Source organism: Mesorhizobium sp. B2-3-5 (genome assembly GCF_006442395.1).
In the GTDB taxonomy this organism is placed as follows: domain Bacteria; phylum Pseudomonadota; class Alphaproteobacteria; order Rhizobiales; family Rhizobiaceae; genus Mesorhizobium.
Map to the genome: position 1 here is coordinate 1 of NZ_VFVX01000012.1, position 57,671 is coordinate 57,671.

A 57,671-nucleotide genomic window follows, 5' to 3' on the forward strand; every position below is an offset into this window, starting at 1 on the left:
CGCCAAATACGAGATCTACACGATCATCGCCCGCCTGGCCGCCGAAGGTAAGGCGATCATCGTCATCTCGTCGGAAATGCCCGAACTGCTCGGCATCACCGACCATATCTATGTGATGAACGAAGGGCGCATCGTCGGTGAAATGGCGGCGAGCGACGCCAGCCAGGAAAAGATCATGCGCGCCATCGTTCGGGGAGAAGGAAAAGCATCATGAGCACAGAGAGCGCTCCCGTACCGCAATCCGCCACTGCCGATGGCGGGGCGGATACGCCACGCTTCGCGGTCTCGGCATTGGTCACCAATCTGCGCGACTACGGATTGGTGCTGGCGCTGATCGCCATCATGGTGTTCTTCCAGTTCACCACGTCGGGCACACTGTTCAAGCCGCTGAACCTCAGCAACCTCGTGCAGCAGAACTCCTTCATCATCGTGATGGCGCTGGGCATGCTGCTGGTCATCGTTTCCGGCTATATCGACCTCAGCGTCGGTTCGGTCGCCGGCTTCATCGGCGCGCTCGCGGCCAACATGATGGTGACGTGGAATCTGGGCCCGCTCAGCAATCCGTTGGTCGTGTCGATCCTCTGCCTGATCATCGGCGGTGCCATCGGCGCGGCACAGGGCTATTGGATCGCCTATCATCGAATACCGAGCTTCATCGTCACGCTGGCCGGCATGCTGATCTTCCGCGGCATGTGCCAGGCGCTGCTCGGCGGTGGCTCCTCGGTCGGCCCGCTGCCGGATGGCTTCAACAAGCTGAGTTCCGGCTTCATCCCCGACCTGATCGGCCCGCTGACGCTGATTGCACCAACCGTGAATGCGGCGGGCAAGACCATCGTCGGCAGCGGCCTGACGCTGCATATGACGACGATGGTGATCGGGGTCATCGGCGTGGCGGCTTACATTTTCTTCGGCCTCAAGGCACGACGCACGCGTGAGCGGCACGGCTATCAGGCCGAGCCGTTCTCGCTCTTCACCGTCAAGACGCTGGTGATCAGTGCGCTTGTCCTGTTTCTCGTCTATCAGTTCGCCACCTATAAGGGCTTTCCGGTCGTGCTGACGGTCATGGCTGCGCTGATCGCGTTGTTCGTTTTCGTCACCAAGCGCATGACGATCGGCCGCCGCATCTACGCGATGGGCGGCAATCCCAAGGCCGCACTCCTGTCGGGCATCAACACCGAGCGACTGACCCTCTACGTGTTCATCAACATGGGCGTGCTGTCGGCGCTTGGCGGTCTGATCATCGCGGCGCGCCTCGGACAGGCGGTGCCGGCGGCGGGCCTCGGCAGCGAGCTCGACGTCATCGCCGCCGTGTTCATCGGCGGCGCCTCGGCGATGGGCGGCGTCGGTCAGGTCATCGGTTCGGTGGTCGGCGGCTTCATCATGGGCGTGATGAACAACGGCATGTCGATCATGGGCGTCAACGTCGACTGGCAGCAGGTGGTCAAGGGCCTGGTGCTGCTCGGCGCCGTGGTGTTCGACGTCTACAACAAGAACAAGGGCTGAGGCACCAGGAAGGCATACGGGTCACATCGCGGCGCTGCCGGCAACCGACTGGCACGAAGAAGTTCCCTCAAGGGACAGGCCCGCGAGCGCAATCCGAACGGAGAATTTCACCCGTGGCATGGGCAACGTTCCGGCCGCGCTTGGGAAGGTTTGCCAAGCTGGCAGCCATGCCAAGGCACATGAGAGAGGACTGATCATGCTGATCTCGCAGATTCTCGACGACGCCGAGACCATCCGTGTCGTTGCCCGCAACGGCGGCAAGACCCGGATCATCAACGGCGCTCGCAGCGTCTATTCGCTGGCGATGGAGGCTGCCCGCACCGGCATCGGCCTCGCCACCCTGATCGAGCGCAAGGGGCTCGGCGAGACGGTCGATCTCGACGCTGCCTACAAGAAGGGGCGGCTGTTGTCGCCGATCAATCACCCCGATCCGGCGCACCTGCATCTGACCGGCACCGGCTTGACGCATCTCGGTTCGGCGGCGACGCGCGATTCCATGCACAGGAAGCTCAGCACCGACGGCGAGGAACAGCTCACCGATTCCATGAAGATGTTCCGCATGGGCCTGGAAGGGGGCAAACCGGCGAAAGGCCAGGTCGGCGTGCAGCCGGAATGGTTCTACAAGGGAAACGGCACGATGGCGGTGGCGCCGGGTGCCGCCCTCCTGTCACCGGCCTTCGCCAACGACGCCGGCGAGGAACCCGAGGTCGCCGGCATCTATGTCATCGGCGATGACGGCGCGCCCTTCCGCGTCGGCTTTACGCTGTCGAACGAGTTTTCCGACCATGTGACCGAACGCGTGAACTATCTCTTCCTTGCCCATTCCAAGCTGCGCAACGCCTCGTTCGGGCCGGAGATCCTGATCGGCGACCTGCCGTCCGACATCAGGGGCACGTCGCGCATCGTGCGCGACGGCAAGACGCTCTGGGAAAAGCCGTTCCTGTCGGGCGAAGCCAACATGTCGCACACCATCGCCAATCTCGAACACCACCACTTCAAATATTCGGCCTTCCGGCAGCCGGGCGACGTACACGTCCACATGTTCGGCACCGCGACATTGTCCTTCGCCGATGGCATCAGGACCGAGGCCGGTGACGTCTTCGAGATCGAGGCCGGGGATTTCGGCCTGCCGCTGCGCAACCCGCTCGAGATCGAAAAGCCGGTGGGGGTGGCCGTGAAGGCGCTGTAAGAGTGTGATCTCCCCCCTAGTGGGGGAGATGGCCGGCAGGGCAGAGGGGGGCGCTGTCCCGCCGACCTATCAACTTATCAAAGTTCAGACTTCGGAAGTCTTCATCTGAGTATCAAAACACGAAGGCAGCGTTCCTTCGCGCCCCCCTCTGCCCTGCCGGCCATCTCCCCCACGAGGGGGGAGATTGGCAGCGCAAACCTCAGCGCGCGGCGCGAAAATGCTTCGACAGTTTCAGGCCCTGCGCCTGGTAGTTGGAGCCGAGATCGGTGCCGTAGAGCGCCTGCGGCCGCTTCAGCATGTGCTCGTAGACGAGCCGGCCGACGATCTGGCCATGGTCGAGGATGAACGGCACTTCGTGGCTGCGCACTTCGAGCACCGCCCGGCTGCCGGTGCCGCCGGCCGCCGAATGGCCGAAGCCCGGATCGAAGAAGCCGGCATAGTGGACGCGGAACTCGCCGACCAGCGGGTCGAAGGGCGTCATCTCGGCGGCGTAGAGCGGCGGCACATGCACCGCCTCCTGGCTGACGAGGATGTAGAACTCATCGGGATCGAGCACCAGTTCGCCGGCGCCGCTCTTGTGGATCGGCTCCCAGAAGTCGAGGACGTCCTGCGCCGCGCGCTTGTCGACATCGACAAGGCCGGTGTGATGCTTGCCGCGATAGCCGACCAACCCGTCACTGTCGCCATTGAGGTCGATCGACAGCGCGATGCCCCCCCCCGAAATGTTCGGCGGATCGGTGGCGACCAGCATCTCGGCGCGGTGCAATTCATGCAGTTCGGCTTCCGAGAGCAATGCGTTGCCGGTACGGAAGCGTATCTGCGACAGGCGTGAGCCGGTGCGCACCACGATCGGGAAGGTGCGCGGGCTGACTTCCAGATAGAGCGGACCGGTATAGCCGGCAGCGATCTTGTCGAACTCGTGGCCACGGTCGGTCATGACACGGGTGAAGATGTCGAGCCGCCCGGTCGAGCTCTTCGGGTTTGCCGAGGCTGAAATATCCGCCGGCAGTGCCAGGCTTTCGAGCAGCGGCACGATGTAGACGCAGCCGGTTTCGAGCACGGCGCCGTCGGTCAGGCTGATCTCGTGCAGCTTCAGCCGGTCGAGTTTTTCCGAAACCTTGTGGCTGGGACCGGGCAGAAAGGAAGCCCGAACCCGCCAGGCCTTGTCGCCGAGCCTCAGATCTAGGCTCGCCGGCTGGATCTGGTCTGCATCGAGCGCGCGCGGCGACTTCAGCGCGCCGGACTGGAAGAGCGCCGAAATGTCCTGATCGGGAAGAATGCCTGTCTGCCGCAAAGTCTTGCTCCGCTCGAAGGCCGGGCGAGGTCTGGTACAAATCTCTTAATGGAGCCGGCAATTGACGCAAGCGTGGCGCGGGTCTAAAGGGTCGTTATCCCGTGGTGATTTGGCCGGTCGGCTTGCAGCCACGTTAAACAAGTCGCTAAAGGACCGTCGGGCCGCAAGGCCGTATGGACCGGTTGCGACTTTCGCGGCCGGTTTTTTTGTGTCTGGAACAAAAGCGATGAGCACCAAGAAGCGTAACTGGAAGCCTCAGACAGCCCTCGTGCATGGCGGAACCCTGCGTTCCGGCTTCGGCGAGACCTCCGAGGCGATATACCTGACCCAGGGCTATGTCTATGAGACGGCGCAGGCCGCCGAAGCCCGCTTCAAGGGCGAGGAACCGGGCTTCATCTATTCGCGCTACGCCAATCCGACCGTCGACATGTTCGAAAAGCGTATGTGCGCGCTGGAAGGGGCCGAGGATGCGCGTGCCACGGCATCCGGCATGGCGGCGGTGACGGCGGCGCTTCTGTGCAGCGTCAAGGCCGGTGACCACATCGTGGCGGCGCGCGCGCTGTTCGGGTCCTGCCGCTGGGTGGTCGAGACGCTGGCGCCGCGCTACGGCATCGAGGCGACGCTGGTCGACGGCACCGACATCGCCAACTGGGAAAAGGCGGTGAGGCCGAACACCAAGCTGTTCTTCCTGGAAAGCCCGACCAACCCGACGCTGGAAGTGGTCGACATCACCGCTGTCGCCGCACTTGCCAATTCGATCGGCGCGCGGCTTGTCGTCGACAATGTCTTCGCCACGCCCTTGCAGCAGAAGCCGCTGCAGCTCGGCGCCCACATCGTCGTCTATTCGGCGACCAAGCACATCGATGGCCAAGGCCGCTGTCTTGGCGGCGTGATCCTTTCAGACAAGGAGTGGATCGACAAGAACCTGCACGACTACTTCCGCCATACCGGCCCCAGCCTGTCGCCCTTCAATGCCTGGACGCTGCTGAAGGGCCTGGAGACGCTGCCGCTGCGCGTGCGCCAACAGACGGAAAGCGCCGGCAAGATCGCCGACTTCCTTGCCGAACAGCCGCAGATCGCCCGCGTCATCTATCCCGGCCGCGCCGACCACCCGCAGGCGGATATCGTCAGGAAGCAGATGTCGGGCGGCTCGACGCTGATCTGCCTCGACGTCAAGGGCGGCAAGCAGGCTGCCTTCGCCTTGCAGAACGCGCTCGATATCGTGCTGATCTCGAACAATCTCGGCGATGCCAAGAGCCTGATCACCCATCCGGCCACGACCACCCACAAGAACCTGACGGACGAGGCCCGCGCCGAACTCGGCATCGGGCCAGGTACGCTCAGGCTGTCGGTCGGTCTGGAGGATACCGACGACCTTCTGGAAGACATCGCGCAGGCGTTGCAGGCGGCCAAGTAAGGCCTGCCTACGCGGCATCATGCGCTATCAGGCGCCAGACGGCGTCTCTTCCAGTTCGGCCGCCTTGGTGCCGATAGTCATCGCATTGCCGCGCCAGTCGACGGCGCCGCCGAGCCAGCCGCGTGCCCACATCGCTGGCAGGATCAGGTCGCGCACCATGATCGCCGCGACGATGCGCGACGACAGGTACCAGCCCTTGGACCAGGCCAGGGCACATTCCGGAAGGTAGAAGGCGGCCAAAACGGCGATGGCCGTCAGCGGCAGGCTGAAGCCAGCGCTTGCCGCCGCAACCAGCGCAAGCAGCAGCGGCACCACCGCGCCAGTCAGGATTTCAGGCGCGAAGAAAAGCGGGAAGGTGACGCGGCGCAGCCGCGCCCAGCGGGCCTGGCGCGACCAGATTTCGCCGAGCTTACGCCGGCCGAGCGGCTGCTCGAAAGGCGCGGCAACGAGATTGACGCGCAGGCCAAGCCCGTTCACCAGCTTGGTCGCGGCGGCGTCCTCGGCAATCTCGGCCGCCAGCGCGCGAATGCCGCCATTGGCATCCAGCATGGGCTTGTTCCACAGCATGCTCTTGCCTTGGGCAAAGCCAAGGCCGAGCGCCTCGCCGGCGTACTGCCAGCGCGCCTGCAGCGTGTTGAGAAAGGCGCATTCGACCTCCGCCCAGAAGCCATCGGGCCGCGAACCGATCGGCGTCGAGCAGACGAGGCCGGTATCCGGCCGCCATGCCGCCATCAAATGCTGAATGTAGTCCCTCGGCATCAGCACGTTGGAATCGGCAAGAATGACCCAGTTGTGGCGCGCCGCTTCCCAGCCCTTGACGCAATTGTTGAGCTTGGGATTGGCGCTGATGCGGTCATCGCCGATCAACAGGCGGGCTGGCACTTTGGGAAAGCGCGCCATGGCGGCACGGATCAGCGTGACCACCGGATCGTCGGCATGGGCGACGCAGAAGATCAGTTCATAGCGCGGCCAGTCGAGCGAGAAGGCGCGCTCCAGTGTCTCGTGCGTGAACGGCTCGACGCCACGCGATGGTACGACAATCGACACCGGCAGCGATCTGCCGGCTGGCGGTGCGATCGTGGTGCGCCGTTTCAGCTGTGAGGTGGCAAGCGCAATGCTGGCGGCGTTTGAAAGGATGAGTGCGGTCGAGAGCGAGGCGGCTATGAGAGTGAGTTCCATCGAGATCTGGTCACTCCAGAAAAGACGGCCCGCATGACGGCCGTTTCAACAGGTCGGCAGAGCGCCGAGTCGCCCGTGCGCGCACACCACCATTGTCATGTGTCACTTAAATGACATTCTTTGCCGCCACCTGCCTTTCAGGGTCACGCGCGACAAGACGCGCACGTTGACCTGCTCGCTGGGAGCGCCGAAAGGTACCGGATTGTTTTTGGAGCCGCTCATGTACCGCGCCGTCACGCGCAACATCGAAGTGCAGGTCAGGCCGTTCTATCTCGAGGATCGTTCTGACCCTTCGGAGAACCGCTACGTCTGGGGCTATCAGATAACGATCGACAACCAGTCGGACGAGTTCGTGCAGCTTCTGTCGCGCTATTGGCACATCACCGACGGAGCGGGCCGGGTCGAGGAGGTGCGCGGGCCAGGCGTTGTCGGGGACCAGCCCGAACTCAACCCCGGCGACAGCTATCAGTACACGTCAGGCTGCCCGCTCTCGACGCCGTCGGGGATCATGGTCGGGCACTACACGATGCGCAACAAACGCGGCGAGACGTTCGACATCGCCATCCCGGCCTTCTCGCTCGACCTGCCGGGGACAAAGCGGACCGTGAACTAGACCTCGGCGATTGGCGAGGTCCGCTGCGATGGCGTCACTGTACGGGGAGAAATGTGCGGCAGGGCAATGAGGGCGGCGGCTCGTGAGAACATACAAGCGCTGCGTGGATCCGCGCGATCGCTGCCGAGGGCCGCGCTGCCCCTCATCCGCCCTTCGGGCACCTTCTCCCCGTGAACGGGGAGAAGGCCGATACTTCACTTCTCAGCCGCGAATTCCGCCGGGTCGAAGTCATATTGCTTCGAGCAGAATTCGCAGGCGACATGGATGCCGCCGTCCTCGGTGCTGTCCTTGATCTCCTGCGCGGAGAAGCCCTCGAGGATGCCGCGGATCTTGTCCCTGGAGCATGAGCACTGGTCGGCGACGGGGACGCCGCCGAAGACGCGCACGCCATGCTCGTGGAACAGCCTGTAAAGCAGCCGCTCGGCGCCGATCGTGGGATCGATCAGTTCCGTCGGTTCGATGGTGCCGAGCAGCGCCAGCAATTCCTGCCAGGAATTGTCGGTGGGATCATGCATCTCCTCGCGCGGATCGCCATCACCGCCAGGCAGGTCCGGAACGCGCATGCGCTCGGACGCCTGCGGCAGGAACTGCGCCAGGATGCCGCCGGCACGCCAGTGCTCGCGCACGCCGCCGACGCCGGGCATCAGCAGCTTGGCCACCGACAGCCTGATGTCGGTCGGAATCTGTTCCGACTGACGGAAATAGGTGCGCGCCGCGTCTTCCAGCGTTTCGCCGTCGAGCTGGACGATGCCCTGATAGCGTTGCGTATGGGCGCCCTGGTCGATGGTCAGCGCCAGCACACCGCTGCCAAGCAGCGTCTGCTGGGACGTCTCGCCTGCCGCGACCAGTGCCTCGAGCCGATCCGCATCGAAGCGCGCGTAGGCGCGCAGCGCCGAGGGCGTGGAAAAATCCGCCACCAGCATGTCGACCGGCCCGTCGGTGCGCGTCTGCAGGATGAATTTGCCCTCGAACTTGAGCGAGGTGCCGAGCAGCACCGTGAGCACACAGGCTTCCGCGAGCAGGCGGGCAACCGGCTCGGGATAGTCATGGCGGCCGAGTATGGCGTCGAGCATCGGCCCGAGTTGCACGGTGCGGCCGCGTACGTCGAGCGGACCGACCTCGAAAGGCACGACATGGTCGTCGCCAGCGTAGCCGAACTCGCCGAGTTTGGGGTGATGTTCAGTCACTTGATGGGTTTCCAACATGACAAAGCTCCAGGGCGCGGCCATGCGGCCCCGGTGGGCACATGCGTCCAAACGCGCTTGATTTGCGTGATGCGGCGCAGATAGGGATCGCGCCCCCGCGGATCAAGCGCCCAGACCAGCGCCATGACACTTCAAGCGTCCAGACAACTTCAAGCACCAAGACACTTCAAGCACCAAGACACTTCAAGCACCAAGACACCAGGCGAGCACGGCCTTCTGGGCATGGAGCCGGTTCTCGGCCTCATCGAAGACCACCGAATGCGGCCCGTCCATGACCTCGTCGGTCACCTCCTCGCCGCGATGCGCCGGCAGGCAATGCATGAACAGCGCATCCGGCTTTGCCTTGGCCATCAGCGCAGCATTGACCTGATAGGGCAGGAAGACGTTGTGGCCGCGTGCACGATGCTCCTGGCCCATCGACACCCAGCTGTCGGTGACCACGCAATCCGCCTGGTCGACGGCTTCTTCGGCCGAGCGGGCGAAGCTGATCCTGCCGCCATTGGCCTTTGACCAGTCGACGTATCTTTCGAACGGATCGCTGCCCTCGGGCACTGCGACGTTCAGGTTGAAGCGGAAACGCGCCGACGCTTCGAGCAGCGAATGCAGCACATTGTTACCGTCGCCGGTCCAGGCGATGGTCTTGCCGGCAACCGGACCGCGATGCTCCTCGAAGGTCATGATATCGGCCATCAGCTGGCAGGGATGGGTGTCGTCGGTCAGGCCGTTGATCACCGGAACAGTGGCACTCTCGGTCAGCTCCAGCAGCCGCTCATGCGAGGTGGTGCGGATCATGATGGCATCGACATAGCGCGACAGCACCTTGGCGGTGTCGGCGATGGTCTCGGAGCGGCCGAGCTGCATCTCGGTGCCGGTCAGCATGATCGTCTCGCCGCCAAGCTGGCGCATGCCGACATCGAAGGAGACGCGCGTGCGCGTCGACGGCTTGTCGAAGATCATGGCCAGCACCTTGCCTTCGAGCGGCTTGGATCGCTCGCCCGCCTTGAGGCGCGCCTTGCGCGCCACCGCGTCCGTCAGCATGAAGCGCAGGTCGCCTTCGGAAACGGCGGAAAGGTCGGTGAAGTGGCGAACTGACATCGGCAATGGTTCCGGGATTACTTCGCGGCGGCCACGGCAATGGCATCCGCCAGGCCTTTGGCACCAGCGCGGATGCGGTCGAGCGCGTCGTGGATCTCGGCGTCTGTGACGGTAAGCGGCGGCAGCAGGCGGATGACGTTGTCGCCCGCCGGAACCGCCAGCAAATGCTGGTCGCGCAGCGCCATGTTCACCTTGGTGTTGGGCATCGCGCATTTGAGGCCGAGCATCAGGCCGGTGCCCCTGATGCCTTCGATGACATCGGGAAACTCATCGGCGACCGCGGCAAGTCCCTGTTTCATCAGCAGCGCCTTGCGCTGGACGTCCTCGAGGAAGCCGTCTTCCAGCACCACGTCGAGCACAGCGTTGCCGACCGCCATGGCCAGAGGGTTGCCGCCGAAGGTCGTGCCGTGCACGCCAGCGGTCATGCCAACAACCGCCTCGTCGGTGGCAAGGCAGGCACCCATCGGGAAGCCGCCGCCAATGCCCTTGGCGATCGCCATGATGTCGGGGGTGACGCCTGACCATTCATGCGCGAACAGTTTGCCGGTGCGGCCAATGCCGCACTGAACCTCATCATAGATCAACAGCAGCCCGTGCTGGTCGCAAAGCTGACGCAGCCGCTTCAGTGATTGCACCGGCACCGGACGAATGCCGCCCTCGCCTTGCACCGGCTCGATCAGGATCGCGGCGGTCTCAGGCGTAATCGCCTTTTCGGCGGCATCGATGTCGTCGAAGCCGACCTGGTCGAAGCCTTCGACCTTGGGTCCGAACCCTTCGAGATATTTGTACTGGCCGCCCGCCGCGATGGTCGCCAGCGTGCGGCCATGGAAGGCGCCTTCGAAGGTGATGATGCGGAAGCGCTCGGGATGGCCCTTGACGAAGTGGTAGCGCCGCGCCGTCTTGATGGCGCATTCCAGTGCCTCGGCGCCGGAGTTGGTGAAGAACACCTTGTCGGCGAAGGTGGCATCGGCCAGCCGCTCGCCAAGCCGGCTCTGCTCCGGAATCTCGTAGAGATTGGAGACGTGCCAGAGTTTTGCCGCCTGCTCGGTGAGGGCTGCGACCAGACGCGGGTGGCCGTGGCCCAGCGAATTGACCGCGATGCCGCCGGCGAAATCGAGATATCGCTCGCCCTTGTCCGTAACCAGCCAGGTGCCTTCCCCGTGGTCGAAAGCCAGGGGTGCGCGAGAAAAGGTCTCGAAAAGCGCCGAACCGCTCATTATATGCGTCTCCGGTACCGGAAAATCAAAAAAGCCGCCAAAGCGGCGGCCTTTGCGGCTTATCGGGTTTTTCGGCCATGAAGTCAACGAAAACGTCGCGTAGTGGCACGCGGCAAGCCCCCTGACGAGATGCCGGCTCATAAGCGACCGGGCAAGTTGGGGAAAACCGAAAAAACCGATTCGTGTTGCACTTGGGACTCTTGTCACCGAGTCAGCGCATAAGGTAATTGTAGTCGAGAAATAACTAGATTTCGTGCGGCGGACCTAATCACCAGATATATGTGGTGTCTGCCCCAGCAGTGGTGCTGGGTCGGGGATGGATTCTGATTGCCGCACGCTTAGCAGGAGCGCGGTCTCATGAACTGGACTGACGAGCGGGTCGAACTTCTCAGAAAACTGTGGTCGGAGGGTCTGAGCGCAAGCCAGATTGCTGCCCAGCTTGGAGGGGTCAGCCGCAATGCGGTCATCGGCAAGGTACACCGGCTGAAGCTCTCGGGCCGCGGTCGCGCAACAGCGACGCCGGCGCGCCAGAAGAAGGCGACGCAGGGCTCGACCGTCCAGAAATCGGTGGCGCGCGCCGCAAGCACGGCACGCCACGTCACGACATCGATCGGCGCGACAGCCCTTCAGACGCAATTCGACGCCGAACCGGTGGCGCGGCACTATATCCGCCCGGTCGAGAATGTCGTGATACCGATCTCACGGCATCTGCAACTCGTCGAGCTGACCGAGCGCACCTGCAAATGGCCGAATGGCGATCCGCTCTCGGAGGACTTCAACTTCTGCGGCAACGAGGCCGCCGAAACCGGTCCCTACTGCAAATACCACGCCCGCGTTGCGTTCCAGCCGGCGGCGGAGCGGCGGCGGAATCGTTAAGCGGAGTGAGTAGTGAGTAGTGAGTAGTGAGGGAATAGGCGACGAGCCGATCAACCACTACTGACTACTGACTTCCTCACAGCCACCCATTCTTGCGAAACCGCCAGTAGAGAACCGCGCAGATCAGCGCGATGACGGTGAGCACGATCGGATAGCCATATTCCATCTTCAGTTCCGGCATGTCGGTGAAGTTCATGCCGTAGATGCCGGCGAATGCGGTCGGCACCGCCAGGATGGCCGCCCATGAGGCGAGTTTCTTGGAGATCGCCGTTTCCTGGCTCTGACCCACCAGAAGACTGGCCTCGAAGGCGAACGCCAACACCTCGCGCAAACTGTCGATCTTTTCCTGGACGGTGCGGATGTGGTCGGTCACGTCGCGGAACAGCGGGTGCATGGCGGAATGGATCTGCGGCAGATCGGAGCTGGTCAGCCGGCGGCAGACCTCGACCAGCGGCAGCGCCGCATTGCGCAGGCGCAACAGATCGCGGCGCAGCATATAGAGGCGTTCAATGTCGGGACCGGACATCGGCTTGAGCAGAACCTTGTCCTCGATCGCCTCGACCTCGTCCTCGATCTGCTCGAGCACGGGCATGTAATTGTCGACGATGAAATCGAGAATGGCATAGAGGACGAAATCCTCGCCCTTGGCCAGCGAATGCGGGCAGCTTTCCCAATGCTGGCGAACGGCGGCATAGGACGTCGAAGGGCCATGCCTGACACTGACGATGTAGCCTGAGCCGACGAACAGATGCGTCTCGCCGAAGGTAACCCGTCCGTCGATCAGCTGCGCGGTGCGGGCGACTATGAACAGCGCATCGCCATATTGCTCGAGCTTGGGCCGCTGATGCGGATGCTCGGCATCCTCGATCGCCAGCTCATGCAGATGGAATTGCGCCTTGACGCGCAGCAAGAGGTCGCGATCGGGTTCGAGCAGCCCGATCCAGACGACGTGTCCGGATTTCCTGGCCCATTCGCCGGCTTCCTCGATCGGGATGTCGGCGATACGGCGCCCAGCCGTATAGACACTGGAGGCGATGATGCCTGATGTCGGCGGCGCGGACTTGAACTCCCGGACGTATTCCATCGCCACCTCCTGAGAGCAGACCCTTCAAGGCCCGAGGAGCTTAACGCCGGAATAGTCTAGCGCAATATGATCAAGCGTTCGAGAGGAAGAGCAGTCACTTTACTGGTAACGCCCCGGAAAGGCTGATCTTGTCCGTCTTGTCGCCCTTGGGCCGCTCGGCCGGCATCTGGTCGCCGGTGACGATGTAGTAGATCGTCTCGGCGATGTTGGTGGCGTGGTCGCCGATGCGCTCGATGTTCTTGGCGCAGAACAGAAGATGCGTACAAGGCGTGATGTTGCGTGGATCTTCCATCATGTAGGTGAGCAATTCACGGAACAGCGACGTGTACATGGCGTCGATCTGGTCGTCACGGTCGCGCACGAAGCCGATCTTGTCGACCGAGCGCGAGGCGTAGACATCGAGAACTTCCTTGAGCTGGGTCAGCGCCAAGTTGGCCAGGGCCTCGAGGCCACGGAACAGGCTGTTCGGCTGGCGGCCATCGGTGACGGCAACGACCCGCTTGGCGACGTTCTTGCCGAGGTCGCCGACCCGCTCGAGATCGGCGGAAATGCGGATGGCGCCGACGATCTCGCGCAGGTCCGTCGCCATAGGCTGGCGCTTGGCGATGATGATGATCGCCTTGTCGTCGATCTCGCGTTGCCCTTCGTCCAATACCATGTCGTCGCGGATCACCTTCTGGGCCAATCCCGGATCGGCATTGACCAGAGCGGCGACCGCCTGCTCGACCATCCGCTCGGCATGGCCGCCCATCGCCGCGATACGCTTCGACAGATATTTCAGCTCCTCGTCATAGGCGCTCATTATGTGCACGGACTGCATGGACGAAATGCCTTCCCACGGGGTGTTTTGATTTTGAGTCGTTTCCTCGAATCCCCGCTGATACGCTAGCGGGATGACAGAAAAAAGAAATGCTCTTGTGGAAAACTAGGGCGGTTTAGGCCGTCGGCAAATGGACCGAGAAAGCAGCGCCCTTGCCGACTTCGGACTTGATCGTCAGCCTGGCGTTGTGACGCGTCAGGATATGCTTGACGATGGACAGGCCGAGGCCCGTGCCTTTCTGGGTCCGGCTCGTCTCGACATCGATGCGATAGAAACGCTCGGTGATGCGCGGAATGTGCTCCTCGGGAATGCCGGGGCCAAAATCCCTGATGGTCACGTCGATGCCGGGCTCGGCCCCGTCGCTGTGCGCGATCGACACCACCACTCGGCCGCCCGACTGGCCATATTTACAGGCGTTTTCCAGAAGGTTTTCAAAGACCTGGAACAACTCGTCGCGATCACCCGGCACATTGAGGGGGCCCGCGGCGAAATCACGCTCGATGGCGACGCTGGTTTCGCGGGCAAGCGGACCAAGCGAATCGATGACGCTGTCGACGGTCTGGCGCAGGTCGACTTCGGTCCCCGGTTTCAGATAAGGCTTCATCTCCAGCCGCGACAGCGACAAGAGGTCGTCGATCAGGCGCGCCATGCGGCCGGTCTGGTTCTGCATGATCTGGAGGAATTGCTCGCGGGCCGCCGGATCGTTGCGGGCGGGTCCGCGCAGCGTTTCGATGAAGCCGGCGATCGAGGCGAGCGGGGTGCGCAATTCGTGGCTGGCATTGGCGATGAAGTCGGCGCGCATGCGATCGATGCGTCGCGCCTCGCTCTGATCCTTGAACACCAGCACATAGAGGTCGGTGCCGTGCCCGACCGAGGACGCGCTGACCCGGTAAGCCCGTTCGACCGGCAGCTTCTCGGTATAATCGACGACATCCGAGGCGATCGTGCCCGACAGCACGCTGTCGAGCAGGGTCTGCATTTCCGGCGCACGGAATTTCAGCGGCAGCGACAGGCCCGGCGCGATGCCGCCAAAGGCGGCAAAGGCGGCGGCATTGGCATGGACGATGGTGGCGGCCTGATCGAAGATGATCAGCGGGTCGGCGACGGCCGCCGCCAGATATTCGCCTGACAGGCGCTGCAGGCCGATCGCCTCGATCGCAGCGGCATTCTCTTCGGACTGGCGCATGCCCGCTGCCGGCAGGATCGCGGCCGCGAGCAACAGCAGCAGCGCCGGCACCAGCACATAGGCGGAAAGACCGGCGAAGGCAAAGGCGATCAGAACCGCCACGACACCCGCAGCAAGCAGCCAGCGGCCGTTCCACAGCCGGATCGCCATGGTTCGCGTCATACCTTTCTGCTCCGCCTCCAGGTCAGTCATTCGCTCGCACGCCCGCGTCCCATGCCTTCCCACCGGCCGGTGGCGGAAACTTCCGCCGGACCGCTCCCGCGCATGATCCCGAAAATCGGGAATCGATTTTCGGAGAGGATCATGTGCAAAATCAAAAGTGCTACAGCGTGTTTTGCCCGTCCAAACGGACGCGCGGCGCTGTGGTGGCTCCCAATAGCATGAGTCCGGATGGTTAAAAGGGTTCGTCTCGATGAAAAAAGCCAAGGAAGATTCCGCCGCGCCGACTTCAGGTCCGCTGAAAATCAGGATCGGGGGCGAGGAGCGGGAGTTCGATATCGAGAATCCCGAGCTTCCGGACTGGGTTGAGGACAACAAGCTGACCGCGGGCGGCTACCCCTACGACAAGAAGATGAAAAGCGACGAGTATGACCAGACGCTCGAGACATTGCAGATCGAACTGGTCAAGGCGCAGGCATGGCTGCAGGCGACCGGCAAGCGGCTGATGGCGCTGTTCGAGGGCCGTGACGCTGCCGGCAAGGGCGGCACGATCTTCGTGGTGCGCCAATACCTCAACCCGCGCACGGCGCGCAACGTGGCGCTGACCAAGCCAACTCCGACCGAGTTGGGGCAATGGTACTACCAGCGTTATGTCGACCACTTCCCGACATCGGGCGAATTCGTCACCTTCGACCGTTCCTGGTACAACCGCGCCGGCGTCGAGCCGGTCATGGGGTTCTGCACGCCCGAACAGCACGAGAAGTTTCTCGACGAGACACCGCATTTCGAACGGCTGATCGTCAATGACGACATCCACTTCTTCAAGTTCTGGCTGAATATCGGTCAGGAAACGCAGCTCGAGCGTTTTCACGATCGCCGCTATAGTCCGTTGAAGAACTGGAAGTTCTCGCCGATCGACATTGCAGGCATCACCAAATGGGACGATTACACCAAGGCGCGCGACACCATGTTAGAGCGTACGCACAAGGAATTCGCGCCATGGATCATCGTGCACGCCAACGACAAGCGCCGCGCGCGGCTGGCGGTAATGCGGCGCATCCTTCTGTCCCTGCCCTATGAGGGGCGTGATCTCGATGTCGTCGGCAAGGAAGACAAGAAGATCATCGGCGAAGGACCGTCATTCCTTGGAAAACAGGACTGACGCTTCCGCGCCGCGCGGATATTTGTCTGCGCGGCGCAATTTCCTGGCGCGATCGCTCAAGCCGCGAGCCGGGCAATGCGCTGCAGGCGCCGCAGCGTGGCGTCATCCTGCAGCGCCTGCTGGAACAGCGATATCTCCTGGTCGATGCGATCGCACAGCGCGTTGGTGTTGCCCTTGAGCAGGCCGCGCGTCTGCAGCAAGGCAGCCACCGGCTTCTTGGCAAGTTGCCTTGCCCGCCCAAGCGCCGCCTGCTCCACGCCGTCAGGCACGATCTCGGCGACGAGGCCAAGCGCCTTGGCGTCCTCGGCATGAAGCGTGTCGCCGAGGCAGAAGAAGCGGAAGGCGCCGGCATAGCCGAGCTTCTGTGGCGCCAGGATGCTGGTCGCCGCGTCCGGCACAAGGCCGAAATCGACGAACGGCACGCGGAATGTGCTGTCACCCGAGGCGATCACCATGTCGCAATGGAACAGGATGGTGCAGCCGACGCCGACGGCGTCGCCGTCGACGCAGGCCAGGATGGGCTTGGGAAACGTCGCCAGCGTGCGGAACATGTCGGTGACGGCGGCGATCAGCTTCTGATGCTTGGTAGCGTCGAGGAATTCGGAAAAGTCGCCGCCGAGGCAGAAGCAGCCTGCCAGGCCACGCAGCACGACGACACGCACCTCGTCATTGTCGGCGGCTTCGTGGAACGTCCTGGCAAGGCTTTCATAGGCCCTTCTGTCGAGCACGGGCCGGCCGTCATTCGACGACACGGTGACGATCAGCGTGTGGTTGCGCAGTTCAGGTTGCGGGTGCAGATCCATGGCCGTTTCCGATCTCATGACGCCCTCCTTTGCCCGAACATGTCAGGATATCCCCTGACAAGAACCGGGGCATGATGGTTGCGGCGCGAGCGCACCACGTTCAGCGTGTGCTCATTGAAGGTGAGCAGCGTCGCCACGACTTGCTGATTGCCATAGGTGCGCTGATAGCCCAGCGGCGTCGCCAGGAAATGCAGTTGCAACGCGCGCAAGACCCACATCGGCTCGAACTCGATGATCACCTTGTCGACGCCGCGCTTCAGCCCCCATTCGACGAATCCGGCTATCAATTCGGTGCCGACGGTCGAAACGCCGCGACGGCCATCGCGGAATCCAGGAGCCACCGCATAACGGGTCAACTCCCAGATGTCGGGACCCGATGGCGGCGTTCCTTCGGAAAGATCGGTCAAAACCGAGGTCAGCAGATGCGGCCGCGTGGTCGGCAACATCCGCTGGTAGCCCGCGACCTCGTTGCCAATGATGACGATCTGATGCACCGCCTCGTCATGATCGAACTGATCGACCTCGAACCCGTCCGGGCGCCGCAGGTCCTCCCACCCCATCTCCTCGACAAATATCTTGTAGCGCAGGCGATGGACGGCCTCCCAAAGGTCTGGACGTTCCATCAACTCGTGGGTTGTAAGACAAAAAAGCATCTGCCGTCTCCTGTGTTCAGAGGATGATACGGCCGTGCTTCAACAAGAAAATTGCGTGATCACGTAGGCGGGAAGTTCTAGGTCGGCACGGCCGACCTAGCTAATGTAGCCGCGTCTTATCGCTTCGGCGACAGCTTGAACTCTGTTGACGGCACCGAGTTTGCTTTTGGCGTTAAGAAGATGTTTCTCCGACGTGTGTTCGGAGATGCCGAGGATTTGCGAAATCTCCCACTCGGACTTGCCGACGGCGGCCCATTGCAGGCATTCGCGCTCGCGCGGCGTCAATTCGATGTGGTCGATGGTCTTGCCGGCCATGGTGTGGAGTTGCATGGCGCGGCCAACGGCATAGGTCGAGACCAATGACACCAGGCCGAACTGTGCCTCCGACAGCTCCACGGCCTCGCCGCCCAGCGATACCATGACGATCTGGCCATCGAGCGTAATCAGCGGGAAGGCCAGCCCGTCGCGCAGCTTGAAAGCTCCGGCGTCGCCCATCACTTCGCCGCTGCTCTTGTCGATGCGAATGTCCTGGGCCGCTTCCCGCCATTGGAACGGCGCCTGCAACTGCTTCATGTGGCTGACCACGGGATCGTGATCGACATAGTTGCGCGCCACGTAGCGCTCCAGCCATTCAACGGGCCAGTCGCACAGCAGCACATGCTGCTTTTGCTGCCCGGTCGGCGTACCTGGCTGCGGAACGGTTCCGGCCATCAGCGCGGTCAGACCGAAATCCGACGTTATGCCTAACAGCTTTTCGCAAACCGCCGCCGCCGTTCCGGCATGCTGCAGTTGGTCTATGTATTCCAGCGTCCGATCGAATTGACCCATCGCAACATCAACCCCATGTTGCCTCATGCATTGGAACCGATGGTGTGTGCCTTATCCGCACTTCGCCACCGACCGTGGATTGCAAAGCGCTGTTTTCCGGTTGTGGTTCTCGACCCTGGTCCCCCACCAGGGCAGCCACTGCTGTTTGCAAACACGCCAAATCATAACCTGAAATCGGCGCGTTGAAATCAAAAAGCATTGTGCCTGTATCATTTTCGTACCAAAACCGGCGCGAGACGAGTGCGGCGGAGTTCTATCGTGGCGTTCCAATTGAGGTTCCTGGTCCTGGCATGGATGCTGATCGCAGCGCTGCCATTGGGCCTCGGGGCTGTCGGCGCGCGCGCGGCTGAGCCGCAGGTGCCGGTGTTGTGGGACGCCAAGGAACGCTTGCCCAAGCCGGACCTTTCCGCCCTGCCACGGTTGCGGTTCCTGACGACCACGGATTTTCCGCCCTTCAATTTCCTCGACGGCGCGGGAAAACTGTCCGGGTTCCACATCGACCTGGCGCGCGCCATCTGCGCGGAACTCGGCATCGTCGACAAATGCCAGATCCAGGCATTGCCCTGGGGCGAGCTCGAAGGGGCGCTCGAGAAAGGCGAAGGCGAAGCGATCATCGCCGGCATCGCCGCGACACCGGAATCGCGATCGAAATACGCCTTCTCGCGGTCCTATCTGCAGTTTCCGGCACGCTTCATCACGCCGAAGACCAAGGCCCTCTCGGAACCGGTCTTCGACAAGCTGCGCAGCAAACGTGTCGGCGTGCTCGCAGGCTCGGCGCATGAACGGATGCTGCGCGACTATTTCGATACCGTTCAGATCGTTCCGTTCGACAAGCCCGAAGACCTCTACAACGATCTCAAGGCGGCCAAGATCGACGTCGCCTTTGGCGACGGCATGCGCTTCGCCTTCTGGCTGGGCGGTTCGGACGCAGCCGGTTGCTGCCGCTTTGCCGGCGGCCCCTATCTGGCTCCCGAATATCTGGGCACGGGGATGTCCATCGCCACCCGGGTTGACAATCCGGCGCTGGCGGCAGCGCTCGATTACGCGCTGCAGGAGATTTCGATGAAAGGCACCTTCGCCGAATTCTACCTGCGCTATTTCCCGGTCAGCTTTTTCTGATCCGGTCCCGGTCAGCTTCTTCTGATCCGTGATGCTTGCCGTCAGGTGAGCGTTCGCAGCCTTGCCTTGGCCGCCCGGGCGATTGCCGCGACGGTCAGCGTATCGAGATCGAGCTCACGGCGGATCAGCTGCAGCACCCGCACCTCTTCCATCCGCATTTCGAGATCGATGGCGGCGACTTCGAAAGCAGCGGCGTAAGCCGTGTCGCGAAGGCGCTCCGGCAAGGCCTCGGCAATTTGGGCCAGGACACCCTCCAGACCGCCCTTTTCATGCAACAGCTTCTGACAAGTCTGGGCGACGGAAACCAGCCGGTCCTGATTGAAGTCCTCGAACACCGGCCATGAGCGGGTAACATCGCCGATCCTGGCCAGTTCGACGTCGGTCATGTCACGATCGGAGGCCGAGGTGATGACCATCAGATAGATCAGGGCCTCATGCGGGGTCGGCGATGGCATTCTTTGCTCCTTGAACGGGCTCCGAAGGTAGGAATGGAGACCAAGGGCCGCAAGGAAAAAGCGCCGCAATCGTTGACGCTCCGGCCACGCGCGCCTAGAGACCGGTTTGAAAACCCCTTGCTCCGGCCCGTCTTCTTCGAATTTGTCTGGGCCGGCAATAACTGGAAAACAGGACCATGGCGGGATCAAACATCATCGATCTCAATCCCGAACTGCTGGCGGCGGCGGCCGAGAGCAAGGCGTGGCCGTTCGAGGAAGCCAAAAAGATCATCGAGCGCTATAAAGGCGCCGACTTTCCCGAAACGATCCTGTTCGAGACCGGCTATGGTCCGTCCGGCCTGCCGCATATCGGCACGTTCGGCGAAGTGGCGCGCACCTCGATGGTGCGCCATGCCTTCCGCGTGCTGACGCAGGACAAGGTCGCCACCAAGTTGCTCTGCTTTTCCGACGACATGGACGGCATGCGCAAGATACCCGACAACGTGCCGGATCGCGCAGCGCTGGAGCCGTACCTGCACAAGCCGCTGTCTTCGGTGCCGAATCCGTTCGGCGGCGACTATGCGAGCTTCGCCGACCACAACAACGTGATGCTGTGCCGCTTCCTGGACACGTTCGGCTTCGATTACGAATTCGCCAGCGCGACGCAATACTACAAGGCCGGCCGCTTCGACGCGATGCTGCTGCGCGCCGCCGAACGCTATGACCAGATCATGGCCGTGATGCTGCCGACGCTCGGGCCGGAGCGGCAGGCGACCTACAGTCCGTTCCTGCCGATTTCACCGAAGAGCGGCCGCGTGTTGTACGTGCCCATGAAGCATGTCGACGCCAAGGCCGGCACCATCACCTTCGACGATGAAGGCACCGAAACCACGCTTTCGATCACCGGCGGCAGGGTGAAGCTGCAGTGGAAGCCGGATTTCGGCATGCGCTGGGCAGCGCTCGGCGTCGATTTCGAGATGTTCGGCAAGGACCACCAGACCAATGCCGTGGTCTATGATCGCATCTGCAACATACTGGGCGGACGGGCGCCCGAGCATTTCGTCTATGAATTGTTCCTGGACGAGAACGGCCAGAAGATATCGAAGTCCAAGGGCAACGGCCTGACCATCGACGAGTGGCTGACCTATGCGCCGACCGAGAGCCTTGGGCTCTACATGTACCAGCGGCCGCGGCAGGCGAAGAAGCTCTATTTCGACGTCATTCCGAGGGCGGTGGACGAATATTACACCTTCCTGGCCGCCTATCGGCGGCAGGACTGGAAGGAACGGCTGGGCAATCCGGTCTGGCACATGCATGACGGCAACCCGCCCGCCATCGAAATGCCGGTGCCGTTCTCGCTGCTGCTCAACCTGGTCAGCGCCTCCAATGCCCAGAGCAAGGGCGTGCTGTGGGGTTTCATCTCGCGCCATGTGCCGGGCGTGACGCCGGCGACCCATCCCGAACTCGACAGGCTGACGGGTTATGCGATCCGCTACTTCGACGATTTCGTGAAGCCGACGAAGACTTTTCGCGCCGCCGACGATGTCGAGCGCGAGGCGCTGGAGGCCCTGGAAGCGGCACTTGGCGCGCTGCCGGCGGACGCCAGCGGCGAAGCGATCCAAAACGCCTCGCTCAACGTTGCGCGCAAGATCGAACGCTATCAGGATCACTCCAAGCAGAGCCCGGAAGGCGGCCCCGGCGTTTCGGGTGCCTTCTTCCAGATGATCTACCAGGTACTCATCGGCCAGGAACGCGGCCCGCGCTTCGGGTCGTTCGCCGCGCTCTACGGCGTCGCCGAGACCCGCGCGCTCATTCAGAAGGCGTTGGCTGGCCAGCTGGTTTGAGGACCCCACCGTCCTCTTCCAGGATCGAGCCCGGCGCCTGAGGCGCCGGGGCCGACGCGGCGGGCTCCGCCGGCATGCCGGCAAGGTTCGGCGCCGATCCGAAGATACCCTTCCTCTTGCTGCGCGCCTTTTCGCCGGCATCGACATAGGGTCCGCCTTTTGCGGCGCGCGCCCAGCCGTTTTCGACCAGCCATTGACCGACATCCTGCTTGCCGATCCGGCATTCCGCCGCGATCCGGTCGCGTCCGCCTTCAGGCGGCACCAGGCAAACCACAGCGCGGCCGCGCAGGAAGGCGCGGAACGCCGTGCGGGCACGGATGCCGCACGGCCAGGATTTGCCGTCGCTGGTGCAAGTCTCGTCCTGCTGGACCACATCGATACCGGAAACCGCGACTGAATAGCCTTTCGCCTCGATCAGCCCGGCGGCCGGCGCGACCGGCTGGAACAGCTTCGTGCCGTTCCAGTCGTCAGGCATCTTCGGCTTGGGCGGCATGGCGAGCGCCAGCTTGCTCAAGGGCTGGCGCGGCTCGACCCGCTCAAGCTCTCCGGTCGGCAGTTCCGGCGGCGCGACAATTTCGGGGTCGATCGCCCGCGAATGCGCCGCCGGCTTTGGCGGCTGAGCGGCGGCGGTGGGCGCGGGAATGGCTGATGTCGCCGGTTCCTCAGGCATTGTGTCCGTGCTGGTCTCAGAGATCGTGTCGGCGCCAGGATCGATCCGATCCACTGTGACCGCGCTTTCGCCGCCTTTCAGCTTATGGCCGCCAGCAACGACCAGGGCCGCCATCACCGGGACCATAAGAACCGCCAAAGCGAGATGAGGGAGCCGCACCAGTCCGGCCTACTGACTTGCCCAGACAATCCGCGCCACCCACTCGACATCGCGCATGGGAATGTCGCGGTCCGGGTGATCGGGATTGAGGGAGACCAATGAAATCGATGTGACGGTCTGGCGCTCGAGCACCTTGGCCATCACCTCGCCGGCCGTGGTCTTGACGACGACGCGATCGCCCTTGCGGGTGGCCGCGCCTGGCTCGACGATGAGGACGTCGCCGTTGCGGTAGAGCGGCAGCATGGAATCGCCCTGCACCTGCAGCGCATAGGAGCTTTCGGTCGACTGCGCCGGCAGTTCGACCAGATCCCAGCCCTGCCCCGCTGGAAAGCCGGCATCGTCGAAGAAGCCGCCGGCGCCGGCCTGGGCGAAACCAAGCAACGGCACGGAGCGCCTGCGCGTGGGCGCGGCGGCAATGCGGCCTTCGATCAGTCCGGTGAATTCGTCGAGCGAAGCACCTGTCGCCTCGATGATCTTGGCGAGCGACTCGGTCGAAGGCCAGCGCGGCCGGCCATCGGAGGACAGACGTTTAGACTTGTTGAAGGCCGTCGAATCGAGCCCGGCGCGCCTTGCCAGGCCCGAAGCCGAAAGCGAATAGCGCTCGGCAAGAGCATCGATGGCGGCCCAGACGCGGTCGTGCGAGAGCATGTCGTGCTCTCCTTCCAGACAGGAAAAAATGCCTTTTCCTTCTAGTCCGCGAACACCGGTTTGTCCACCGATGGCGCCGGCGGGTAGTGTCTCAGTTTGAAATCCGGCGGCCTTGACGCCGCTGTCGCGCCAGCCTGCGACCTCCTATATGCTTACCGGAAAACAGGGAGGATAAGACCATGCCATTATACCTAACCCGGTTCAGCTACACGCCGGCCACCTGGGCTAAGCTCATCAAGAACCCAGAGGACCGCCGAGAGGCGGCGAAGCAGTACATTGAATCGGTTGGCGGAAAACTGCACGGCTTCTGGTACGCCTTTGGCGAGCACGACGGATATAACTTGTGGGAGGCTCCCGACAACGTGTCGATGGCGGCCACGGCGCTCGCGATCGGCTCTGGCGGAGCGCTGAGTTCCATCCAGACGACCGTCCTCCTGACCGTGGAGGATACGCTTGCAGCACTGCAAAAGGCATCGTCGATTAAATATCGACCGCCTGGAGAACAAGCCTAGTGGTGAAAATCTGACGCTTGGTACCCAGCATCGAACAGCCGGAGGCGACGTTGGAGCTGACCTTCAAGCATATAGCGGAATAGAGGAACAGCGGTATTTTGACTGATTGAAATCGCCTTAGGGGATGATCATGGCTCTGGATGTCATTGGCGCGGGCATGGGTCGCACTGGCACATATTCGCTGAAGCTCGCGTTGGAGCATCTTGGGTTCGGGCCGTGTCATCACATGGCTGATGTCCACGCCAATCCCGAGCAGAAGGCGCTATGGCGCGCCGCTGGCCAGGGACAACTTCCGAGTTGGGATGCCGCGTATGCCGGCTATCTATCCGCGGTCGATTGGCCAACGGCGCATTTTTGGCGCGAACTGAGCGATCACTACCCTGATGCAAAGGTTATTCTAACAGTTCGTGAGCCAGAAGCCTGGTATGACAGCGTGGCGCAAACGATAGGGTTCACGATGGGTGCTGCTACCAATGATCCACAGTCCTTTGGTGTGGCGGTGATTGGAAACAGTGTCTTTGGCGGTCGATTTGATGACCGTGATCACGCAATCGCTGTCTATGAGGCACATAACGCTACCGTGAAATCAACGTTGCCGCCTGAACGCCTTCTCACTTATCAAGTCTCTGAAGGGTGGGGGCCGCTTTGTGCCTTTCTCGGTGTACAGTTGCCTTCCCAACCGTTTCCACGCACCAATTCGACTGCCGAATTTCGTGCTCGCATAGGGCGCTGAACGGCGGCTTGCCACCCAATCGGCTCCTTTGCCACGGGTACCGTCAGATTTTCACCACTAGATGCCAACCGGACCTAAAGGCCAGAAGCGCCCCGCCGACGTGATCGGCAATTTCAAACTGAGACACTGCCCGCCAGCGCGCCGAACCTTGCCGCCGGCCGTGGAAATTGGCTTGCGGTGATCAATCGGCCGCCTTGGCGAGGCCGCGCAGACCCTGATGCGAAGTCATGAAAATCCGTTCCGCCTGCGTCGGCGGTCGCGGGTCCGCGGCGCGGCCGAGCGCCGCGACAACCTCTTCGATGTCGAGGAAGCGGCGAGCCTTGCGGTCGTAGACGCCGGCGGTCGTCAGGATCAAGGCGGCCGTCTCGCCATTGTCGAGGACGAAACGGTGCTTGCCGATGACCTGGCTGCCCTCCCAGGTCTCGATCGAAGACACCACTTCGAAGCGGCGCCACAGCCTGATCTCGCGCGCGTAGACCGCCTGCAGGCCGCCCATCATCGGCGCCCAGCCGTTCTTTCCCGCCAATCCGATCAGGCCGGCGCGGACGAACAAGTCAATGCGGCCAAGATCGGCCAGCATCATGTAACGCGCATTGTTGAGATGGACGTTGAAATCGATGTCGGTCGGCAGGCAGCGAAAGGCCAGCTGGCTTTCGCTACCCATGACATAGGGGCCACGACTGCGCGCCGTGGCCAGCATGCGCGCCATACGCGCCCAGACATACATCTCTCGTGTCAGGCGGCTTGCTTGACGTCGCCCTTGGCGTAGGGATCGAAGCGTTCGTAGAAGGTCTCGCCCTTCTCGGCCATATCGATCAGCAGCTTGGGCGCCTTGAACTCGGCGCCATACTTCTTCTGCAGACCCTTGGCGATCTTGACGAAGCGTTTGGCGCCGATGCCGTCGATATAGGACAGCGCACCGCCGGTGTAAGGCGCGAAGCCGAAGGCCAGGATCGAGCCGACATCGGCCTCGCGCGGATCGGTGACGATGCCCTCTTCCATCACGCGTGCCGCTTCCAGCGCGATGGTCACGAGCAGCCGCCGCTGCAGTTCCTCGTAATCGACCTTCTCGGGCGCCATCTGCGGATAGAGGTCCTTGAGGCCGGGCCAGAGCTTCTTCTTCGCGGGCTTGGCCGGGTAGTCGTAGAAGCCCTTGCCGTTCTTGCGGCCGAAGCGGCCCTGATCGTCGACCATGGTGTTGATCAGCGCCATCTGCTTGGGGTCGACCGCCTTGTCGCCGAGGTCCCTGATGGTCTGCTTCATGATCTTCTGGGCAAGGTCGATAGCCGTCTCGTCGGTCAGCGCCAGCGGACCCACCGGCATGCCGGCGGCCTTGGCGGCGTTCTCGATCATTGGTGCTGGCACGCCTTCGATCAGCATCTTGTATGCCTCCGACATATAGCGCAGCACGCAGCGGTTGACGTAGAAGCCACGCGTGTCGTTGACGACGATCGGCGTCTTCTTGATGGCGCGTACGAAATCGATCGCGGTCGCCAACGCCTTGTCGCCGGTCTTCTTGCCGAGAATGATCTCGACCAGCATCATCTTGTCGACCGGCGAGAAGAAATGGATGCCGACAAAATTCTTCGGCCGTGCCGAATTCTTGGCCAGCGCGGTGATCGGGATGGTGGACGTGTTGGAGGCGAAGATCGCCGACGACTTCAGCACCGCTTCCGCCTGTTCCGTGGCCGCCTTCTTGACCGCCGAATCCTCGAACACGGCTTCCACCACCAGGTCGCAGCCCGCGAGGTCGGCATAGTCTGCGGTGGGCTTGATCAGCGACAAGAGCTTGTCCTTCTCTTCCGGCTTGGCGCGCCCCTTTTTCACCTGATCCGAAACCAGGCTCTCGGAATGCGCCTTGCCCTTCTCAGCCGACTCCATGTCGCGGTCGAGCAGCACCACCGGGATGCCGGCCTTGGCGGTGACATAGGCGATGCCGGCGCCCATGAAGCCGGCGCCGAGGACGCCGATCTTCTTGAATTTGGTTTCCGGCACGCCGGCCGGGCGACGCGCGCCCTTGTTCAGTTCCTGCAGAGAGACGAACAGCGAGCGGATCATCGCCGCCGCTTCCTTGGTCTGCATGATCTCGGTGAAATAGCGCTGTTCGATCCGCAAGGCGGTGTCGAACGGCACCAGCAGGCCCTCATAGACGCATTTCAGGATCGCGGCGGCGGCCGGATAATTGCCATAGGTCTCGCGACGCAGAATGGCGATGGCCGGCGGCCACAGATTGAATCCGGCGGGCGAATAGATCTGGCCACCGGGCAGCTTGAAGCCCTTCTCGTCCCACGGCGCCACCGGCTTCAGACCGTTCCTGATCATCGCCTTGGCCGCCTCGACCAGCTTGGCCGGATCGGCGATCTCATGGATCAGGCCCATCGACTTCGCCTTTTGCGGCGACAGGTTCTGGCCTGAGGTCAGCATCTGCAACGCCTGCTGCTGATCGGTCAGCCGCGGCACGCGCTGGGTGCCACCGGCACCGGGGAAGATGCCGATCTTCACTTCGGGAAGCGCCATCCTGACCCTGTCGGAATCAGCGGCGACGCGACCATGGCAAGCGAGCGACATCTCGAAGGCGCCGCCCATGCAGGTGCCGTTGATCGCCGAAACCCAAGGCTTGCCGGAGGTTTCCAACTTGCGGAACAGGCCGGTCATGTAGCCGGCATTTTCGAACAGCGCCTTGGTGGCCTTTTCGACATCCTTGCCCTTCTCGGCGGCGAAGGTGGTCAGCATCTTCTGCAGCATGGTTATGTCGGCGCCGCCGGAGAAAGTGTCCTTGCCGGAGGTGATCACCGCGCCCTTGATCGCGGCATCGCCAGCGACCTTGTCGACGATGGCGTTCAACTCGCGCATCATCTCTTCGGTGAAGACGTTCATCGAACGGTCCGGCATGTTCCAGGTGACCAGCGCAATGCCGTCGGCGTCGATATCGAGGGTGAAATTGATGTAGCTCATTGTTCTCTCCCCGTCAGACGCGTTCAATGATCGTTGCGGTGCCCATGCCGGCACCGATGCACAGCGTGACCAGCGCGGTATTCAGGTCGCGGCGCTCGAGTTCGTCCAGCACGGTGCCGAAGATCATGGCACCAGTGGCGCCGAGCGGATGGCCCATGGCGATGGCGCCGCCATTGACGTTGATCCTGTCGTGATCGATGTCAAATGCCTGCATGTAGCGCAGCACCACCGAGGCGAAGGCCTCGTTGAGCTCGAACAGGTCGATGTCGGACAGCTTCATCTTGGCGCGCTTCAACAGCTTCTCGGTGACGTCGACCGGGCCGGTCAGCATCAGCACCGGCTCCGAACCGATATTGGCGAAGGTGCGGATACGCGCGCGCGGCTTGAGGCCCATCGCCTTGCCGGCCTTCTTGGAGCCGAGCAGCACGGCCGCCGCGCCGTCGACGATGCCGGACGAGTTGCCGGCATGGTGGACATGGTTGACCTCTTCCACTTCCGGATGCTTCTGCACGGCGACGGCATCGAAGCCGCCCATTTCGCCGGGCATGACGAAGGATGGGTTGAGCGAGGCCAGCGACTGCATGTCGGTCGAAGGCCGCATGTGCTCGTCATGGTCGAGAATGGTCAGGCCGTTCTGGTCCTTGATCGGGATGACCGAGTTCTTGAAGCGGCCGTCCGCCCAGGATTTGGCGGCGCGCTTCTGGCTCTCGACCGCATAGGCGTCGACGTCGTCGCGGCTGAAGCCGTATTTGGTGGCGATCAGGTCGGCCGAGATGCCTTGCGGCACGAACCAGCCGGGCAGGCCGACCGAAGGGTCCATGAACCATGCGCCGCCGGAGGCGCCCATACCGACGCGCGACATGGATTCGACGCCGCCGGCAATGACGATCTCGTCAGCGCCTTGCGCGATCTTGGCGGCGCCGAAATTGATGGCGTCAAGCCCCGAGGCGCAGAAGCGCGAAATCTGCATGCCGGGCGCCTTGGTGTCGTAGCCGGCCTCGAAGGCGGCGGCGCGCGGAATGACCGAACCCGCCTCGCCGACCGGGTCGACGCAGCCGAAGATGATGTCGTCGACCGTGCCTGTGTCCAGCCCATTGCGGTCGCGCAGCGCTTCCAGCGTCTTGGCGGCAAGCCGCACCGCCGGCACCTCATGCAGCGATCCGTCCTTCTTGCCCTTGCCGCGCGGCGTGCGCACGGCGTCATAGACATAAGCGTCACTCATTCTCTTGCTCCTTGGGTTTATCGAACGGCTTCAGACTGATGCATGTCGATCTACTTCTGGGCGACATGCATCAGAGCGAGCGTCCGATCAGCAATTTCATGATCTCGTTGGTGCCGCCGTAGATGCGCTGGACGCGAGCGTCGCGGAACATTCGGGCGATCGGATATTCATTCATGTAGCCATAGCCACCGTGCAGTTGAAGGCATTCGTCGACGACTTTTCCCTGCAGGTCGCTCAGCCAGTACTTGGCCATCGAGGCCGTCACCGGATCGAGGCCACCATTGATGTGGCGGGTCACGCAATCATTGTAGAAGACGCGGCCGATCGTGGCTTCGGTCTTGAGCTCGGCCAGCTTGAACTGGGTGTTCTGGAAGTCGATGATGGCCTTGCCGAAGGCCTTGCGCTCCTTGACGTAGTCGATGGTCAGCGCCAGCGCCCGCTCGATCATGGCGATCGCCCCGGTTCCGATCTGCAACCGCTCCTGCGGCAATTGCTGCATCAGCTGGATGAAACCCTGTCCCTCCTCGTGGCCGAGCAGATTTGAGGTCGGCACGCGCACGTCGTTGAAGAACAACTCCGACGTGTCGTTGGCCTTCAGCCCGATCTTGTCGAGGTTGCGACCGCGCTGGAAGCCCTCGACCTCGTCGGTCTCGACAACGATCAGCGACGTGCCCTTGGCGCCCTTTTCCGGGTCGGTCTTGGTGACGACGATGATGAAGTTGGCAAGCTGGCCGTTGGTGATAAAAGTCTTGGAGCCATTGATCCTGTATTGGTTGCCGTCCTTCTCGGCCCGCGTCTTGACGCCTTGCAGGTCGGAGCCGGCGCCCGGCTCGGTCATGGCGATGGCGCCGATCAACTTGCCGGTCGCCAGCTTCGGCAGCCACTTCTTCTTCTGCTCTTCCGAACCGTAGTGGAGGATGTAAGGGGCAACGATCGAATTGTGCAGGCCGATGCCGAAACCGTCGACGCCGACATGGCCGATCGCCTCGATGATGGCGCTCTCATGCGCGAAGGTGCCGCCGGAACCGCCATATTCCTCCGGCATCGAGGCGCAGAGCAGGCCGGCCGCGCCTGCCTTCAGCCAGCTTTCGCGGTCGACCATCTCGTTCTTCTCGAACTCGTCGTAACGCGGCGCGATCTCCTCGGCCATGAAGCGGGAGGCCATGTCATAGAGCATGCCGACCTCGTCCGCCGCCCAGGCGGGTTTGGGGAGGTTCAGGATTTCCGCAGGGTTGGTCATACGATGATACTTCTCCCAAGGCACATCAGGCACGCGCGACCCCTCCCGGCCCTTTGGGCCACCCTCCCCTCAAGGGGGAGGGGGACGCCAGCCATTTCTAGAACGCTTCCGCCGGGAGAGCCATCAGCGTATCCGCACCACTCGAAATACGGGCGAGATGCGCCGACGTTTCGGGCATGATCCGCTCCATGAAGAAACGCGCCGTCACGACCTTGTTGTCGTAAAAGGCCCCTTTATCTTCATGCAAAGATTGGGAACCATTGGCGCCCGTCTTGGCCTGTGCCGTCTTGGCCATCTGCGCCCACATGTAACCCAGCGCCACAAGGCCGAAGAGATGCATGTAGTCTGTCGAGGCGGCACCGGCATTGTCGGGCTTGGCCATCCCATTCTGCAGCAGCCACATGGTCGCCGCCTGCAGATCGCTGAGGCCCTTCTTCAACGCCTTGGTGAACGGCGCCATCTTCTCGTCGGCACGGTTTTCCTCGCAGAATTCGCCGACCTCCTTGAAGAAGGCCTGCACCGCGCGGCCGCCATTCAGGCCGAGCTTGCGGCCGACGAGGTCAAGCGCCTGGATGCCGTTGGCGCCTTCATAGATCATGGCGATACGGGCATCGCGCACGAACTGGCTCATGCCGTGCTCTTCGATATAGCCATGGCCGCCGAACACCTGCTGCGCCATGACAGCATGGTCGAAGCCCTTGTCGGTGAACACGCCCTTGACCACCGGCGTCATCAGGCCGGTGTAGTCCTCGGCGGCCTGCCGGTCCTTGTCGTCGGGAGACCGATGCGCGATGTCGGACTTGATCGCCGTCCACAGCGCCAGCGCGCGGCCGGCCTCGTTGAACGCCTTCATGGTCATCAGGCTGCGGCGGATATCGGGGTGAACGATGATCGGGTCAGCCTTCTTGTCCGGAGCCTTCGGTCCCGACAGCGACCGGCCCTGCAAACGGTCCTTGGCATAGGAAACGGCATTCTGATAGGCAACCTCGGAGATCGACAGTCCCTGCAGGGCGACACCGAGCCGCGCCTCGTTCATCATTGTGAACATGGCCTTCAGGCCGCCATTCACCTCGCCGAGTAGTGTGCCCTCAGCCTCGTCATAATTCATGACGCAGGTCGAATTGCCGTGGATGCCCATCTTCTCCTCGATCGAGCCGCAGGAGAGCGTGTTCCGTTCGCCCGGATTGCCCGATGCGTCGAGCTTGAGCTTCGGCACGATGAACAGCGAAATGCCCTTGACGCCTTCCGGCGCGCCCTCGATGCGGGCCAGCACCAGATGGACGATGTTGTCCGACATGTCGTGCTCGCCGGCCGAGATGAAGATCTTCTGACCAGATATCTTGTAGGTGCCGTCGCCATTCGGCGCTGCCTTGGTGCGCAGCAAACCAAGATCGGTGCCGCAATGCGGCTCGGTCAGGTTCATGGTTCCGGTCCACGCGCCCTCGACCAGCTTCGGCAACCACTTGGCCTTCTGCTCGTCAGTGCCATGGGTGATGATGGCGGCGATCGCGCCCTGCGTCAGTCCCGGATACATCATCAGCGCCATGTTGGCCGACACCATGTATTCGGAGACAGCCTGGTGCACCATGTAGGGCAGCCCCTGGCCGCCAAACTCGGCCGGTGCCGCGAGCCCCATCCAGCCACCTTCGCGATACTGGCCGAACGCTTCCTTGAAACCCTTGGGCGTCGTCACCGAGCCGTCGTCGTGACGCACGCAGCCTTCCATGTCGCCGACACGGTTGAGCGGATGCATGACGTTCTCGGCGAGCTTGGCGCCCTCGGCGAGGATCGCCTCCAGCACATCGGGCGTGGCGTCGGAAAATCCGGGAAGGTTCGAATAGCGCTGATAGCCCAGCACTTCGTTGAGTACGAACAGCGTATCCTGGACCGGAGCCCTGTATATCGGCATGCTTTTCTCCACCCTACGGACCTGGTCCGGAAGCCCCGAAGTCATGTCAGGGCAGCATACGGACCCGTGTTGGAGCCGGGGATAGCAAAAATTGACGTTTGCGTAAACGTCAATTCTTTCGCTGCGACAAGATTTCCGCACTCTGAGAAGCAATGAGCCTGGCGGGGCGGTATGATGCCGGCCAGCGGCCAACATCTCGCGAGGTCAGGGTGCGGTCTGACAAGGAAACCAAATCTGACAAGGAAAAAAAGCCGCGCGGCACGGCCACGCGGCTTTGATCGTCGGGATCAGCTAATCGGAAGCGGACGGAAAGTCGCTTCACACCGTTTCTGGAATTGCCTTAGCTGGCGACGCTCGCCTGCGGCGTGGTCCGTTCGGCCAACATCCGGCGCACCGCCGTCATCGAGCCGCTCAGTTCGTTGATGGCGTCGTCGATCAGCGCCCGCTGCTTCTGCAGGCGGGCAAGCTGCTTCTCCGACTTGTCCAGCGCCAGACGCAACTGCTTGGTGTTGGAACCGGTCGGATCGTAGAGGTCCATCATCTGCTTGACGTCGCGCAGCGAGAACCCGACCTTGCGGCCGAGCAGGATCAGCTTCAGCCGGGCCTTGTCGCGGCGCGTGTAGAGGCGGGTCGAACCGTCACGCTGCGGGTTGAGCAGGCCTTTGTCCTCGTAGAAGCGCAGCGTGCGCAGCGTCACGCCGTATTTCTTGGCCATTTCGCCGATGCGGGCGAGATCCTCGCCGGCTTCGACAGGTATATTGTTGGTATTGGCCGCGGTCTCGCCGGCCGAGATAAGCTTCATGGTCACTGGCTTTCCCCGTTGGTGGCGTCGCGGTCCCGGACCATGCGTCGCCTGACTGGAAGCGGGGGCGTGCTTCCAGCCGTGGTTTCGACAAACAAAATCGCAAACAGCACGCTTCAAGGCGCCCTTTACGTTTACGTCAATTCTATACCGATAGCCGCCTGATGACGCAAGGGCGTTCTGTGACCGGTGCTTTATGCCGCACTGCGGGCAGCGACAGCCAACTTCCTTGCAACTTCTTAAGCTTGGTTAACGCGTTGTTTACCACGTTGGGCGAAATGTGCGCGTGTCGGCTACCCGTGTTTATCCTGTATCGAATTTCTCACGGTTTTTCGGAGCGCGGGTGAAACCCGGGAAGCTTGTCTTCCACCGTGGCATGGAAGCGCGGTCGCCTTCGTTCCGGCAGGGACTTGGAGAGCTGGTCGCAAACCGGCCAATCTGAAAGACGGACGCACCGATGAACAGCAAGCGGTCCTACCTCGATACACTCAACGCCGGCAGGCAGCGCAGGCCACAGACCACGCTCGAGCAACTGAACCGCTCGCTGGAGACGCTGGAACAGCGACTGGGGCAGACGCGCGAGGAGGTGACGGCGAGTCCCGCTTCCCGCCAATACGGCGCCGACCCGCGCTATCCCGCGACCGAGCCACGCTATCCCGCCGCCGACCCCCATTATCCAGCCGCCCAGCTAACCGGCCAGCAGCGCTGGTACGAGGAACCGCAGCCGGCCCCGCGCCCTCAGAATCCGGCGCCTGCCCCCTCCTTCGACCAGAACTACCAGGCCATCGCCCGCGACATCGACCGCGTCCGCGGCCAGGAAGACAGCGTCGCCATGGTCGGCAAGATCGCCGGCGAACTGCGCGGCATGCGCGAGGAGCTGCGCCACCAGATGACGGCAGGGCTGCAGCGCGAATTCGATGCGCTGCGCAAGGATATCGACCGCGCCTTCCAGTCGAACGCCAGGCCCGGCGCATCGGGCAAGGGCAGCGCCGAACTCGGCATCGAATTCGAACGGCTTTCCGGCGCCATCAAGTCGCTGTCGGAAAAAAGCGACGACAGAAGCGTCAACCTGCTGCGGCTGGAGCTCGAGCAGGTCAAGACCGCGCTCGACACGCTGGCGCGCGAGGAGAGCGTGCAGAAAGTCGACCGCCGCTGGGACGATTTCGACCGCCGCTGGACGGCTTTCGAAGACCGGGTCGATGCCGACCAGCGCAAACGCTCCGACGATCCCGCCCTTGCGGCCCTGACCGGCCGGCTGGAGCAGATCAGCAATGCCGTCAACAACCTGCCGGAATCGCTGTCGCTACGCTCGCTGGAGGAAAAGGTCCGCACACTTGCCGGCGCCGTCGATCACTTCGCCAGCCAGCAGGACAATCGCGGCGGTGACACGCTTGCCATGATCGACGAGCGGCTGGACGAGATTTCCCGTGCCATCGTCGCCTCGACCGTCGCGGCACAGGCCAATTCGGTCGACCATGAAGCTTTCGAGCGCATCGAGAAGCGGATCGATTCGCTCGCCCGGCAGATCGAGGAAGTGGCGCAGGACCGCCCCGGCAACGCGGTCATGGATCGCCTGAGCACGCTGTCCAACCGGGTCGACGAATTGGCCGGTCGCGCCAACCTGCCCGAACAGGCGATGGAACGGCTGGCCAAACAGATCACGCTCATCGCCGACAAGATCGACCAGGCGCCGGCCATGCCGGACGCCGACTATATCTTCCATGGGCTGGAGCAACGCTTCGACGTGCTGTCCGGCATGATGGAACGCCGCCAGGGCGACGCCATCGAACAGGGCAACATGCTGTTTCGCGATCTCGAACGCCGGCTGGACGAAGTTGCCGACCGGCTTGACCAGCGCATGATTCCGCAGATCGACAGCGCCGGCATCATGGAAGCCATCGACGCCCGCTTCACCGCGCTCGCCCAGCGCATGGAAACGCGCGTTCCCGATCCTGCCGGCGAAGCGGCGATCCGTGGACTGGAAAGCCGGCTCGAGGACATTTCAAGCCGGCTGGACGCGTCGGCGGCGCAGGTGGCCGGCATCGATCCGGCGCTGATCCGCAGCCTGGAGGCACAGGTCGCCGGCCTGTCGGCTCACCTGTCCAAGCCCAGCACGCCGCTGCCAGAATTCGAAGATATCAGCCCGCGCCTCGACGAAATCGAGAAGGCGCTGGCGGGAACCCGCGATTCCATTCTCGGCGCGGCACGCGAAGCAGCCGAGAACGCGGTGCGGTCATTGGCCGGTTCGAACGCCAACACGACGGCGGTTTCAGGCCTCGCCCAGGACCTGAAGACACTGGAAAGTCTGACGCGCCGTTCCGACGAGCGCAATTCGCGGACATTCGAGGCCATCCACGATACGCTGCTCAAGATTGTCGACAGGCTGGGTTCGCTGGAAACCAGCGAACCGTCCGAAGCGGTAAGCGAGCTCCTGGATACGGCGCCGGTGGATACGAGCGGCTGGCGGGGCGCACGGCGGCCCAAGATGGCCGTGAACGCGCCGTCGATGAACATTGACGAACCGCTGCCGCTGAGCGGTGACTTGGCCGATCTCGACGCGCGTGGCGCGGCCATATCGCGCGGTGAACCTGGTTTCCCCGGCGAGCCGGTGATGCATGCCGAAACCGGCCTGCCACGCGGGCCGGGCGCCCGCACGCCGGCGGAAGCCGCCGTAGCGGCCGCCATGGCCGCACTCGGTTCCGACACCATAGCCGAGAAGGATCAGCCGGCTGGCCGCAAATCGTTGTTCGGCGGGCTGGCACGCGCCTTCAAGAGCAAGAAGACGGCGGATGTCCCGCCGCTGGCCGGCTCGGCGCCGAGCGCCGAGATCCCGAGTGTCGATCTCGACGAGCCGCTCGACCCGAAAGTGGCCAACCGCCCGCTGGAACCCGGCTCCGGCGCACCCGACCTCAATGCCATCATGAAGCGTGTGCGCGACGAGCGGGCGCAACCGGCAAGGCCCAGTGAAAGCGATGCCGCGAAATCGGATTTCATCGCGGCCGCCCGGCGCGCCGCCCAGGCCGCCGCAGCCGAGGCGGATGCCTTGAAGCGCCAGTCGACCATGAAAGGGCCGGTGAAGGCACTGAGAATCGGCGACTTGCTCAAGGCGCGGCGCAAGCCGATCCTGATGGCTGCGGCAGCGATCATGCTGGCGCTTGCCGGCCTGCAGCTGGGCAAGGCGTTTCTCTCGGATCCGGCCCAGGTGGCAAATAGCGACGCGACCCCGATCATCACCGCGCAACCAGTGCAGACGGCATCCGTCGACATGGCGAGCCAGCCGAAGATCGAAACCCAGCCGGCGACAACGGACAGCGCGCCTGCCCGCCCCGTCAGGCAAGCCGATCCCTCCGTTCCGGCAAGCAAGAATGAGATGGTCGCGCAGACCGCGCTCGCCATGCCGTCAGACACGGACGCGATGGCGAATACGGCGCCGGCGGCGTCCGCGGCTTCGGCCACGTCTTCCGGCCCGAGCGCCACCGCCCCCGAGGAGATGGCTTCGGCCGCTCCGGCGCCAACCGCGCCCGTTTCCATGGTCCCGGACGCAACGGCTTCAGGGCCGGCCGCTGTCGCCAGCGGCGCGCAAGCGACGGATACCGCTTCGCAGCCGGCCATGCCAATGGCGACCAACCACAGCCCCGGCAAAGGTGCCACCGGAGCGGTTGCGCCGACGCCAGCGACGGCCAAGTTCGACATCCCGGCCGATGCCGGCCCGGCCGCGCTGCGCGATGCCGCTGCTGGCGGCGACGCCAAGGCGCTGTTCGAGATCGGCTCGCGCTACGCGGAGTCGCGCGGCGTCAAGGAAGACATGGCGGCGGCCGCCAAATGGTACGAGAAGTCGGCGGAACTCGGCTTCGCGCCGGCCGAATACCGCATCGGCAACTTCTACGAGAAGGGCATCGGCGTCGCGCGCGACATCAAGAAGTCGAAGACCTGGTACCAGCTCGCCGCCGAGCAGGGCAACGCCAGCGCCATGCACAATCTGGCCGTGCTGTTCGCCATGGCCGCGGATGGCGTGGCCGACAATGAATCGGCCGCGCACTGGTTCCAGGAGGCCGCCGACCTCGGCGTCAAGGACAGCCAGTTCAATCTCGGCATCCTCGCCGCAAAGGGCGTCGGCATGAAGCAGAACCTCGAGGAGTCCTACAAATGGTTCGCGCTGGTCGCCAAGACCGGCGACAAGGATGCAGCCACCAAACGCGACGAGATCGCCAATGCGCTGCGGCCCGAACAGCTGGAGCGCGCCCGTGCCGCGACCGAATTGTGGAAGGCCAAGCCACTCAACACGGCGGCCAATTCGGCCGACATTCCCGAATCCTGGCAGGAGGGCACGCCGCAGACGACCGCCGGCATCGACATGAAAAAGGCGGTCAAGAACATCCAACTGATCCTTAACAAGAACGGCTACGATGCCGGCGGCGCCGATGGCGTCATGGGCGACAAGACCAAGAACGCTATCATCGCTTTCCAGGCCGACAACAAGCTGCCGGCGACCGGTGCCGTCGATGAAAAACTGGTCAAGGCACTGCTGGCGCGCAAATAACGGAAGAAGCGTCGTTTCCGCGATGCCCCTGCCACACATTTGCCTGTTAACTGATTGAGATATTTTTTGTTTCGGCACGGTGGCGGGGTTTGACCCCACCACCGTTTCGGCGCAAGAAAAAATTGGCTTTTCGGTGCGAGACTGCCGCAACGGCAGCATTGGCCGACAGGCAAACTGATCGAGACTGACGGGTGGGCATCTATCTCCCGATTGCGGAAATTTCCGTCAACGTCTTCGTGCTGCTGGCCATGGGCGCCGCGGTGGGCTTCCTATCGGGCATGTTCGGCGTCGGCGGCGGCTTTCTCATCACACCGCTGCTGATCTTCTACAACATCCCCCCGGCGATCGCGGTCGCCACCGGCGCCAACCAGGTCATCGCCTCATCCTTCTCCGGCGCGCTGTCGCACATGAAGCGAGGCACGCTCGACTTCAAGCTCGGCGGGGTGCTCCTGGCCGGCGGCATCGTCGGCTCCACCGGCGGCATCTTTGTCTTCGGTTTGCTGCGCAGGCTGGGTCAGCTCGACCTGTTCATCTCGCTGCTTTATGTCGTGCTGCTCGGCACCGTCGGCGGTCTGATGCTGGTCGAAAGCGTCAATGCCCTGCGCGCCACGCGCAGTGGCGCGGCGCCGGTGCTGAAGAAATCCGGCCAGCACAACTGGATCCACCGCCTGCCGCTGAAGATGCGCTTCAGGGCGTCGAAACTGTTCGTCAGCGTCATCCCGGTGCTTGGCCTCGGCGCCGCCATCGGCTTCCTGTCGTCCATCATGGGTGTCGGCGGCGGCTTCATCATGGTGCCGGCGCTGATCTATCTGCTCAAAGTGCCCACCAACGTCGTTATCGGCACTTCGCTGTTCCAGATCATCTTCACCTCCGCCTACACGACGCTGGTCCACGCAACCACCAACCAAACCGTCGATGTGATGCTGGCCTTCCTGCTGATGGCCGGCGGCGTGGCCGGCGCGCAATATGGCGCCAAGGCCGGCCAGAGGCTGCGCGGCGAGCAATTGAGGGCGCTGCTGGCTTTGCTGGTGCTGGCCGTGGCAATCCGGCTTGCCATCGATCTGTTCGTGACGCCGCCCAATCTCTATTCGCTGTCCGGCGCGGGTCTCAACTGATGAGGGGGTTGGGGACGCTCGCAACCGCCATCTTCCTGTCCTTGCTTGCGCCAACCACGCCAGCGAGAGCACAGACGCCGCCGATAGAAAGCATCCAGATCGGTCTTTCCACGGACAATGTCTCCATCACCGCCGGCTTTTCCGGCGCCGACCTGACCATCTTCGGTTCGCTGGAAAACCCCGATCCGCTGGTTGCGCGCCAGGGTCGCTACGATGTCATCGTCGTGCTTGAAGGGCCACCCAAGCCGGTAGTGGTACGCCGCAAGGACCGGGTGCTCGGCGTCTGGATCAATCTGGAATCCGAGACCTTCGAGAACGTGCCGGTCTCCTATTCGGTTGCGACGACACGACCGCTGCAGGACATCACCGAACCGAACAGCTACAGGCAGCTGTCGCTCGGCGCCTCCAATCTCTACATGCAGCCCGCGGACGCCGGCGATAGCCCGGCCACGATCGAGGAATTCACCGCGGCCTTGCGCGAGCGCAAATCGGCGACCGGCCTCTACAGCGAGAATGTCGGCGGCGTGCAGTTCCTGTCGCAGAACCTGTTCCGCGCCACTGTCCGGCTGGCGCCGAATGTTCCGGTCGGCACCCACAAGGCGCGCGCCTTCCTGTTCAAGAGCGGCCTGTTCATCAAGGAAAGCTCGGCCCAGCTGGAAATCCGCAAGTCCGGCTTCGAACAGTCGATCTTCCGCGTCGCCCACGACTATGCCTTTCTCTATGGCGTCTTCGCGATATCGCTGGCCATGATAACGGGCTGGCTCGGCAGGCTGCTCTTCCGCAAGGACTGAGACGCCAAAAGGGGTTTCCCTTTCTCGCGCCATGCTATAGACCGCACCTCCCCGCCCGACGGGCATACACGCACAATTCAATCCGGCAGAGCGGTTCGGTCGTCCGAACCGCAGCGCACGCTTCTCCCGCGAGCGCCGATCCGCTGCCCGCCAATGACAGGAGGCTGCGATGCGACCAGCATTCGCCGGCATCGATTTCGGCACGTCAAACTCCACCGTCGGCGTGGTCAGCAGCGGACAGCCGCACCTCGTTCCTCTTGAGGACGGCCAGGTCACCTTGCCGAGTGCCGTCTTCTTCAACTTCGAGGACGGCCGCATCGGCTACGGCCGCCAGGCCATCGCCAATTACACGGATGCGGTCGAAGGCCGATTGATGCGCTCGCTGAAGAGCGTGCTTGGCAGCTCGCTCGCGCACGAAAAGACCCGCATCAAGGCGCGCTCGATCGGCTTCATGGAGATCGTCGGCCTGTTCATCGGTCATCTCAGGAAAAGGCTGGAGGAACACGCAGGCGGTGCGGTCGAGAGCGTGGTGCTCGGCCGGCCGGTACAATTCGTCGATGACGATGCCAAGGCCGATGCGAAGGCGCAGAGCGAGCTCGAAGCTGCTGCCCACGCGCAAGGCTTCAAGCATATCGCTTTCCAATTCGAGCCGATCGCCGCGGCGCTCGACTACGAACAGAAGGTGACGCGCGAGGAACTGGCGCTGATCGTCGATATGGGCGGCGGCACGTCGGACTTCTCGATCGTCAAGGTCTCACCGCAGCGCGCCCGGTCGTTCGACCGCAAGGACGATATACTGGCCAGCCGTGGCGTCCATATCGGAGGCACCGACTTCGACCGGCTGCTCAGCATCGCCCATGTGATGCCGAGGCTCGGCTATTTGACGCCGACCAAGGACGGCAAGCGCAATCTGCCGGCAAGCTATTTCATCGATCTCGCCACATGGCAGCGCATCAACCTGGTTTATACCGCCAAGGCGATGACGCATCTGCGCCAGATCCGCTACGAGGCCGAACGCGCCGATCTGGTCGACCGCTTCATCCACATCGTCGAGCATCGCTATGGGCACGCGCTGGCGGCATTGGTCGAAAAGGCCAAGATAGAGCTGACCGACAGGTCGTCGGCGGAAGTAGCCGTGACGCTGCCGGGCGCCGCATTCGCCGCCGAGATCACGCGCGAGGGGCTGAACGCCACGATCGCCAGGGATATCGAGCGGATCACCGAAACGGTCGGCCAGACCATCCGCGACGCGCAGGTCAAGCCGGCGGACATCACCGCGGTGTTCCTGACCGGCGGCTCGACCGCGATCCCGCTGGCCAGACGGGAAATCCTGTCGCTGGTGCCGCAAGCTTCCGTCATCGAAGGCGACATGTTCGGCTCGGTCGGCCTTGGCCTGGCGCTCGACGCCCAGCGGAAGTTCGGCTGAACCATCTTTGTTTCTGGGCAATTCTGGACGGAAAACCGCTACGCACTTTTCCTGGAATTGCTACACTTTGTTTTGACGCAATTCCGGACGGAAAACCGCTACGCACTTTTCCTGGAATTGCTCTAAGCCGGGCCACTTCCCGCGGTTCCGGCGCCGAGATGCGCCTTGAGCGCCATCTGGGCCAGGCTTGCCTGGCGATCGCGATGGGTGATCATGGCGAAGTCGCGCTTCGGCAGTTCGATCGGCACGGCTCTCAGACTGCCTTCGGCGACGGCGCGTCCGACCACGAGTTCCGAAATGATGGTGGCGCCAGCGCCCGCCTCGACCGCCTGGCGAACCGCCTCGTTGCTGGGCAGCACCAGGAATACCTGCAGGTCGGCGAGCGAAATCCCGTCACGCCGCGCCAGGTCCTCCAGCACTTCGCGCGTGCCCGAGCCGCCCTCGCGGATGATCCAGCGCAAGCCCCTGATGTCGGGGTGTCCCGGCGCGGTTTCGGCGATCTCGGGATGGGAGCTGGCGACCACCAGCATCAACCGGTCGGTATCGACCTTGGCGCGACGCAATATGTCGGACTCAGTGCGCCCCTCGACCAGGCCGAGATCGGCGGTTCCATCCAGCACGCTGGCCTCGACCTGCCTTGTATTGCCGATGCTGACGCTCAGCCTCACCGCGGGGTAGGCCTCGTGGAAGGACGCCAGCCGGCGCGGCAGCCAGTAGCTGGCGATGGTTAGGCTGGCGGCGATCGAGAGACTGCCGGCGACCGTCTGCGAGACATGTTCCAGCACGTTGCGGGCGGCCGCGGCCCGCTCCAGAACGGCCTTGGCCTCGGGCAGGAACCGGTGGCCGGTCTGGGCAAGTTCGATGTTGCGGCCAACGCGGTTGAACAGGTGGACGCCGTGCTGCTCTTCAAGCGCGCGGATGGCGGCCGATGCGGCGGACTGGGAAATGCCCAGAAGCTCCGCCGCCTTGGTCATGTGGCCGCGCTCGGCGACGGCGACGAAAATGCGCAACTGATCCAGGGTCATGGACGCATTAAGAACCAATACCGATCGAATTTACAAGAACAACTAATTAGACGGATCGATAGCCTTATTCTACTTTTTGATCTGAAATTAGAAAAAATTGGCCAACGAATAGCAGCTGATAAAATGATCGGGCGATTCAGATCCCTGCTTGCCCATTGGGCCCGCGGTATCCGGCGGCGGCTGGCTGGCGATGGCTATCACCCGGAAGAGCATTACATGCGCGGTCCCGGGCCGAAGACGCGGGCCAAGTCCGCGAACCGCGCGGATACGGCCGGATCATGATGCACGGACCGCCGCGCGGCGCGAATTCGGCAGCATCGCAACGCCCGCTTGCCGACACGCGTGCGCCCGATGAAGGCGACGGCGTCGACACCTCGCCAAGCGTTTCCGACCGCATCGCCAAGACGACCTGCTATATGTGCGCCTGCCGCTGCGGCATCGACGTGCACGTCAAGGACGGCAAGGTCCGCTACATCAACGGCAACAAGGACCATCCGGTCAATCGCGGCGTGATCTGCGGCAAGGGCAGTTCCGGCATCATGCAGCACTACAGCCCGGCCCGGCTAAGGAAGCCGCTGCTCCGGAGCGGGCCACGGGGCTCGGGCGAGTTCCGGGAGATCGAGTGGGAAGAAGCCTTTTCGATCGCGACAGAGCGGCTCTCGACCATCCGCCGGACCGACCCGAAGACACTCGCCTTCTTCACCGGGCGCGACCAGTCGCAATCCTTGACCGGCTGGTGGGCGAGCCAGTTCGGCACGCCGAATTTCGCCGCCCATGGCGGTTTCTGTTCGGTCAACATGGCGGCTGGTGGCCTCTACTCGATCGGCGGCTCGTTCTGGGAGTTCGGCGAGCCCGACTGGGACAACACCAAGTACTTCATGCTGTTCGGCGTCGCCGAGGACCATGATTCCAACCCGATCAAGATCGGCCTCGGCAAGCTCAAGGCGCGCGGCGCCAAGGTTGTGTCGATCAATCCATGCCGGACCGGCTACAATGCCATTGCGGACGACTGGATCGGCATCCGGCCCGGCACCGACGGCCTGTTCGTCTTCGCGCTGATCCACGAACTCATGAAAGCCGGGCGCGTCGATCTCGACTATCTCCTGCGCTATACCAACGCCCATATGCTGGTCATCCAGGAGCCTGACGCCGCCGATGACGGGCTGTTCTTGCGCGACGCCGACGGCAATCCGCTGGCCTGGGACAGGGCGGCGAAAACCTCCGTCAAGGCAATCGACCCGGAGGCGAAGCCGGCGCTGACCGGCAGCTTCGAAGTCGACGGCCGCCGCTGCGTGCCGGTGTTCCAGCTGATCGCCGACCGCTACCTCGATGAGCGATATGCGCCGGACGCGGTCGCGGAGCATTGCGGCATTCCCGCCGATACGATCCGCCGGATCGCCGCCGAACTCGCCCATGTCGCCTTCGAGCAGACGATCGAGCTGCCGGTGGCTTGGACCGACTGGGCGGGGCGCCGGCACGAGACGATCAAGGGTCGGCCCGTTTCGATGCACGCCATGCGCGGCATCTCGGCCCATTCCAACGGTTTTCATACCTGCCGCGCCATCCACCTGCTGCAGGTGCTGCTCGGCACCGTGGATGTTCCCGGCGGCTTTCGTTTCAAGCCGCCCTACCCCAAATCGGCGCCGCCGGGCCCGAAGCCCGCCGGCAAGATCGTCGAGCCGATGACGCCGCTCGACGGCATGCCGCTCGGTTTCGTCTGCGGGCCCGATGATCTGCTGGTCGATGAAGCCGGCACGCCGCTGCGCATCGACAAGGCCTATTCCTGGGACGCGCCGCTGGCCGCGCACGGCCTGATGCACACCGTCATCCGCAATGCCTGGGCGGGCGATCCCTACCCGATCGACACGCTGATGATGTACATGTCGAACATGGCCTGGAATTCCTCGATGAATACCGTCGAGACGATTCGCATGCTGACCGACCACGATGGGGCCGGCAACTACAAGATCCCGTTCATCATCTATTCCGACGCCTATTATTCCGAGACCGTGCCGTTCGCCGACCTCGTTCTGCCCGACACCACCTATCTCGAGCGCCACGACTGCATCAGCCTGCTCGACCGGCCCATCAGCCATGCCGACGGGCCGGGCGACGCCATCCGCCATCCCGTCGTCGAGCCCGACCGCGACGTCAGGCCGTTCCAGTCGGTGCTGATCGAGCTCGGCGCGCGGCTCGGTCTGCCGGGCTTCGTCAACGACGACCGATCGGCCAAATATGCGGATTATGCCGACTACATCGTCAACCACGAACGCACGCCGGGCACCGGCCCGCTGGCCGGCTGGCGCGGCAAGGATGGGACCTCGATCGGCAAGGGCGAGGCCAATCCGAACCAGTTGCAGCGCTACATCGACAATGGCGGCTTTTGGCATCACGACTTTGCCGACGACCAGCGCTACTACAAGATGGCGAACCGCTCCTATCTCGATTTCGCGGTGCGGATGGGCTTTATCACCGCGGCGGAGCCGATCATCTTCCAGCTCTATTCCGAACCGCTGCAGCGCTTTCGACTGGCCGCGCGCGGCCATGGGCGGATGCAGCCACCGGAGGCCGAACGCCAGCGCATCGAGACCTACATGGACCCGCTGCCGCTCTGGTACATGCCGTTCGAGGAAGCGGTCGTCGATCTTGAAAAATATCCGCTGCACGCGCTGACGCAGCGGCCCATGCACATGTATCACTCCTGGGGTTCGCAGAATGCATGGCTACGGCAGATCACCAGCCAGAACCGGCTGTTCGTGCATCACCGGACCGGCGCCAGCCTCGGCCTTGTCGATGACGACTGGGTCTGGATCGAGAGCATCAATGGCAAGGTCAAGGGGCAGATCAAGCTGATCGACGGGGTGAACGAAAGCACGGTCTGGACCTGGAACGCCATCGGCAAAAGGCGCGGCAGCTGGGGGCTTAAGGACGATGCCGCCGAGAGCAATCGCGGCTTCCTGCTCAATCACATCATCGGCGACCAGACATCGGCCGACGCCAGTGGCAAATGCTATTCGAACTCGGATCCCGTTACCGGCCAGGCGGCCTGGTTCGACCTGCGCGTACGCATCGTCAAATGCGCGGCGGAGGAAGCCGGTTTCACCGAGCCCCAGTTCGAGCGTTTTCACCAGCCGCCGCATTTCGAGCCTTTGCCCGACAAGCTGAGCTTCGGCGCCGATTTTCGCCGGGCAAGAGAGGCTGCGGAATGACTTGCCTTCCCACCCACACCGACAAAAAGCTCGGCTTGGTTATCGATCTTGACACCTGTGTCGGCTGCCAGGCCTGCGTCACCGCCTGCAAGGAATGGAATACCGGCGGGCATATGGCGCCGCTGACCGACATCGACCCTTATGGCGGCCATGTCGACGGCGTCTGGTTCAACCGCGTGCATAGCTACGAGCACACCACCGAAATGGGCGGGCGCACGGTGAACTTCCCGCGCTCCTGCCTGCATTGCGAGACGCCGGCCTGCGTCACTGTCTGTCCGACCGGCGCCTCCTACAAGCGGGCCTCGGACGGCATCGTGCTGGTCGACGAAGACAAGTGCATCGGCTGCAAACTGTGCAGCTGGGCTTGCCCCTATGGTGCGCGCGAATTCGACACCGATGTCGGCGTCATGAAGAAATGCACGCTCTGTGTCGACCGCATCTACAACGACAATCTGGCCGAGCAGGACCGCGTGCCGGCCTGCGTCGCCGCCTGCCCGACCAGCGCCCGGCATTTCGGCGATCTCGGCGATCCCCAGTCGGCGGTTTCGCAACTGGTGGCAGAGCGCGGCGGCGTCGACCTGATGCCGGAGATGGGCTATCACCCCACCAACAAATATCTGCCGCCGCGCGCCCACACACAGCGCGCCGCATCGGTGCCCGCTCCCGCGCTGGAGCCGGTGCGGGCCGAAGGCGGCTTCCTGGGCTGGGTCGACCGCATGCTTTCGAACTGACATGCATCCCGCCTTCTCGGTCGTTTTCTTCACCACCGCCACCGGCGCCGGCTACGGCCTGCTCGCGCTGCTTGGCGTGCTGGCGCCGCTTGGGTTCATTCCGCACGATTTCTGGCTGGGCTTCATCGGCATGGGACTGGCGCTCGGCCTGATTGTTGCCGGCCTGCTGTCGTCGACGGGCCATCTCGGCCGGCCCGAGCGGGCCTGGCGGGCGTTCTCGCAATGGCGCAGCTCCTGGCTGTCGCGTGAAGGTGTTGCCTCGGTGGCCACCTTCATCCCGGCAGGACTGTTCGGCATCGGCTGGGTCATTCTTGGCCGCCTCGACGGCTGGGTGGCGGCCGCCGGGCTTCTGGCCGCCATTGGCGCCATCGTCACAGTCTGTATGACAGGCATGATCTATGCCTCGTTGAAGCCCATCGCCCAGTGGCACAGCCCCTACACCTTGCCCGGTTACCTCATCTTCTCGGCGATGAGCGGCAGCGTGCTTCTGAACGCGGTGCTGCAAGGCTTTGCCCTGGGCTCGAACATCTTTCTGGCATTTTCCGTGCCGCTCGTCCTGCTTGGCTGGATCTGGAAACTGGCAACCTGGCGTTACAACGACCGGCTGGAAACCGCGACCACCGCCAACACCGCAACCGGGCTTGCCGGCGGCACGGTGCGGACACTGGAATGGCCGCACACCGAAGAAAACTACCTGCTCAAGGAAATGGGCTTTCGCATCGCGCGCAAGCACAGCGCGAAGCTGCGCCGGATCACGCAGGCGCTGGCCTTCGCTTTACCCATCCTGTTGCTGGTTGCCGCCTTCGCCTTTCCGTGGCCCTTGGCGGCGGTGCTTTCGGCGCTCGCCGCCGTTGCTCAATTCGCCGGCATGCTGGTCGAGCGCTGGCTGTTCTTCGCCGAAGCCAAGCACACGGTAACCTTGTACTACGGACGCTGAGCTCAGCCGGGGTGCAACATCGAGCCGGAGATGGCGAAGATGCGGTCGGTGCCAAGCATATAGGCCATCAGCGATTCCAGGCGGAACAGCCCGGCATAGGCGCGGTCGAGGACGTTGAGCGAACCGGTATAGGCGCCGAAGGCCGGCATGATCATGCGGCCGCCATCGCCGGCGAAGCAGCGCCTGCGCACCGAGCGCCCGCGCTGTACGATGCGGGCGCAAGGGTGGAGATGGCCCGCGATCTCGCCCTCGACGCGCACCTTCGACGGTTCGTGCCGAAACAGCAGCGCGCCGATGGCAAGTTCCCGCACGGTTTCGCCGGGCAGGTCGGCCGGCGCTTCCGGGTCGTGATTGCCGGCGACCCAGAACCATTGGCGACCGGCCATCAGCGCTTCCAGCCGCTCGCGGAAGCTGGCATGCATGCGCCCGGCGCCGCCGCCATCGTGAAAGGAGTCGCCCAGGCTGATGACGATCGACGGCTGATAGTCTGATATCACCGCCTGCAGCCGCAGCAAGGTCGCACCGGTGTCGTAGGGCGGGATCAGCGTACCGCGCCTTGCCAGAGACGACCCCTTTTCCAGATGCAGGTCGGAGACCGCGAGCAGTTTGAGTTCCGGGAAGTAGAGCACGCCGCGCGGATCGCAGACCGCACGCTCGCCGGCGATGCCGACAAGGTCGGCCTCGGCAATCAGCGATGCACGCGCCAGCGAAAAATTCATGCCTCACTCATTCCCGGTCCGATGGCCTCCTCGACCAGTGTCGCCGCATCCATCAAAAGTGTTTCATCGGCTTCGCCATTTACCGGCATCTTGCCGATCTCGAGCATGATCGGCACCGCGAGCGGCGAAATCTGCTCCAGATTCTTATGCATGATTCGACCCTGGATGCGCGAGAGCATGTCCGCAAGTCTGCTGACATCGAGCAAACCGGCCGCCGCGTCGGCGCGCGTTGCCTGAAGCAGGATGTGGTCGGGCTCGTGGCTGCGCAGCACGTCATAGATCAGGTCGGTGGAGACGGTGACCTGGCGACCGCTCTTCTCCTGGCCCGGATGCCGTTTTTCGATCAGCCCTGAAATCAGGGCGCAATTGCGGAAGGTGCGTTTGAGAAGCCAGCTGTCGGCGAGCCAGGCCTCCAGATCGTCGCCCAGCATGTCCTGGTCGAACAGCGCGCCGAGAGACGGCTTGCGGGCTTTGAACATCGCGCCCATGTCGCCCAGCGACCATATTGCCAACGCATAGTCGGTGGCCACAAAGCCCAGCGGCCTGGCACCCGCCCGGTCGAGCCGACGGGTGAGCAGCATGCCGAGCGTCTGGTGGGCGAGCCTGCCCTCGAACGGGTAGGCGACCAGATAGTAGCGGTTGCCACGCGGAAAAGTCTCGATCAGCAGGTCGCCGCGTTTGGGCAGCACCGATTTCTCTGCCTGGTATCTCAGCCAATCGGCTACCTGTTCAGGCAGTTGCTTCCAACGCTGCGGGTCGTCCAGCATGATGCGGACCTGCTCGGCAAGGTATGTCGAAAGTGGAAACTTGCCGCCCCCATAATAGGGCACCTTGGCATCACTGCCAGGCGCGTTGGACACGAAGCATTCGCTTTCGCGGATGCCCTCGAAACGCAGAATTTTGCCGGCAAACATAAAAGTATCGCCATGGGTCAGGGTTTCGAGGAAAGCCTCCTCGATCTTGCCCAGAACCCGGCCGCCGCGCGACGCCGAACCCTTGCTGCCGGCCTGGACATACCGCACGTTGAGCGCCGGCACCTCGATGATGGTGCCGACATTCAGCCTGTATTGCTGGGCGACGCGCGGATTGGATACCCGCCATAGTCCCTCCTTGTTCAGACGGATGCGGGCGTAGCGCTCGTAGTTCTTCAAAGCATAGCCGCCGGTGGCGACGAAATCGATGACGCGGTCGAATGTCTGGCGATCAAGATCGGCGTAAGGCGCGGCAGTCCGGATCTCCTCGAACAGCGCATCGGCACTGAACGGTGCGCCACAGGCACAGCCCAACACATGCTGTGCCAGCACATCGAGCCCACCATTGACCAGCGGCGGCGTGTCCTGCGCGCCAAGATAGTTGGCGTCCAGCGCCGCCCGGCACTCCAGCACCTCGAAGCGATTGGCAGGGATGAGGATTGCCTTCGACGGTTCGTCCATGCGGTGATTGGCGCGGCCGATGCGCTGCGCCAACCGGCTTGCTCCTTTCGGCGCTCCGACATGCACGACCAGGTCGACATCGCCCCAGTCGATGCCAAGGTCGAGCGTGGAGGTGGCGACGATGGCGCGCAACGCATTGTCGCCCATTGCCTTTTCGACGCGCCGGCGCTGCGCGACATCGAGCGAGCCGTGGTGGAGCGCGATCGGCAACGTGTCTTCGTTGACGCGCCACAATTCCTGGAATAGCAGCTCCGCTTGGCTGCGCGTGTTGACGAATAGCAAGGTCGTCTTGTGGCGCTTGATTTCGCGGTAGATTTCCGGCGTCGCATAACGAGCCGAATGTCCGGCCCAGGGCACGTGCTCTTCCGAATCGAGGATCGATATTTCGGGCTTCGCACCGCCGGTGACGACGATCAATTCGGCCATTTCGCTGGGTGGGTTCTGGCTGACCAGCCAGCGCCGTAACTCATCCGGTTCGGCGACCGTCGCCGACAGGCCGATCGTCTGCAGGCCAGGAACAAAGCTGCGCAGTCGCGCCAGGCCGAGTGCCAGGAGATGGCCGCGCTTGGAGGTCACCAGCGAATGCAGTTCGTCGAGCACGACATAGCGCAGATCCTCGAAGAACCGCCTGGCATCGGGAGCCGCGATCAGCAGCGCCAGTTGCTCTGGCGTGGTGAGCAGGATGTCGGGCGGCACGAGTTTCTGCCGCTGGCGCTTGTGCGAAGGCGTGTCGCCGGTGCGCGTCTCGATAGTGACGGGCAGCCCGATCTCTTCCACCGGCTTGCCGAGATTGCGCTCAATGTCGACGGCCAGCGCCTTCAGCGGCGAAATGTAGAGCGTATGGATGCCGCGATGCGCGTGCCCTGGTTTTCGCCTTAGCCTGACGGCCAGTTCGGTCAGCGACGGCAGGAAGCCTGCCAGCGTCTTGCCGGCGCCGGTCGGGGCGATCAGCAGCACCGACTGTCCGCTCTGAGCCTTCGCCAGGAGTTCGATCTGATGGGCGCGCGGCGACCAGCCCTTCTCACCGAACCATTTTACGAATGGCTCGGGCAGGGCAATGGCGGCATTCTGGTCAGCAAGGCGCGGCTGCTCTGTCACGTGCCAGAGGTAGCGCGCGCGCGCGCGATCGCCAAGCAGAATCGGAACAAAAGGGGATCGCGCTATCTACTTCGCCATAAGAGATTGGCGAAATCTCGGGGGAAAGCGCCCTCGCCCCGTTTACGGAGAGAGGATGCCAGCAGGCAGGTGAGGGGCAGCGCCAACGGGTCCGAGGTTCGCGCTGCCCGCCCTTCGGGCACCTTCTCCCCGTACAGTGACGGGGAGAAGGAAGAAACCCTACGGCCGGCGAAACCCTGTCGGGCCGCCATAGAGATAGCCGATGCGGCCGATGGCATCCTTCAATCCTTCGCGCGAGACCAGCATGGTGTGGCCGTTGGCGTGGATCATGGTCTCGGCGTCGGTCATGATGGCAACATGGCCTTTCCAGAAGACGAGGTCGCCCCGGCGCAATCCGGCATGCTCCGGGCCCGGATCGAGCGGCTCGCCGATGCTTGCCGCCTGCATGTCGGAATCACGCAGCACGTCCCTGCCGGTCATGCGCATCGCCAATTGCACGAGACCCGAACAGTCTATGCCGAAGCCGGAAACGCCGCCCCAGAGATAGGGCGTGCCGAGAAATGTCTCGGCGACCGAAACATAGTCAGAGACAACTTCGCTGATTGGCCGCAGGTGGCCCGCGATGATCGTCTCGCCGGAGGGCAGGACGGCATAGTGCGTGCCGCGCGTTTCAGCGGTGTCCGTCACCGCCACCCTCGATCCCATCGACAATTGGCCCGCGACCGGAAAGCGCAGGTCCGGACCCGGATAAAGGAAGGTGCGGGGTACCGAGACGATATGGGTGGGGGCATGGTCGCGTCCGCCCAGCATAGCGTCGGCGACATAGCCGACATAACCGTCTCGCTCGGCCTGGACCCAGGCCCAGCCTGCGGCATCCTCAAAAACCAGGACATCGTCGCCGAACAAGGCCTGCGTGTTGACGCCCGAATCCGACTTCGGCGCCTTGCGGATATCGGCCGCCGGGACCGAAATCCGCGCCGGCCGGCCGGCGACGAAGCGCTCGGCAACGACCTCTCCTTTCAACCTCGCGTCGGCGAGATCGGTGCGGAAGGCATGAAGGCGTGGATCGTGAGCGGTCAAAATCGGCAACCCTGTTGTAACGGCAATACAGTCAGATCGGCAGTTCGTGGGCTCTGGCGATGATACCATCGCCGAAGCGCTCGACAAAGAGCGCGCCCTCGACCGTGCGCTTGATCAGCACATTGCGCTTGTCGAGTTCGTCGCGATGGCGTGACACCAGCTTCAGCGCACCCATCGTGTCGAGCGCGCGCGTGATGACCGGCTTGGTCACATTGAGGCGAGCGGCGAGCCCGCGCACCGTGTGCGGCGGCGGATCGAGATAGATGGTGAACAGGATCGCCGTCTGGCGCATGGTCAGATCGGGCGCGTCTTCGCGCACCTGCGACAGCATCACCTGCTGCCACAGTCGCAAGGCCTGGCTGGGGCGCATCGCAATCGACATCCGCCCAGCATGACAGCAAATTGTTTCGGTTCCGTTTCAGTTTCAGCAATTTGCCGGCTCTGCTTGCGGCCGTCACATCAGCCAAACCGTGCCGAGATGATCCGCTCCAGGGCCCGAATGCCTTGGGCCTCTCCACCAGCAGGACCGTGGGGGCGGTCGGCAGGGTTCCAGGCGAAGATGTCGAAATGCGCCCAGCTCGCCGTCTTCTCGACAAAGCGCTTGAGGAACAGTGCCGCCGTGATCGAACCGGCGAAACCGTCCGTGGTGACATTGCTGATGTCGGCGATCTTCGATGACAGCTTCGCATCGTAAGGCCGCCATAGCGGCATGCGCCACAACGGATCCTCGACCGCCAGCGACGCCGCCGCGAGTTCCGAGGCCAGCGCCTCGTCACCGGTATAGAAGGGCGGCAGGTCGGGGCCGAGCGCGACACGGGCGGCTCCAGTCAGCGTCGCCATGTCGACCAGGAGCTGCGGCTCTTCGTCGTCGGCGAGCGCCAGCGCGTCCCCCAGCACGAGCCTCCCTTCCGCGTCGGTGTTGCCGATCTCGACCGTGATGCCCTTGCGGCTCGCCAGCACGTCGCCCGGCCTGAAGGCATTGCCGGCGATCGAATTCTCGACCGCGGGGATCAGCACCCGAAGCCGCACGTTCAGCCCGGCAGCCATGATCATCGAGGCCAGACCAAGAACATTGGCGGCGCCGCCCATGTCCTTCTTCATCAACAGCATGCCGGAGGACGGCTTGATATCGAGGCCGCCGGTGTCGAAACAGACGCCTTTACCAACCAGCGTCACCTTCGGCGCGCCCTGTTGCCCCCATGTCATGTCGATCAGACGCGGCACGCCGGTCGAGGCGCGGCCGACGGCATGGATCATCGGGAAATTCCGTGCAAGCAGGTCGTCGCCCTTGACAACGGAGACTTCGGCCTTGTGGGTCCCGGCCAGGGTCCGCACCGCCTTTTCCAAATCATCCGGTCCCATGTCGCTGGTCGGCGTGTTGACCAAGTCGCGCGTCAGGAAGACGCCGTCGGCGATGCGGCGCACACGAGCCGCGTCGACACCGGCCGGCACGTCAAAGCGCAGCGCCTTGCCCGGTTTCTTGCCGTAGCGGGTAAAAATATAACCGCCGAGCGCCAACGCGAGCGCCGCGAGTTCCGGCTCGGCGGGCGCCGAGGCGAAATGCCAGTCCCCCTCCGGCAGGGTCTTCGACAGCGCGCCGAGAGCGAGCGCGCCCTCTCCATCGCCAACACCGAACAAGGCGCCGGCAAGCGCGCCGTTTTCGCCGGGCACGGCCAGCGTCCTGCCTGCTTCACCCGAAAATCCATTGGCCCTGGCCCAGGCGATCGCGGATGGCGCAAGGCCGGCGGCCTCCAGGCCCTCACCGGCGACCAGGTGCACCGGCAACGCGCCATCCAGTTTCTTTTCGACGAGTTCAACAGGCATTCGATGTTCTCCATGCCGAGCCCAGGCCCCGAGTCGGCGTTTCTTAACTCTCCGTTAGGGTTAACAGAATATTTCTGCGGGAGGGAAGATGGCCGCGTAACGGCCACGCGTATGAATGGAGGCTTAGGTGCCGATGCCGACCAACCGCACAGTGAATGCAAGGGGAAAACGGCTTGTCGCCACGGCCCTCATGCTGGCGCTCGCGGCGGGCGTCGCCGGTTGCGGAACCAGCAGGCTCACGACTGGCTCGATCACCCGCACCAGCGGCAAGCCGCTGGAGTCCATGTCGGCTGGAGAATTGCATAATGCCACCGCCGCGCTTGGCCAGTCCTACGCCAGGAACCCCAACGACAAGCATATAGCGACCAGCTTCGCGGCCGCGCTGCAGATGGACGGCGATGCCGACCAGTCGCTTGCCGTGATGCGCAAGCTGGCGATCGCCTATCCGAAGGACCGCGACGTGCTCGCCGCCTATGGCAAGGCGCTCGCCGCCAATGGTCAGTTCGAGGCGGCACTCGATGCCGTGCGTCGCGCACAGACGCCCGAATATCCCGACTGGAAGCTGGTGTCGGCGGAGGCGGCCATCCTCGATCAGATCGGCCAGAAGGACGAAGCGCGCCAGCTTTACCGCAAGGCCCTCGAACTCAAGCCGAATGAGCCTTCGGTTCTCTCCAATCTCGGCATGTCCTACGTGCTGGAAGGGGATCTGCGCACCGCCGAGACCTATATGCGTTCGGCCGCCCAGCAGCCTAATGCCGACAGCCGCGTGCGCCAGAACCTGGCGTTGGTCGTGGGCCTGCAAGGCCGTTTCGACGAAGCCGAGAAGATCGCCTCGCAGGAACTCTCGCCCGAACAGGCGCAGGCCAATGTCGCCTATCTCAGGCAGATGCTGGCCCAGCAGAATGCCTGGAGCCAGCTCAAGGATCAGGACAAGGCGAAAGCCGCGACCAACTAAGAGCGGTTCAGCGTTTGATGGAATCGTTGACCCGGTCTGACTCTTTGCTTTTACGCAATCCCGGATGGAAAAAACCGCTACGCACTTTTCGTTTTCACGGAAACGCCAAGCCGCCGATCCCTTCTACCTTGCGCAAACTCCGTTGCGACACCTGCAGGCATGCGGCGTCCAATCACCGAACCGTGCCAGACAAGAAGGCCGCGCTGCACGCCGCGCGGTTTCTTGTCTGAATGGATACGTCACGGGCTACTGGACTTGTGCTGATCGCCGAAGATGCCGCGCTGGCTGACCTGGATGCCGGCAGGGCCAAGGATGATGGCGAAAAGCACCGGCAGGAAGAACAGGATCATCGGCACGGTGAGCTTGGGCGGCAAGGCCGCGGCCTTTTTCTCGGCGGCGTGCATGCGCATGTCGCGGCTTTCAGCGGCAAGTACGCGCAGCGCGTGCGCCACCGGCGTGCCGTAGCGCTCGGCCTGGACGAGCGCCTGCGACACAGACTTGACCGATTCCAGGCCGGTCCGGCTTGCGAGATTCTCGTAGGCCTGCTTGCGTTCCTGCAGATAGGAAAGCTCGGCGTTGGTCAGGATGAACTCTTCCGCCAGCGGCACCGACTGAGCGCCGATCTCGTCGGCCACCTTGCGCAGCGCTGCTTCCACCGACATGCCTGATTCCACGCAGATCAACATAAGGTCGAGCGCATCAGGCCATGCCAACTGGATCGACTGCTTGCGCTTGGTGGCGCGGTTGTTGACGTAGAGCACTGGTGTGTAGAAGCCGCCATAGGCAACGAGCACGCAGACGAACAGCCGGACGACCAATGGCTTGTCCGGCAATCCTCCGAGTATGAACATGTAGACCAGAGCCAACGCGAAGCCGACGAAAGGGAGCACGAGACGGAAGAAAAGAAACCGCGTCAGCGGATTCTGCCCACGAAAGCCGGCGACCTTGAGCTTCTGCAAGGTGCTTTCGTCTGCCAAAGCGCGCCGCAGATCGAGCCGGTCGACAATGTTGCGCATGCCGATCGACTGTTGCTCGCGCAGGCCCTTGCGGCGGCGATCGGCCTCGCTCGCAAGCCGCGCGCGCTGTTTGGCGCGAAGCTCATCGCGCTCCAGCGCCACCGATTTCATGCGCGCCTTGAGCTGGTTTCCGCCCAGGGCCGGCAGCAGCGTAAACACGGTCGCGAACACGGCGATGCCGACCAGCAGCGCGATCAGAAGGCTGGGATCCGTCAGTGACTTGACGACTTGTTCGCTCATGCCGCGGCCCTAGACTTCAAAGTTCATCATCTTGCGCATCACGAAGATGCCAATCGACATCCAGACGCCGGAAACGCCGAGGATCAGATTGCCAATGCTGGTGTTGAACAGCGGCATCAGATAGTTGGGGCTGGAGAGATAGACGAGAAAGGAGACGATGAAAGGCAGTGCGCCGATGATCGCGGCGGAAGCCTTCGCCTCCATGGACAGCGCCTGGACCTTGGCCTTCATTTTCTTGCGATCGCGCAGCACGCGCGAAAGATTGCCCAGCGCTTCGGAGAGATTGCCGCCGGCCTGTGACTGGATCTGGATGACGATGCCGAAGAAACCCGCCTCGGTGCAGGGCATGGTTTCGGGCATGCGCAAGGTCGCATCGGGGATCGACAGGCCCATCTGCTGTGAATCGACGATACGGCGAAACTCTGCCTTCACAGGCTCGGGGGATTCGTTGGCGATCAGGCGTATGGCATCGTTCAGCGGCAGGCCCGACTTGACCGCGCGCACGATGATGTCGAGCGCGTTCGGAAATTCGTTGAGGAATGCCTTGACCCGGCGCGCACGGCGAAACGAGACGAACCAACGTGGCAGGCCGAACGCACCGGCCACCAGCACACCGGGCAGGACCAGCAGCGGCGCTCCAAGCGTGAAAGCGACAATGGTCAGCGCGAGGCCGCATATCACGGAATAGATATAGAAACGCTCGACCGTAACCTTCATCCCGGCCTGCCGAATCTGCACCTTGAGCGGCGGCTTCTTGACGGCGTTGTCCTTGAATTTTTGCTTCTCGTCGAGCTCCTTCAGCGAATCCTGCACGGATTTACGGCGCTTGGCCGCATCCGTCGCGCGGTCGCGCGTGGCCTTGACGATGGAGCGGTCGGTCTCGGCGGCCTTGATCGTTTCCAGCCGCTTGCCGGCCTGTTTCTCGTTGCTGATCCGGGTGAACAGGAATGCATAGGCGACCGCGCCGGCGCTGAAGCCGGCGAGCACGACAAACGCCAATACGGTGCCGTCAATTCCAAACATCGACCAGAACCTTCACGCCTGCGGATGCGTCAGTCAGCACGTTTCTCCATGGCCTCGAGCGCATTGGCGAGACGCTGCTCCTCGCCGTAGTATCGCGCCCGATCCCAGAAATGCGGGCGGCCGATGCCGGTCGAGACGTGCTCGCCCAGCAGCCTGCCGTTGGCGTCCTCGCCCTTGATGTTGTAGAGAACGATGTCCTGGGTGATGATGACGTCGCCTTCCATGCCGATCACTTCGGTGATGTGGGTGATGCGCCGCGACCCATCGCGCAGACGCGCCGCCTGGATGATCACGTCGATCGAGCCGACGACGATTTCGCGCACGGTTTTCTGCGGCAGCGAATAACCCCCCATGGCGATCATGGATTCGATACGGTTCAGGCATTCGCGCGGGCTGTTCGAGTGGATCGTTCCCATCGAGCCGTCATGACCGGTGTTCATGGCCTGCAGCAGGTCGAACACTTCGGGTCCGCGCACTTCGCCGACGATGATGCGCTCCGGCCGCATGCGCAGGCAGTTCTTGACCAGGTCGCGCATCGTCACCTCGCCCTCGCCTTCGAGGTTGGGCGGACGGGTTTCCAGGCGCACGACATGCGGCTGCTGGAGTTGCAGTTCGGCCGAGTCCTCGCAGGTGATGACGCGCTCCTCGCGGTCGATGTAGTTGGTCAGGCAGTTGAGCAGCGTCGTTTTGCCGGAGCCCGTGCCGCCCGAGATGACGATATTGCAGCGGACGCGGCCGATGATCTTGAGAACTTCCGCGCCTTGCGGCGAAATGGCACCGAACTTCACCAGCTGATCGAGCGTCAGCTTGTCTTTCTTGAATTTGCGGATTGTGAGCGCGGTGCCATCGATGGCAAGCGGCGGTGCGATGACATTGACACGAGAGCCGTCGGGAAGACGGGCGTCGCAGATCGGGCTGGATTCATCGACACGGCGGCCGACCTGGCTGACGATGCGCTGGCAGATGTTGAGAAGCTGCTGATTGTCGCGAAAGCGGATGGTGGTCTGTTCGACCTTGCCGTTGACTTCGATGTAGACGTTCTTGGAACCGTTGACCATGATGTCGGCGATGTCGTCGCGGGCGAGCAGCGGCTCGAGCGGCCCATAGCCAAGCACGTCGTTGCAGATGTCCTCGAGCAGTTCCTCCTGCTCGGCGATCGACATCGCGAAATTCTTGATCGCGATGATGTCGTTGACGATGTCGCGGATTTCCTCACGCGCGCTTTCGGGGTCGAGCTTGGCGAGCTGCGACAGGTCGATCGTGTCGATGAGGGCCGAGAAAACCTGGCTCTTGGTGTCGTAGTAGGTTTCGCTCTTTTCGCGCGGGCCTCGCTTCTGCTCTGGCGCGATGGGCGGCGCGTCGACCGCGCGGCGGGCCGGCGGCGCGACAGGGGCGCTCGGCGGAGGCGGCGCCGCGGGCCGGGCAAGCACCGCCGTGTCCGCCGAACCCGCGGCCGCCGGCGGCGTGACGGGCGCCGGTGCTGGCTGGCGGAATTCCGGCTTGAACCGGTTGCCGTCGTCGTTGCCTCTTTTACCAAACATGATCGACTACCGGTCCCAAAAGCGTCACTTCTTGTTGCGCGAGAGCTTGCCGAGCAGGCTGCCGAGGCCAGCCTTCTTTTTCGTCCTGATTTCGCTGCGCCCGGTCAGCACATGGGCAATCTCGTTGATGGTGGCGACCACCTGGTTCTTGGCATCCATCTCGCCGAGCATGCGCCCGTTGTTGGCTGCATTGCCGAACAGCACCGGATCAAAGCCGATGACCGACATCGGCGTGAGGCCGAGCGGCTCGGCGAAATCGGACGGCGAAATCTCCGGGCGCTTGGGAACACCGGTCTGGTTGATGATCAGCTTCGGCGGCGGGTCGTTGGGGCGAAGCCGCTTGAGCATGTCGAGCAGGTTCTTGGTGTTGCGCAGATTGGCCAGTTCCGGCGTCGCCGTGATGACGATCTCGTCGGCCTT

48 protein-coding genes, 1 pseudogene and 1 riboswitch (1 of these 50 running past the window's edge) are annotated in these 57,671 nt (G+C 63.3%); of the genes and pseudogenes, 19 read left to right on the plus strand and 30 right to left on the minus strand.

Features of this window, described 5'->3' with window-relative positions; genetic code table 11:
- The 3 genes and pseudogenes from FJ958_RS15685 to araD1 all read left to right on the plus strand — a co-directional run.
- Nucleotides 1–214 (plus strand): annotated as a pseudogene (locus FJ958_RS15685) (ABC transporter ATP-binding protein); the annotation flags it as partial.
- Nucleotides 211–1,503, plus strand: a complete 1,293-nt coding sequence (gene mmsB, locus FJ958_RS15690) for a multiple monosaccharide ABC transporter permease (RefSeq protein WP_140744116.1) — start codon at nt 211–213, stop codon at nt 1,501–1,503. The pseudogene FJ958_RS15685 and the gene mmsB, both read left to right, overlap by 4 nt.
- 196 nt (nt 1,504–1,699) lie before the next feature.
- The gene (araD1, locus tag FJ958_RS15695) at nt 1,700–2,692 is read left to right on the plus strand and encodes an AraD1 family protein (protein ID WP_140744249.1); all 993 of its coding nucleotides are present in this window, start codon (nt 1,700–1,702) and stop codon (nt 2,690–2,692) included.
- 199 nt (nt 2,693–2,891) lie between these two features.
- Here araD1 and FJ958_RS15700 read toward each other — a convergent pair whose 3' ends face one another.
- A complete protein-coding gene (locus tag FJ958_RS15700) occupies nt 2,892–3,986 on the minus strand; it encodes a 2'-deoxycytidine 5'-triphosphate deaminase (RefSeq protein WP_140744118.1) in 1,095 nt (364 codons plus the stop codon).
- A 91-nt stretch (nt 3,987–4,077) separates the two neighbouring features.
- Nucleotides 4,078–4,155, plus strand: a riboswitch (SAM riboswitch).
- 57 nt (nt 4,156–4,212) lie between these two features.
- Between FJ958_RS15700 and FJ958_RS15705 the strand changes: the two genes are divergently transcribed.
- Nucleotides 4,213–5,403 (plus strand): O-succinylhomoserine sulfhydrylase, encoded by a 1,191-nt coding sequence (locus FJ958_RS15705; protein WP_140744120.1) that lies wholly within the window; start codon nt 4,213–4,215, stop codon nt 5,401–5,403.
- A gap of 27 nt (nt 5,404–5,430) precedes the next feature.
- Here the strand turns inward: FJ958_RS15705 and FJ958_RS15710 are convergent, their stop codons facing one another.
- Entirely contained in the window at nt 5,431–6,582 is a 1,152-nt protein-coding gene (locus FJ958_RS15710; protein WP_140744122.1) for a ceramide glucosyltransferase, read from the minus strand.
- 220 nt (nt 6,583–6,802) lie between these two features.
- Between FJ958_RS15710 and apaG the strand changes: the two genes are divergently transcribed.
- A complete protein-coding gene (gene apaG / locus FJ958_RS15715; protein WP_140607669.1) occupies nt 6,803–7,195 on the plus strand; it encodes a Co2+/Mg2+ efflux protein ApaG in 393 nt (130 codons plus the stop codon).
- Between the two features lie 194 nt (nt 7,196–7,389).
- Here the strand turns inward: apaG and FJ958_RS15720 are convergent, their stop codons facing one another.
- The 3 genes from FJ958_RS15720 to FJ958_RS15730 all read right to left on the minus strand — a co-directional run bounded on the left by FJ958_RS15720 (nt 7,390) and on the right by FJ958_RS15730 (nt 10,712).
- The gene (locus FJ958_RS15720; RefSeq protein ID WP_140744124.1) at nt 7,390–8,424 is read right to left on the minus strand and encodes an Hsp33 family molecular chaperone; all 1,035 of its coding nucleotides are present in this window, start codon (nt 8,422–8,424) and stop codon (nt 7,390–7,392) included.
- Between the two features lie 159 nt (nt 8,425–8,583).
- On the minus strand, nt 8,584–9,495 hold the full coding sequence (gene argF / locus FJ958_RS15725; protein WP_140744126.1) for an ornithine carbamoyltransferase: 912 nt from the start codon (nt 9,493–9,495) through the stop codon (nt 8,584–8,586).
- Nucleotides 9,496–9,512: 17 nt separating this feature from the next.
- Nucleotides 9,513–10,712 (minus strand): aspartate aminotransferase family protein, encoded by a 1,200-nt coding sequence (locus FJ958_RS15730; protein ID WP_140744128.1) that lies wholly within the window; start codon nt 10,710–10,712, stop codon nt 9,513–9,515.
- A 357-nt stretch (nt 10,713–11,069) separates the two neighbouring features.
- Between FJ958_RS15730 and FJ958_RS15735 the strand changes: the two genes are divergently transcribed.
- Nucleotides 11,070–11,588 (plus strand): GcrA family cell cycle regulator, encoded by a 519-nt coding sequence (locus FJ958_RS15735; protein ID WP_140744130.1) that lies wholly within the window; start codon nt 11,070–11,072, stop codon nt 11,586–11,588.
- 76 nt (nt 11,589–11,664) lie between these two features.
- Here FJ958_RS15735 and FJ958_RS15740 read toward each other — a convergent pair whose 3' ends face one another.
- The 3 genes from FJ958_RS15740 to FJ958_RS15750 all read right to left on the minus strand — a co-directional run bounded on the left by FJ958_RS15740 (nt 11,665) and on the right by FJ958_RS15750 (nt 14,870).
- Nucleotides 11,665–12,672, minus strand: a complete 1,008-nt coding sequence (locus tag FJ958_RS15740; protein ID WP_140744132.1) for a magnesium and cobalt transport protein CorA — start codon at nt 12,670–12,672, stop codon at nt 11,665–11,667.
- A 94-nt stretch (nt 12,673–12,766) separates the two neighbouring features.
- Nucleotides 12,767–13,492, minus strand: coding sequence for a phosphate signaling complex protein PhoU (gene phoU, locus FJ958_RS15745; RefSeq protein ID WP_140744134.1), 726 nt, complete (start codon nt 13,490–13,492; stop codon nt 12,767–12,769).
- A 115-nt stretch (nt 13,493–13,607) separates the two neighbouring features.
- Complete coding sequence (locus FJ958_RS15750) at nt 13,608–14,870, minus strand: ATP-binding protein (protein WP_140744136.1); 1,263 nt, start codon at nt 14,868–14,870, stop codon at nt 13,608–13,610.
- A 220-nt stretch (nt 14,871–15,090) separates the two neighbouring features.
- Here FJ958_RS15750 and ppk2 point away from each other — a divergent pair, with 220 nt between their 5' ends.
- Nucleotides 15,091–15,999 carry a polyphosphate kinase 2 gene (gene ppk2 / locus FJ958_RS15755; protein WP_140744138.1) on the plus strand — a complete coding sequence of 303 codons (909 nt, stop codon included), beginning with the start codon at nt 15,091–15,093 and terminating at the stop codon, nt 15,997–15,999.
- A 56-nt stretch (nt 16,000–16,055) separates the two neighbouring features.
- Here ppk2 and FJ958_RS15760 read toward each other — a convergent pair whose 3' ends face one another.
- From FJ958_RS15760 to FJ958_RS15770, 3 genes are all read right to left on the minus strand, one after another.
- Nucleotides 16,056–16,820 carry an enoyl-CoA hydratase-related protein gene (locus FJ958_RS15760; RefSeq protein WP_246679608.1) on the minus strand — a complete coding sequence of 255 codons (765 nt, stop codon included), beginning with the start codon at nt 16,818–16,820 and terminating at the stop codon, nt 16,056–16,058.
- Nucleotides 16,817–17,455, minus strand: coding sequence for an acyl-homoserine-lactone synthase (locus tag FJ958_RS15765; RefSeq protein WP_140744139.1), 639 nt, complete (start codon nt 17,453–17,455; stop codon nt 16,817–16,819). Before FJ958_RS15765 ends, FJ958_RS15760 begins: the two co-directional genes overlap by 4 nt.
- A 96-nt stretch (nt 17,456–17,551) precedes the next feature.
- On the minus strand, nt 17,552–18,283 hold the full coding sequence (locus FJ958_RS15770) for a LuxR family transcriptional regulator (RefSeq protein WP_140744140.1): 732 nt from the start codon (nt 18,281–18,283) through the stop codon (nt 17,552–17,554).
- A 294-nt stretch (nt 18,284–18,577) separates the two neighbouring features.
- Between FJ958_RS15770 and FJ958_RS15775 the strand changes: the two genes are divergently transcribed.
- Nucleotides 18,578–19,402: a transporter substrate-binding domain-containing protein gene (locus FJ958_RS15775; protein ID WP_140744251.1), complete on the plus strand. Its 825-nt coding sequence runs from the start codon at nt 18,578–18,580 to the stop codon at nt 19,400–19,402.
- A 41-nt stretch (nt 19,403–19,443) separates the two neighbouring features.
- Here FJ958_RS15775 and FJ958_RS15780 read toward each other — a convergent pair whose 3' ends face one another.
- Entirely contained in the window at nt 19,444–19,857 is a 414-nt protein-coding gene (locus tag FJ958_RS15780; RefSeq protein ID WP_140744141.1) for a tellurite resistance TerB family protein, read from the minus strand.
- Between the two features lie 176 nt (nt 19,858–20,033).
- On the opposite strand from FJ958_RS15780, the gene FJ958_RS15785 reads away from it, so the two are divergent.
- Entirely contained in the window at nt 20,034–21,680 is a 1,647-nt protein-coding gene (locus FJ958_RS15785) for a lysine--tRNA ligase (RefSeq protein WP_140744142.1), read from the plus strand.
- Here the strand turns inward: FJ958_RS15785 and FJ958_RS15790 are convergent.
- Both FJ958_RS15790 and FJ958_RS15795 read right to left on the minus strand, forming a co-directional pair.
- The gene (locus tag FJ958_RS15790) at nt 21,646–22,509 is read right to left on the minus strand and encodes a thermonuclease family protein (RefSeq protein WP_348642205.1); all 864 of its coding nucleotides are present in this window, start codon (nt 22,507–22,509) and stop codon (nt 21,646–21,648) included. The two genes, FJ958_RS15785 and FJ958_RS15790, sit on opposite strands and share 35 nt — an antisense overlap.
- A gap of 9 nt (nt 22,510–22,518) precedes the next feature.
- Nucleotides 22,519–23,157 carry a helix-turn-helix transcriptional regulator gene (locus FJ958_RS15795; protein WP_140744144.1) on the minus strand — a complete coding sequence of 213 codons (639 nt, stop codon included), beginning with the start codon at nt 23,155–23,157 and terminating at the stop codon, nt 22,519–22,521.
- A gap of 179 nt (nt 23,158–23,336) precedes the next feature.
- Here FJ958_RS15795 and FJ958_RS15800 point away from each other — a divergent pair, with 179 nt between their 5' ends.
- Entirely contained in the window at nt 23,337–23,669 is a 333-nt protein-coding gene (locus FJ958_RS15800) for a GYD domain-containing protein (protein WP_140646725.1), read from the plus strand.
- Between the two features lie 130 nt (nt 23,670–23,799).
- The gene (locus FJ958_RS15805) at nt 23,800–24,402 is read left to right on the plus strand and encodes a sulfotransferase family protein (protein WP_140744145.1); all 603 of its coding nucleotides are present in this window, start codon (nt 23,800–23,802) and stop codon (nt 24,400–24,402) included.
- Between the two features lie 181 nt (nt 24,403–24,583).
- Here FJ958_RS15805 and FJ958_RS15810 read toward each other — a convergent pair whose 3' ends face one another.
- The 6 genes from FJ958_RS15810 to FJ958_RS15835 all read right to left on the minus strand — a co-directional run bounded on the left by FJ958_RS15810 (nt 24,584) and on the right by FJ958_RS15835 (nt 32,530).
- Nucleotides 24,584–25,129, minus strand: a complete 546-nt coding sequence (locus tag FJ958_RS15810; protein ID WP_140744146.1) for a thioesterase family protein — start codon at nt 25,127–25,129, stop codon at nt 24,584–24,586.
- 8 nt (nt 25,130–25,137) lie between these two features.
- A complete protein-coding gene (locus tag FJ958_RS15815) occupies nt 25,138–27,357 on the minus strand; it encodes a 3-hydroxyacyl-CoA dehydrogenase NAD-binding domain-containing protein (protein ID WP_140744147.1) in 2,220 nt (739 codons plus the stop codon).
- Between the two features lie 13 nt (nt 27,358–27,370).
- Nucleotides 27,371–28,579: an acetyl-CoA C-acetyltransferase gene (locus FJ958_RS15820; RefSeq protein ID WP_140744148.1), complete on the minus strand. Its 1,209-nt coding sequence runs from the start codon at nt 28,577–28,579 to the stop codon at nt 27,371–27,373.
- Between the two features lie 70 nt (nt 28,580–28,649).
- Nucleotides 28,650–29,819 carry an acyl-CoA dehydrogenase family protein gene (locus tag FJ958_RS15825; protein WP_140744149.1) on the minus strand — a complete coding sequence of 390 codons (1,170 nt, stop codon included), beginning with the start codon at nt 29,817–29,819 and terminating at the stop codon, nt 28,650–28,652.
- 97 nt (nt 29,820–29,916) lie between these two features.
- Nucleotides 29,917–31,728 (minus strand): acyl-CoA dehydrogenase, encoded by a 1,812-nt coding sequence (locus FJ958_RS15830; RefSeq protein WP_140744150.1) that lies wholly within the window; start codon nt 31,726–31,728, stop codon nt 29,917–29,919.
- Nucleotides 31,729–32,068: 340 nt separating this feature from the next.
- A complete protein-coding gene (locus FJ958_RS15835; protein ID WP_140744252.1) occupies nt 32,069–32,530 on the minus strand; it encodes a MerR family DNA-binding transcriptional regulator in 462 nt (153 codons plus the stop codon).
- A gap of 457 nt (nt 32,531–32,987) precedes the next feature.
- Between FJ958_RS15835 and FJ958_RS15840 the strand changes: the two genes are divergently transcribed.
- The 4 genes from FJ958_RS15840 to FJ958_RS15855 all read left to right on the plus strand — a co-directional run bounded on the left by FJ958_RS15840 (nt 32,988) and on the right by FJ958_RS15855 (nt 40,402).
- A complete protein-coding gene (locus tag FJ958_RS15840; RefSeq protein ID WP_140744151.1) occupies nt 32,988–37,070 on the plus strand; it encodes a peptidoglycan-binding protein in 4,083 nt (1,360 codons plus the stop codon).
- A gap of 191 nt (nt 37,071–37,261) precedes the next feature.
- A complete protein-coding gene (locus FJ958_RS15845; protein ID WP_140691415.1) occupies nt 37,262–38,185 on the plus strand; it encodes a sulfite exporter TauE/SafE family protein in 924 nt (307 codons plus the stop codon).
- A complete protein-coding gene (locus tag FJ958_RS15850; RefSeq protein ID WP_140744152.1) occupies nt 38,185–38,976 on the plus strand; it encodes a TIGR02186 family protein in 792 nt (263 codons plus the stop codon). The genes FJ958_RS15845 and FJ958_RS15850 overlap by 1 nt, the downstream gene beginning before the upstream one ends.
- 169 nt (nt 38,977–39,145) lie before the next feature.
- Nucleotides 39,146–40,402 (plus strand): Hsp70 family protein, encoded by a 1,257-nt coding sequence (locus FJ958_RS15855; protein ID WP_140744153.1) that lies wholly within the window; start codon nt 39,146–39,148, stop codon nt 40,400–40,402.
- Between the two features lie 122 nt (nt 40,403–40,524).
- Here the strand turns inward: FJ958_RS15855 and FJ958_RS15865 are convergent, their stop codons facing one another.
- Nucleotides 40,525–41,427: a LysR family transcriptional regulator gene (locus tag FJ958_RS15865; protein ID WP_140744154.1), complete on the minus strand. Its 903-nt coding sequence runs from the start codon at nt 41,425–41,427 to the stop codon at nt 40,525–40,527.
- A 278-nt stretch (nt 41,428–41,705) separates the two neighbouring features.
- On the opposite strand from FJ958_RS15865, the gene FJ958_RS15870 reads away from it, so the two are divergent.
- From FJ958_RS15870 to FJ958_RS15880, 3 genes are read left to right on the plus strand one after another with little or no spacing between them, the layout of a single operon-like run.
- Nucleotides 41,706–44,636, plus strand: coding sequence for a molybdopterin oxidoreductase family protein (locus FJ958_RS15870; RefSeq protein WP_181176404.1), 2,931 nt, complete (start codon nt 41,706–41,708; stop codon nt 44,634–44,636).
- Nucleotides 44,633–45,367, plus strand: coding sequence for a 4Fe-4S dicluster domain-containing protein (locus tag FJ958_RS15875; protein ID WP_140744155.1), 735 nt, complete (start codon nt 44,633–44,635; stop codon nt 45,365–45,367). Before FJ958_RS15870 ends, FJ958_RS15875 begins: the two co-directional genes overlap by 4 nt.
- Nucleotide 45,368: 1 nt before the next feature.
- Nucleotides 45,369–46,304 carry a DmsC/YnfH family molybdoenzyme membrane anchor subunit gene (locus FJ958_RS15880; RefSeq protein WP_140744156.1) on the plus strand — a complete coding sequence of 312 codons (936 nt, stop codon included), beginning with the start codon at nt 45,369–45,371 and terminating at the stop codon, nt 46,302–46,304.
- 2 nt (nt 46,305–46,306) lie between these two features.
- On the opposite strand, the gene pdeM is transcribed toward FJ958_RS15880, so the two are convergent.
- The 5 genes from pdeM to FJ958_RS15905 all read right to left on the minus strand — a co-directional run bounded on the left by pdeM (nt 46,307) and on the right by FJ958_RS15905 (nt 52,476).
- Nucleotides 46,307–47,023, minus strand: a complete 717-nt coding sequence (pdeM, locus tag FJ958_RS15885; RefSeq protein WP_140744157.1) for a ligase-associated DNA damage response endonuclease PdeM — start codon at nt 47,021–47,023, stop codon at nt 46,307–46,309.
- Nucleotides 47,020–49,554 (minus strand): ligase-associated DNA damage response DEXH box helicase, encoded by a 2,535-nt coding sequence (locus FJ958_RS15890; RefSeq protein ID WP_140744158.1) that lies wholly within the window; start codon nt 49,552–49,554, stop codon nt 47,020–47,022. Before FJ958_RS15890 ends, pdeM begins: the two co-directional genes overlap by 4 nt.
- Before the next feature lie 237 nt (nt 49,555–49,791).
- On the minus strand, nt 49,792–50,652 hold the full coding sequence (locus tag FJ958_RS15895; RefSeq protein ID WP_246679609.1) for an NlpC/P60 family protein: 861 nt from the start codon (nt 50,650–50,652) through the stop codon (nt 49,792–49,794).
- A gap of 31 nt (nt 50,653–50,683) precedes the next feature.
- Entirely contained in the window at nt 50,684–51,034 is a 351-nt protein-coding gene (locus tag FJ958_RS15900; RefSeq protein ID WP_140744160.1) for a MarR family winged helix-turn-helix transcriptional regulator, read from the minus strand.
- Between the two features lie 77 nt (nt 51,035–51,111).
- Entirely contained in the window at nt 51,112–52,476 is a 1,365-nt protein-coding gene (locus FJ958_RS15905; protein WP_140744161.1) for a M17 family metallopeptidase, read from the minus strand.
- A 133-nt stretch (nt 52,477–52,609) separates the two neighbouring features.
- Here FJ958_RS15905 and FJ958_RS15910 point away from each other — a divergent pair, with 133 nt between their 5' ends.
- Nucleotides 52,610–53,431: a tetratricopeptide repeat protein gene (locus FJ958_RS15910; RefSeq protein WP_140744255.1), complete on the plus strand. Its 822-nt coding sequence runs from the start codon at nt 52,610–52,612 to the stop codon at nt 53,429–53,431.
- A 239-nt stretch (nt 53,432–53,670) separates the two neighbouring features.
- On the opposite strand, the gene FJ958_RS15915 is transcribed toward FJ958_RS15910, so the two are convergent.
- The 4 genes in view from FJ958_RS15915 to FJ958_RS15930 are tightly spaced (at most 29 nt apart) and all read right to left on the minus strand, a layout consistent with a single transcriptional unit that may run on beyond the window.
- The gene (locus tag FJ958_RS15915; protein WP_140744162.1) at nt 53,671–54,687 is read right to left on the minus strand and encodes a type II secretion system F family protein; all 1,017 of its coding nucleotides are present in this window, start codon (nt 54,685–54,687) and stop codon (nt 53,671–53,673) included.
- Nucleotides 54,688–54,696: 9 nt separating this feature from the next.
- Complete coding sequence (locus FJ958_RS15920) at nt 54,697–55,710, minus strand: type II secretion system F family protein (protein WP_140744163.1); 1,014 nt, start codon at nt 55,708–55,710, stop codon at nt 54,697–54,699.
- 29 nt (nt 55,711–55,739) lie between these two features.
- Nucleotides 55,740–57,251, minus strand: coding sequence for a CpaF family protein (locus FJ958_RS15925; RefSeq protein ID WP_140744164.1), 1,512 nt, complete (start codon nt 57,249–57,251; stop codon nt 55,740–55,742).
- Nucleotides 57,252–57,275: 24 nt separating this feature from the next.
- Nucleotides 57,276–57,671, minus strand: partial view of a CpaE family protein gene (locus FJ958_RS15930; protein ID WP_140744165.1) — the end only. The gene runs 894 nt beyond the window's last position; only the last 396 of its 1,290 coding nucleotides appear in the window; its start codon lies beyond the right edge, outside the window — the gene reads right to left on this strand; it ends in the stop codon at nt 57,276–57,278.

Coding starts and splice junctions, on each gene's coding strand:
- FJ958_RS15720 (WP_140744124.1), bottom strand. CDS start 8,424: ATGGCCGCGCCCTGGAGCTTTGTCATGTTGGAAACCCATCAAGTGACT.
- FJ958_RS15815 (WP_140744147.1), bottom strand. CDS start 27,357: ATGAGCTACATCAATTTCACCCTCGATATCGACGCCGACGGCATTGCG.
- FJ958_RS15905 (WP_140744161.1), bottom strand. CDS start 52,476: ATGCCTGTTGAACTCGTCGAAAAGAAACTGGATGGCGCGTTGCCGGTG.
- FJ958_RS15865 (WP_140744154.1), bottom strand. CDS start 41,427: ATGACCCTGGATCAGTTGCGCATTTTCGTCGCCGTCGCCGAGCGCGGC.
- FJ958_RS15705 (WP_140744120.1), top strand. CDS start 4,213: ATGAGCACCAAGAAGCGTAACTGGAAGCCTCAGACAGCCCTCGTGCAT.
- araD1 (WP_140744249.1), top strand. CDS start 1,700: ATGCTGATCTCGCAGATTCTCGACGACGCCGAGACCATCCGTGTCGTT.
- FJ958_RS15750 (WP_140744136.1), bottom strand. CDS start 14,870: ATGACTGACCTGGAGGCGGAGCAGAAAGGTATGACGCGAACCATGGCG.
- FJ958_RS15795 (WP_140744144.1), bottom strand. CDS start 23,157: ATGCTCTCGCACGACCGCGTCTGGGCCGCCATCGATGCTCTTGCCGAG.
- FJ958_RS15805 (WP_140744145.1), top strand. CDS start 23,800: ATGGCTCTGGATGTCATTGGCGCGGGCATGGGTCGCACTGGCACATAT.
- FJ958_RS15775 (WP_140744251.1), top strand. CDS start 18,578: ATGCTGATCGCAGCGCTGCCATTGGGCCTCGGGGCTGTCGGCGCGCGC.
- FJ958_RS15735 (WP_140744130.1), top strand. CDS start 11,070: ATGAACTGGACTGACGAGCGGGTCGAACTTCTCAGAAAACTGTGGTCG.
- FJ958_RS15835 (WP_140744252.1), bottom strand. CDS start 32,530: ATGAAGCTTATCTCGGCCGGCGAGACCGCGGCCAATACCAACAATATA.
- FJ958_RS15765 (WP_140744139.1), bottom strand. CDS start 17,455: ATGCTTTTTTGTCTTACAACCCACGAGTTGATGGAACGTCCAGACCTT.
- pdeM (WP_140744157.1), bottom strand. CDS start 47,023: ATGAATTTTTCGCTGGCGCGTGCATCGCTGATTGCCGAGGCCGACCTT.
- argF (WP_140744126.1), bottom strand. CDS start 9,495: ATGTCAGTTCGCCACTTCACCGACCTTTCCGCCGTTTCCGAAGGCGAC.
- FJ958_RS15925 (WP_140744164.1), bottom strand. CDS start 57,251: ATGTTTGGTAAAAGAGGCAACGACGACGGCAACCGGTTCAAGCCGGAA.
- mmsB (WP_140744116.1), top strand. CDS start 211: ATGAGCACAGAGAGCGCTCCCGTACCGCAATCCGCCACTGCCGATGGC.
- FJ958_RS15780 (WP_140744141.1), bottom strand. CDS start 19,857: ATGCCATCGCCGACCCCGCATGAGGCCCTGATCTATCTGATGGTCATC.
- FJ958_RS15830 (WP_140744150.1), bottom strand. CDS start 31,728: ATGCCGATATACAGGGCTCCGGTCCAGGATACGCTGTTCGTACTCAAC.
- FJ958_RS15740 (WP_140744132.1), bottom strand. CDS start 12,672: ATGGAATACGTCCGGGAGTTCAAGTCCGCGCCGCCGACATCAGGCATC.
- FJ958_RS15760 (WP_246679608.1), bottom strand. CDS start 16,820: ATGAGATCGGAAACGGCCATGGATCTGCACCCGCAACCTGAACTGCGC.
- FJ958_RS15875 (WP_140744155.1), top strand. CDS start 44,633: ATGACTTGCCTTCCCACCCACACCGACAAAAAGCTCGGCTTGGTTATC.
- FJ958_RS15825 (WP_140744149.1), bottom strand. CDS start 29,819: ATGACCAACCCTGCGGAAATCCTGAACCTCCCCAAACCCGCCTGGGCG.
- FJ958_RS15810 (WP_140744146.1), bottom strand. CDS start 25,129: ATGTATGTCTGGGCGCGTATGGCGCGCATGCTGGCCACGGCGCGCAGT.
- FJ958_RS15880 (WP_140744156.1), top strand. CDS start 45,369: ATGCATCCCGCCTTCTCGGTCGTTTTCTTCACCACCGCCACCGGCGCC.
- FJ958_RS15850 (WP_140744152.1), top strand. CDS start 38,185: ATGAGGGGGTTGGGGACGCTCGCAACCGCCATCTTCCTGTCCTTGCTT.
- FJ958_RS15730 (WP_140744128.1), bottom strand. CDS start 10,712: ATGAGCGGTTCGGCGCTTTTCGAGACCTTTTCTCGCGCACCCCTGGCT.
- FJ958_RS15910 (WP_140744255.1), top strand. CDS start 52,610: ATGCCGACCAACCGCACAGTGAATGCAAGGGGAAAACGGCTTGTCGCC.
- apaG (WP_140607669.1), top strand. CDS start 6,803: ATGTACCGCGCCGTCACGCGCAACATCGAAGTGCAGGTCAGGCCGTTC.
- FJ958_RS15920 (WP_140744163.1), bottom strand. CDS start 55,710: ATGTTTGGAATTGACGGCACCGTATTGGCGTTTGTCGTGCTCGCCGGC.
- FJ958_RS15915 (WP_140744162.1), bottom strand. CDS start 54,687: ATGAGCGAACAAGTCGTCAAGTCACTGACGGATCCCAGCCTTCTGATC.
- FJ958_RS15855 (WP_140744153.1), top strand. CDS start 39,146: ATGCGACCAGCATTCGCCGGCATCGATTTCGGCACGTCAAACTCCACC.
- ppk2 (WP_140744138.1), top strand. CDS start 15,091: ATGAAAAAAGCCAAGGAAGATTCCGCCGCGCCGACTTCAGGTCCGCTG.
- FJ958_RS15785 (WP_140744142.1), top strand. CDS start 20,034: ATGGCGGGATCAAACATCATCGATCTCAATCCCGAACTGCTGGCGGCG.
- FJ958_RS15710 (WP_140744122.1), bottom strand. CDS start 6,582: ATGGAACTCACTCTCATAGCCGCCTCGCTCTCGACCGCACTCATCCTT.
- phoU (WP_140744134.1), bottom strand. CDS start 13,492: ATGCAGTCCGTGCACATAATGAGCGCCTATGACGAGGAGCTGAAATAT.
- FJ958_RS15820 (WP_140744148.1), bottom strand. CDS start 28,579: ATGAGTGACGCTTATGTCTATGACGCCGTGCGCACGCCGCGCGGCAAG.
- FJ958_RS15840 (WP_140744151.1), top strand. CDS start 32,988: ATGAACAGCAAGCGGTCCTACCTCGATACACTCAACGCCGGCAGGCAG.
- FJ958_RS15800 (WP_140646725.1), top strand. CDS start 23,337: ATGCCATTATACCTAACCCGGTTCAGCTACACGCCGGCCACCTGGGCT.
- FJ958_RS15870 (WP_181176404.1), top strand. CDS start 41,706: ATGATGCACGGACCGCCGCGCGGCGCGAATTCGGCAGCATCGCAACGC.
- FJ958_RS15900 (WP_140744160.1), bottom strand. CDS start 51,034: ATGTCGATTGCGATGCGCCCCAGCCAGGCCTTGCGACTGTGGCAGCAG.
- FJ958_RS15770 (WP_140744140.1), bottom strand. CDS start 18,283: ATGGGTCAATTCGATCGGACGCTGGAATACATAGACCAACTGCAGCAT.